Source organism: Vibrio fluvialis, from assembly GCF_900460245.1.
Lineage (GTDB): Bacteria > Pseudomonadota > Gammaproteobacteria > Enterobacterales > Vibrionaceae > Vibrio > Vibrio fluvialis.
This window is the reverse complement of sequence record NZ_UHIP01000001.1, coordinates 1,670,755-1,727,247: the sequence shown is the minus strand read 5'-3', so window position 1 is coordinate 1,727,247 and position 56,493 is coordinate 1,670,755. Positions and strand designations below refer to the sequence as shown.

The following is a 56,493-nucleotide window of genomic DNA, read 5'->3' as shown; positions in this document are numbered from 1 at the left end:
TTCCCAGTTTGCCCAGTGTGGAACCAGGTTGGAGTTAGCAATCAGCACGCGGGGTGCGTTTTTGTGTGTTGGGAACACGCCGACTGGCTTACCAGATTGAACCACCAGAGTTTGGTCGTCTTCCAGACGCTCCAGCACTTCGACGATTTTGTCGTAACATTCCCAGTTACGCGCTGCGCGGCCGATACCGCCATACACCACCAGTGAATGCGGGTGTTCAGCAACGTCCGGGTCAAGGTTGTTCATCAGCATACGTAGTGGTGCTTCAGTCAGCCAAGATTTGGCGCGTAGTGTGGTTCCGTGGGGTGCACGAATGGTGCGGCTTGTGTCCAGACGGGTACCTTGAGCTTGGTGCTGCGTCATGTTACGACTCCTTTATGTTTGGGTTGGCGAACCCCGTTGTGTAGGGTAAGGATTCGCCGTGTTTCATTTGCTTCGCTCGTTTTCCGTTGAGCGTTTTAGGGTTTATTTTTTAGTGTTGCTTTGCCCGTGGCTGACATTCAGCGCACATTTTTCTCGGCCATGGTGTTGGCGATATCCCAACACAATCTGGCCGCGAGGCGGGCAGTCTGATTGTCGATATCGTAAGTCGGGTTGTATTCCGCGATATCGGCAATCATGAGTTTGTTTTTGTAGTGCAGAATCCTGTCGAGATACGGCGTCAGCGTTTCCAGACTGACTCCGCGCGCCGCTGGCGCACTCACGCCCGGCGCAGTCGCGGCGGGGAACACGTCCAAATCGATGGTGAGATAGAGATAATCGCAGTCATCGATGAAGTGTTGCAGCTGCGTCATGTGATAGATGTGGTTGGCTTGCGACAGCGCGCGATCTTCCACATACCACACGCCCAGTTCATCGGCGCGTTCAAACAGTGCGGCGGTATTGCTCGCACGGCTGACACCCAGACAGGCATAGTGAAAACACCAGTTGTGCTCGGCGCAGTAGTGCTGAATCTGATTAAATGGTGTGCCTGAACTCGGTTTGACCGGGGCCAGCTCCGATTCAAAGGCTCGCAGGTCAAAGTGCGCATCGAAGTTGATGATGCCGATGCGTGGCTGCTTGATGCCTTGCGCATGCAGATGCTGAGCCAAGCCTTGAAATGTTGCCCATGCGACTTCGTGACCACCGCCTAACACGATCACTGGCGTATGAGACAGCGCTTTCGCCACCACGTGTGCGCAGCGCGATTGAGCGTGTTCCAATGCGTCATCATCACAACGGATGTTGCCCAGATCATACAGCGCTGAGCTGCGATGCCATGCCATGTTGGCCAGCGCCTGTTTAATCAGGTTTGGCGACTGGCTGGCGCCTACACGTCCTTTATTGCGCGCTACACCAGCATCGCATTCAAAACCGACCAGAGAGACGGCATGTTGCTCGCCGTTGAGTTCACTGGCTTGCAGGCATTGCATCACATGGTGAACCCGTGTGCCCAGTTGGCCATCTTCAGCGTCGTGACGGCCAAGCCATTGGTAGTGATGGGAAGTTTGAGGAAAATCAGTCATGGCAGAAAGCTCCATCCACAATTCGTGCATGTAAACGAGGAACGCCAACCTGATAGCTGAGATCCGCCGGGTGGTCGATGTTCCAGATCGCAAGGTCGGCATCAAAGCCTGTTGCAACTTGACCTCGTGTTTCTGCAAAGCCCAGTGCTTTGGCTGCGTGAACGGTAACACCACGCAGAGTTTCTTCTGGGGTCAGGCCGAACAGTGTGCAGCCCATGTTCATCATTAAGGTTAGGTCGGCAAACGGCGATGTGCCCGGGTTAATGTCGGTCGCCAGTGCCATCGGAACCTGATACTCGCGCAATGCCGCAACCGGTGGCTTTTGCGTTTCACGCAGGAAATAAAACGCACCCGGTAGCAGAGTGGCGACGGTTCCGGACTCAGCCAGCGCTTTGACGCCGTCTTCGTCGAGGTATTCAATATGATCCGCTGACAAGCCTTGATAACGGGCGGTTAAGGCCGTGCCACCCAGATTAGACAGTTGCTCGGTATGGCCTTTGATCTGCAAACCATGTTCTTTGGCGCACTGAAAGACACGCTCAGTTTGCGCGAGATTAAAACCAACCGATTCGCAGAATACGTCCACACTGGTGGCCAGTTTTTCTTCCGCAACTTGCGGAATGATGGTTTGGCAGACATGCTCGATGTAGTCGTCCGCGCGGCCGATGTATTCCGGTGGCAGAGCATGGGCGGCCAGCAGCGTCGTGGTGATTTTTACCCGGCGGTGATTTTCCAGCGCTTTCGCTGCGCGCAGCATTTTCACTTCGTCATTGAGCGTCAGGCCGTAACCGGATTTGACTTCGACCGACGTCACGCCGCTTTTAAGCAGGCCATCGAGACGCGGCAAGGCCAATTCAACCAGTTCATCCAAGCTGGCACCACGCGTCGCTTTTACCGTAGAGATAATGCCGCCCCCTTGCGCCGCGATGGTTTGATACGGTACGCCTTGCAAGCGCATTTCAAACTCATTTGCACGGTTACCGGCATAAATCAGATGGGTGTGGCAATCAATCAGTCCAGGCGTGACTAGTTTGCCACTGCAATCAATGCGCTGAGCATCGGCGTCGATGACCTTTGCGCTGAAGGCAGTAATTTGACCGTTTTGGATCAACACGTTCATCGGCTCGCTTGGCTGGTAGCCAGCGCTTCCGTTTTGCATGCTGACAATTCGTGCGTTGGTCAGAATCAGTTCCATGTTTCCCTCGGTAAGTCATGCGTCGGTCATGACCAAATGAGCACTTCGGAGTGAAGTTTATTTGTATGTTTAAATGTATATACAATTAATAGTGGAAACGAAGGAAGTCGGCAAGACTGATGTTGCAAAAATGTGATCAAGTTTCAGTCTTAAGGTTTAATTTTCAGTTAGCAACACTTTCGAGGTGAGCTTGTATTTGGACCCCGGGTGATAGAGCAGGGCAGAGCTGACCAGCTTGTCGCCGCTCCACGTGCGGCGGTTGAGCAACAGGCAAGGCTCGCTTGGGTTGAGCGACAACGTGGTTTTGATGTGGCTATCCGGCACGATGGCTTCAACAGTGTGTTCAATCGCGCTCAGCGGGCAGTTTTCTGAGAGATATTGGTTGGGCGTAATGCGCGAGAAATCTTGCTGGAGATAGTTAGGCGCATAACGGGCATTGACCCAGCGTACTTCCAGTTGCAGCGGTGCGTCGTTGGCGTAATGAAGGATTTCGCTGTAAAACACCGGCGTGCCGAGCATTACCCCCAACTTGGTTGCGACGCTTTCATCGGCAATAATCTGTTGCTGCTGAATCACTTTGCTGTGGTAGCGCTTACCCCTGCTGACCACTTCATCGGCGATGTTACGAATATCGAGCAGCGGTGACTCGGCTTTCTCTTCCGGCGCGCAAACGAAAGTACCCAAACGAGGGCGGCGCTGCAGTTTGCCTTCAGTCACCAGATCGCGAATCGCTTTATTGACCGTCATTCGGCTGACATTGAACTGCTCCGTCAGCTCCATTTCCGTCGCGATGCGATGGCCGACAGGCCAGCGACCGGATTCGATGTTATCCAGAATGAAGTGTTTGATCTGTAAATAAAGGGGTGACTCTGACATAGCGCTACGAATAATTTAATTGAATATACAAATAATCTATAACTGCAAGACAAATTGCAATTGATGGCGGGGGTTTTTGCTTCAGGGTGTTAGCAAGGTCTGATTTTTGAGGGCGCAGTTCCGTCAAAGTGCGATGAAATAATCATGCCGACAGGATAAATCAGGCACGATCGTGAAATATCACCGTTTAATCTGGTGATTTTCCCCTTGCGATCTCGCATAATCGCCGCGGCATCCGAAGCTTGCTTCTGCGCAAATTCAGGGGGTAACGCTGTGGCGGTCACAGTGTGTGATTGATTTGAATAAAAAAGGTTTGTTATGACAGCTCCTACTACCATGACGTTTTTCGCCCGATTTGAGAGCGACATTCTGGCGGGCAAGAAAGTGATCACGATTCGTGACGCCAGCGAAAAAGATTATCAGCCGGGTACGGTTGTGGATGTCAGTACGTTGGAAGAGGGGCGCTGGTTCTGCCGCCTGCATATTGAGAGTGTGGAACCGGTTCAGTTTTCGGCGTTGACGGAATATCACGCTGAGCAGGAGAACATGACGCTGGATGAACTGAAACACGTGATCAGCGATATTTATCCGGGCATCGAAGAGTTGTATGTGATTACGTACCAGTTGGTGTAATGGCCTTGGTTCAGTGACCTACCGAAAATGAAAACGCCAGCGAAAGGCTGGCGTTTTTGAAGCTGATTAATCGCGCTTCCACATCATGTGGCAAGCTTTCTGATCCGGATCGCGGCTGATTAGCATTCGTGCGAACACGTCATCCAGTACATCGTTCTCTTCATTGACAAGGCCGATACGTACTTCCGTGAACACTTCCTTATCGACTTCGAAACCAACCTGTTCATCCCAGTCATCACCAACTTCAACGATTTCTGCTGCGCCGCGGTCATCAAATTGCGCGGTGAACAGAATCACATCTGCCGGCTCTAGGTTGTCGGGTGCCATTTCGAGGAAAATATCGTATGCGGCTTCGATTGCGTCGTCGTAAGAAATTAAATCAGACATGCAATTACGCTCGGCTCATGAATTTGCGTTCAGCCGTATTCACGATTACGCGTTCGCCAGTTGCGATGTATTCAGGAACCTGAACAACAAGGCCAGTTGCGAAACGAGCTGGTTTAGAACGCGCAGACGCTGAAGCGCCTTTAATTGATGGGTCAGTTTCTTCGATAACCATTTCAACTGAAGATGGTAGTTCGATAGCAACCGCTTTGCCGTCAACCAGAACGATCTGCATGCCCTGAATTTCTTCAGTGATGAACAGTAGTTCGTCTTCGATATCGTCTTTCTTGAATACGAATTGTGAGTAGTCTTCGTTATCCATGAAGATGTACTCATCACCGTCTACGTAAGAGAACGAGATGTTGCGTTTGTTCATGTCTACGGTATCTAGGAAATCGTCAGACTTGTAGCGCTCATCAACGCGTGCACCTGTTGTCAGGTCAGTACAACGCAGTTTGTAGATTTTTGAGCCGCCGCGGCCACCCGGAGTGGTCACTTCGATATCTTTGATCAGTAGCGTTTTGCCGTTAGAAACGATCGCAAAACCTTTTTTCAGTTCACTTGCCTTTGGCATGGAATAAGTTCCTTGGTTCTTAAATTCGGCGCATTATAACTAAAGCTGTGGGGGAAAAGGAATATCTGAGATGCGACTTAACCCTATGTTCGTGACTCCAATGTGTATTTCTTCAGCAACGGATTCGGCAAGGTATTGATTCAACGGTAGCCTTGGGCGAACATAACGCCAACCCATACCCACGGAAACTGCCTTCAACTATGACACTGCCGGTTATCGATCCTAAACAGCCTTTTCAGCCAGAATACCAGCCCGCCGTTGCGGATTTGGTGAAATTTCTGCGCGCCGGGCTTGGCGAGCGCCTGCACAGCATTTATCTGTACGGCAGTGTGGCGCGCAAAACCGCCAAACCGGGTGAGTCAAATCTGGATGTGGTGGTAGTAACCAAGCAGCCTTTTGAGGACACGAAGGCGACGTTGCTCAATACTATCCGCTGGCGCTTTCAAAAAAGTTTTCCGCTGATTACTGATGTCTCGGTCAAAACGGCATTGGTGAGTGACGTTGCGACGCTCGACAGCATTTTTTCATGGGGATTTATGCTGCGTCACTGCTGCGTGTGTGTGTATGGCGACGATCTGGCTGAGTGTTTTGGCCATTATGAACCGAGCTGGGAAATCGCCAAGCACTGGAATCAGGATGTTGGCGACTGGCTGACCTTCTATCGTGACAAAATTGCCAAAGCGGGCAGTGCCGCCGAGCAGAGCGCTGCGCAAAAGACCATTGCGAAAAAACTGCTGCGCGCCAGTTATTCGTTGATCATGTATCGCGATAAACAGTGGCTGGAAGACCCACTGGAATGTGGCACCCAATTTTTACGTTACCACCCTGAAAAACAGCTCGATATTGATCGGCTGGCTATCCTGCTCAGCGGGCGCGTGATTCCTAAACGGTCGGTGATTGGGCTGCTCGACAGCTTTGGCCCATGGCTGGTGAAACAGTACGAAAAAACTGAATTTCGTATTGGCTGATTGACGCTCGACTTTATCCACAAAATCACGAGAAAGTGTAGTTATTTAATAGACTTATCAATAGATGTGCTAAGGTTAGTAGTATCTCTGCAAACGGAATTGCGCCATGCCTGCATTGTCAAAGCACTTTACGATTCGGTGGGAGCGGGTGCTGGATACCAGCTCTCGTTACGTGCTCAGCTCAATGCATGCCATTCGGGAAAGCATGGTGTGGCTCATTCCGTGTTTAATGCTCTCTTCGTTTGCGCTTTTGCTCGCCAGTATGGGCGAGTTGTTGCTAGGTAATCGACCGACTTGGGTTGAAGTCCTCTATCAAACCAACCAAGTGGTCGCGGACTTTTTCCCTTACTTGATGACGGCGACGATTGCGTATGTGCTGGCGATGCAGTGGCGTTTGCCGCGTCCGCCGATGGCGTTGCTGGCGATCGTTTATCTGGTGATGGCGTCCGCTATGACCCATTCTGGCACCACCCTGATCACCTTCCATATTATTCTGGCTATTATTACTCCGCTCTATATCACCCCGTTGATGGCGAAACTGATGGCAATCAATGCCTTGAAAATGACTTCATCCGACAGCGCTGGTTCGATTGTCCGTGAATCACTGAATATGGTGATTCCTGCCATTGTGGTGGCATTCGTGGTCATGGCGTTTAACAGTCTGTTCCTTACGGCGGTATCGGATATCTCGTTGGACAAGCTGATGCTGATGGATTATGCCAATGATCCTTATGTCTTCGGGCTGACGTTCGCTTCGCTCAATTCTCTACTGTGGTTTTTCGGCATCCATGGTTATTACGCCTTGTTGCCGATGGTCGACATGTTGCAGGAAGCGAGCAATCTCAGCTACTCCACTATGATGGCAGGCGGGATTGCACCTTATCCGATGAACCTGTCGTTTATGGGGTCGTTTGTGTTTATTGGCGGTAGTGGTTCGACACTGTCACTAGTGTTGGCGTTGCTGCTGTTTGCTAAACAGCGCACCTTGCGTCTGATTGCAATGGCGAGCGTACCGATTGCTCTGATCAACGTGAATGAGATTCTGCTGTTTGGCCTGCCGATCATTTACAACCCGCGTCTGCTGCTGCCATTTGTCCTCACCCCATTAGTGAATGTATTGCTGGGACTCGGAGCCGTGCAGATGGGGTGGGTGACCGCGCCGAGTGTCTCCGTGCCGTTTAACAGTCCAATTTTGTTTAATGCCTGGGTTGCTACTGATGGTGACTGGAATGCGGTGCTGCTCCAGTTGTTCAATGTGCTGGTGGGCTGCGCAATTTATTTTCCGGCCGTGCGGCGCATGAACCAGATTTACAGCGCGAGCGAAATCAAAATCTCTTCACTCAACACCACGTATATGCGTCGTCAGGAAGAGGCGCAGGTTCTCAAAGACGATCCGATTCTGATGGCGCAGCAAAAGGAGCGTGAACTGGAAACCGTCGAACAGCAACTGCTGGGTATCAGTAGCAAAGAGTTCTGCCTGGAATACCAGCCGCAGGTCGAGCCGATATCCGGGCGGGTGACGGGCTGCGAAGCGCTGATTCGTGCGATGGATGAAAGTGGCCAGATGCAGTATCCCGGCGCCTTTTTACCCTGGTTAGAAAAGGCGGGGCTGATGAAAGAGATGGATCTGTGGGTGTTTCGCCGGGCAGCAAGAGACATAGAACGTTGGAATCGTCTAGGCGTGATGGTGCCAGTGAGCATCAATATTACGCCGGAAACCTTGATGGATGAGGCGTGTATGGAAACCATCGCTTCACTCATCGAGCCTCTGAGCGGTCAAATCGATATCGAGATCACCGAGGCGTCACTGCTGGCGGACGAGCAGTCGCTGATGATGGCGTTTAACCAACTGCATCAGCTCGGGGTGAAAATCCATATCGACGATTTCGGCACCGGCTATTCGTCATTGAGCTATCTTAACCGCTTCGACATTGACACCATCAAGATTGACCGTTCATTTGTGCTGGCTTTAGACAATCCCAAAGGGCGCAAGGTGTTTGCCAGTTTGCAGTCGGTCGCGCATGCACTCGATCTGGCGGTTATCGTTGAAGGGGTGGAAACCAAGCAGCAGTTGGATGCGATTAAGGCCAACGGCGTACTCTCTATTCAGGGGTGGTACTACGCCAAGTCATTGCCTGCCGAGCGTTTTATTGATTTCATCAACGCCAGTCCGGTGAAATCCAGTCAGAACAAGCCGAGCTGAGGGGCGCTGATCTGTTCAAACTGTCGGCCAATGAACGGCAAAATCGCATCGGCGACCGGTTTAAGCTGTTTATCGATATAGTGCTGATAATCGATCGGGCTTTTCATGTACTCTTTCGGCTCTGGGCCGTTGACGGTAATACAGTACTCAATTAGGCCGCGGTTCTGGTATTGCAGCGGACGGCCAAGACGGGCATTGATATCGTCCGCCATGCGTGCCGCTCGCACCTGCGGTGGTACATTTTTCTGGTATTCGTGGAGTTTGCGGCGCAGGCGCTTCTGATACACCAACTCGCTATCGTATTCCCCAGTCAGCGTGGCTTCCACCGTGGTACGAATGTAGTCGTCCGGATTCTCGCCGTGGAAAATCATCCAGTACAACTGATGCTGAAAACGTTGCGCGAGTGGTGTCCAGTCTGTCCGGGCGCTTTCCAATCCTTTGAACACCATGCGCTCTTTGTCGCCTTCTCCGATCAAACCTGCGTAGCGCTTTTTCGAACCGGTTTCCGCGCCGCGAATGGTCGGCATCAGAAACTTGCGATAATGGGTCTCGTACTCAAGCTCCAGAATGGAGGTCAGCGCGTATTGCTGCTGGAGATGATCGGTCCACCACTGGTTGATATGCTGAACCAGCGCGCGCCCTATCGTGTCAGCATCTTGCTGGGAATGTTCGCGTCCGAGCGAAACAAACGTCGAGTCGGTGTCGCCGTATATGACTTGATAGCCCTGCACTTCAATCAGTTGTTTGGTTTGTTTCATGATCTCATGCCCGCGCATGGTAATACTCGAAGCCAAACGGGTATCAAAGAAGCGGCACCCCGATGAACCGAGCACGCCATAAAACGAGTTCATGATGATTTTGATCGCCTGAGAAAAGGCTTTCTCATTGTTCTTTTTCGCTACATCGCGCGCCGCCCACAAGGTTTCGATCATCTGAGGCAGGAAATGTCTGCTGCGGTGGAACTGACCGCCGCGAAAACCCGGCACCGCTTGGTCGGGCGCGTTGCCAATCGGGATTTGCAAACCTTCAATCAACCCCATTGGGTCAATCAGAAATGAGCGGATAATCGATGGATACAGGCTTTTGAAATCGAGCACCAGTACGGAATCATATAAGCCGGGAACGGAATCCATCACATAGCCGCCGGGGCTGGCGAGCCAATCTTCCGAATGCAGATTCGGCGCGATGTAACCTGCGCGATGCAGTTGCGGCAGGTAAAGGTTCGTGAAAGCCGCCACCGAGCCTCCGACGCGATCGAGTTCAACGCCAGTCAGGCGCGAACGTTCAATGGCGAAATCCAACAGATGCGTGTGAGTGAAAATCTTATTCACCAGCACACAGTCCTGCAGGTTGTATTTCGCCAGCGACGGTTTATCGTGACGGTACATGCGGTTGATTTCGTCCATCCGGTCATGCACGTTGTGAATCTCTTTGCCTTCACCCAATAGTTCACGAGATACAGACTCCAGCGACCAGGAGCGGAAATGGTAGGTCGCCGTTTTGAGCGTATCGATGCCATCAAGCACCACACGACCTGGAATGGTGATGAACCCCTGCTGAGTCTGACTGGCACTGCGGAAAAAGCTTGGTTGTTTTCCTCGCCCGAGCATGAGCTTCATCTTGTGCCATTCAGCGCGTTTGTGCAGCAGGCGGAAGTCAAAATCGATGACGTTCCAACCGATAATTACATCGGGATCGAAACGTTCAAACCAGTCAACCATAGCATTGAGCAGCGCATACTCATCTTCCACCCATTGCATTGGGGTGTCGGCTTGCTGCGGATCGCCAATCATGATCACGCGGCTGTCCATCGGGCTGTCTAAGCCGATGGAGTAGAGAATGCCTTTTTCCGAACACTCGAGATCCAGCGATACCACTTTCAATGACGGCAGATAATCCCCCTGACGGCATTTAGCTTGACGCACCTGGTGATAGTCCGTGCGAGTGGTGACCTGACCAGTAAATTCGACGCTGCCTTTGACAAAACGCTCCATCAGGTAGCGATCAGCGAGACGAATATCCGCTTCCAGCGTCAGCAGTTGCGCTTGTTCCAAATGGCCAGCCAATGCTTGTGCATGTTGAATCAGCGTGCAGTAACAGGCCGCCAGCGGTTCCTGATCGAAAGACTTTAGCTCTAGCGGGCGAATGTCAACGTTCAACTGATGTTGCTTGGCGATGGATTGCGCGGCTTCGATATCCTGCTTAAGAATAAAGAACACGGGGTGCTCGCCGCGAACGATCAGCTGCGCCGGGCCTTCATCCGTGGCTAACCAGAGTTCAATCTGTGTCTGCCCCTGGATATCCCGAGCTTGTCTGGTTAATAAAAAGCCTTGCTGAATACTCAAATCGCCGATCCGTTACTGATATTTAAAACACACTGTTGTGCTGAGCGCAGACTATATCAAAATTCTGAAACTCCGTTGATTAAAGCGGGGAATATCTGTTGTACATGCATGATTATTAGTCATGTTGCTCGCTTATTATTCACTGGTGAATTTTACCAATTCATTGAAATTAATATAATTTCTATTCAGTATCTGATCCCGTTCAAAATAATGGCAGCTTGAGATAAACCACTCGAAAAGGGTTTGATATAATTCTTAACCTGTTGATTTATTAATCGATTCTCAATGCGTGACAGCAAGCGAAAATAAGTGCTTGCTAAAGTTTCCGTTTGAGCACATATTCAGGATAAGAAATTATTCTGAATTTTAGTTAGACTAGGCAGCCATGCTGCTATCCACTACCTCGGTGGGTGCAGAGCCAATAAATAAGTGTGGAGATACAAGTTTGATAAGTGTTTTCCTTGTAGATGATCACGAGCTGGTTCGCACAGGGATACGACGTATTATTGAAGACGTCCGTGGAATGAACGTAGCAGGGGAAGCTGATAGCGGTGAAGAAGCAGTAAAATGGTGTCGCAACCATCATGCTGACGTCGTACTGATGGATATGAACATGCCGGGCATTGGTGGCCTGGAAGCGACGAAGAAGATTCTTCGTTTCAATCCTGACGTGAAAATCATCGTGTTAACCGTTCATACAGAGAACCCGTTCCCGACCAAAGTTATGCAGGCCGGAGCGGCAGGCTATTTGACCAAAGGTGCTGCGCCAGATGAAATGGTGAACGCCATTCGCGTCGTGCACAGTGGTCAACGCTATATTTCTCCGGAAATTGCCCAGCAAATGGCGTTAAGCCAATTTTCGCCAGCCTCAGAAAATCCATTTGCTGACTTGTCCGAGCGTGAGCTCCAGATCATGCTGATGATCACCAAAGGACAGAAAGTAACCGATATTTCAGAGCAATTGAATTTGAGTCCTAAAACGGTCAACAGTTACCGTTATCGACTGTTTGCTAAGCTAGACATCAGTGGTGATGTGGAACTGACGCATCTGGCGATTCGACACGGGATGCTCGACACTGAGAAGTTATAGTGTCCTCGTTTGATTCAATCTCCTTTCTGAAAACAGTAACTAATCAGCCCGGTGTGTACCGCATGTACAATACCGAGGCTGAGGTTATTTACGTCGGTAAAGCCAAAGATCTCAAGAAGCGCCTCTCCAGTTATTTTCGTAAGAAGATAGACAGCGAGAAGACACGCGCTTTGGTCAGTCACATTGATAAGATCGATGTGACGGTCACGCACACCGAAACTGAAGCACTGATCCTTGAGCACAACTACATCAAGCAGTATTTGCCGAAATACAACGTGCTGCTGCGTGATGACAAATCCTATCCGTACATTTTCATCAGTGGACATCGCCATCCAAGATTGTCTATGCATCGAGGGGCGAAGAAACGCAAAGGCGAATATTTTGGCCCGTATCCGGATTCTGGGGCGGTGCGTGAAACGCTGCATCTGATTCAGAAAATTTTTCCGGTTCGTCAATGTGAAGATACGGTATACAGTAACCGGACTCGTCCGTGCCTGATGTATCAGATTGGTCGCTGTGCAGGCCCTTGCGTCAGTACCATCATTTCCGATGACGATTACGCCGAGTTGGTGAATTATGTGCGCCTGTTCTTACAGGGCAAAGATAAGCAAGTGCTGGAAATTCTCATCGAAAAGATGGAAAAAGCCAGTATGACGCTGCGATTTGAAGATGCGGCGAAGTTCCGTGATCAGATTCAGGCCATTCGCCGCGTTCAGGAGCAGCAGTTCGTTTCTGAAGACAGCATGGATGACATGGATGTGTTAGGTTTCGCGCAGGAAAAGGGCATCGCTTGTATCCACATCCTGATGATTCGTCAGGGCAAAGTGCTCGGCAGTCGCAGCCATTTTCCTAAAATTCCGCAAAACACTTCTCAGGAGGAAGTGTTTGAGAGTTTCCTCAGCCAGTATTATCTCAGCCACAATGAAGCGCGCACGATTCCAAGCCGCATTATTTTGAATGAAGGTTTGCTGGTGGATGCGAAACCGATGCAGGATGCGCTGGCTCAGCTGGCAGGCAGAAAAGTCACCTTCCATGTCAATCCGACGGGTACGCGCGGACGTTATCTCAAACTGTCGAATACCAACGCTTTGACTGCCATCACAACTAAGATTAATCATAAGATGACCATCAACCAACGTTTCAAAGCGTTGCAGGATGAGTTGAGTATTGAAAACATCCTGCGTATGGAGTGTTTCGATATTTCGCACACCATGGGTGAGAGTACGATCGCATCCTGTGTGGTGTTTAATCAAGAAGGCCCGGTCAAACAGGAATATCGCCGTTATAACATTACGGGGATTACTGGTGGTGATGACTATGCAGCGATGGGGCAGGTGTTGGAAAGACGTTACGGTAAACAGCTTGATGTCGACAAAATTCCGGACATTATCTTCATCGATGGCGGTAAAGGTCAGCTCAATCGTGCCCATGAAATCATGACACAATGTTGGCAGGATTGGCCAAAACGCCCACGATTAATTGGTATTGCCAAAGGGGTGACACGTAAGCCTGGTCTGGAAACACTGATCACCACTGACGGAGATGAGTTCCATTTGCCAAGTGATGCGCCTGCACTGCACCTGATTCAGCATATTCGTGATGAAAGCCATAACCATGCGATTGCTGGCCACCGAGCAAAACGCGGTAAAACGCGCCGTACCAGCGCGTTGGAAGGTATTGAAGGGGTCGGGCCAAAACGTCGTCAGGCGTTACTCAAATACATGGGTGGTTTGCAAGAGCTCAAGCGGGCGACTGTAGAAGAAATCGCCAAAGTGCCGGGCATCAGTCATTCTTTGGCAGAAATCATTTATCAAACATTGAAACAATAAGAAAAATACCGCACCATAAACGCGCAGTCGATAAGAGCCTAAAAATATGCGTTTTAACATTCCCAATATTCTGTCTTTACTACGACTTTTCCTGATTCCGGTCTTTGTCGTATGTTTCTATCTACCATACAACTGGGCTCCGTTCGCAGCAGCGATGGTGTTCTGGGTAGCTGGCTTTACTGACTGGCTGGATGGGATGTTAGCTCGCAAGCTTGGTCAAACATCGCGTTTTGGTGCGTTTATCGATCCGGTTGCAGATAAAGTGCTGGTTGCCACCGCGCTCATTCTGATCACCGAGTACTACCACAACATCTGGATCACCATTCCGGCGGTGACCATGATTGCGCGCGAAATTATTATCTCAGCGCTGCGTGAGTGGATGGCCGAAATTGGTAAACGAGCCAGTGTGGCCGTGTCCTGGATTGGCAAAGTAAAAACGCTGACGCAGATGTTCGCTCTGTGGGTGCTGATTTGGCGCTACGATGATTGGATGATTTGGCTTGGCTACGCTTCGATTTATGTTGCGACGATCCTGACTTACTGGTCGATGGTGCAATATCTGGCGGCGGCGAAAGACGACTTACTCAGCGAAGAACATCAATGAAGAAACGGGCGACAGCCCGTTTTTTTATGTTGGTCGACAGAGTGATAAAGTGAGACGGAGCAGGGATGGTAAACTCGCTGTCTGACTTTAGTTATCTTGCGGAAAATATGAGCTTTTTTGCGACTAAATTGACCAAAGCAAAGCTTTTTGAATGTAAAATAGACAAACGATTTAAAATCAAAAAAATTGTGTTGACTCATTTTGCCGATTCCGTAGAATGCATCCCGTACTCAAGAGGAATGCGCAGTTAGTGCAGTCCAAATGAGTGTCAGAGGCGCGTTGGCAGAGTGGCCATGCAGCGGATTGCAAATCCGTGGACCTCGGTTCGACTCCGGGACGCGCCTCCATTTGCGACACTAGCTCAGTTGGTAGAGCGCAACCTTGCCAAGGTTGAGGTCACGAGTTCGAACCTCGTGTGTCGCTCCAAATTAAAGTGATGTGGCCAGAGTTGGTCGTGTTACTAAAAATTCAAGTATCCGATATCGACGCTTAGATGGTAAAACCATCGCAACAAATTAGCGTGCCCTGGTGGTGAAATCGGTAGACACAAGGGATTTAAAATCCCTCGACTTTCGAGTCGTGCCGGTTCAAGTCCGGCCCGGGGCACCATATATCTACTCTACGTAGAACATGCGACACTAGCTCAGTTGGTAGAGCGCAACCTTGCCAAGGTTGAGGTCACGAGTTCGAACCTCGTGTGTCGCTCCAAACAAGAAAAACCCGATCAAATATGGTCGGGTTTTTTGCTATCTGGCACATGCGAAGAGGGCGAACCTCGTGCCCAAGCTGGTCGCGTCGCTCCAAATAAAAGAAGCCCGATCAGAAATGGTCGGGCTTTTTGCTACCAAAAATTTGTCATCTGACGTTTGTCATAGGGCTTTCTACTCACGGCAACCTTACGGCTTTAGGCGATAAATATTGCCGCTGTCGGTGGAGAAGTAGATCCAGTCATCGGGTGAACGGCGAATATCGCGAATGCGTTCTCCCAAGGACTCCAGTAAGCGGGTTTCATCACTGGCGCTCTGATTCTCATCTAAGGTAATCACATTAATGTGCGTGAGTTTGAGTGCACCAGTCAGTAACTTACCGTTGAGCTCGGGATAACGCTTGCCTCGATAGAGCAACAACCCGCTTGGTGCAATTGAGGGAATGTAGACTTTCCTTGGCGATTCTATCCCATCCGCCTCTTCACTATCGCCAACGGACACAGGCCCCCAATACTCCTTGCCATAAGATGTATTTGGCCAGCCGTAGTTGGCCCCTTTTCGAATCAGGTTAATTTCATCTCCGCCTCGCGGGCCATGTTCGATTTCCCACAATGTTTTGGTTGGCGTGTCGTAGAACAACCCTTGTGGGTTGCGGTGGCCAAAACTCCAGATTTGCGCCTGTGCGTTGGCTCTTCCCGCAAACGGGTTATCGTCTGGAGTCGTGCCGTCGAGATTTAAACGCAACACGCTGCCGGCGTGGGTTTGGAGATTCTGCCCGTTTGGTCGTATTCCGCGATCGCCGACAGTGAAATAAAGATGCGTCGCATCAAATGTTATTCGGCTGCCAAAGTGACGGGTGGTGTTGGAGTTCGACACGGTGACCAGCAGATCTTGCCATTTGGTGATGACTTTTCCATCCCAGTGAGCCATGGCAAGCGTGGTATCTGTTTCTGCGCCATTTCTCTTACTGTAGGTAAAGTAAAATACGGTAGGGTCGATAGGGGAGAGCGCGATATCGAGCAGACCGCCTTGCCCGTTTGCCGAAACAGAATCGACTTTCAATACGGACTTTTTAGACTGTGTGCCCAAGTCGACCAGCACGATGTCGCCGTTGCGCTCCGTGACGAGCAGTTGAGTGGCAGAAACAAATGCCATTCCCCAGGGAACGAGTAAACCACTCATGACTTTTTCTGCCTCATATGAAGCGGCGTTAAAACTGAAAAGCCACAACAGGCAACACAATAAGCGGGTCATGATGGCATCCTTACTTACTCACTGAATAATAAAGACAGTTTAGCAGTGTTTATAAAATCGTCAGTTTGAACGATGGGGTACTCGATTCCTGTCCTTATACTTTGGTCTAGTTACTGTATTTTTTTGGAATAAAGATCTCTAATTGTGATGCTGATGTATCTTCATGTTTTGCAGGAAAAATTGGCTGATTTTCTTTCTATTCTCACAATATCTGGCTGCCAATGGGTCAAGTTGAGCTTGATAAACTCTGCTTTGGTTCACAACCTATTGATCTTGTGTATGTCATAGTCCATGTATTTAGTGTGGTTTATGCACATATAACATCAGAATATTCAGCGTGGACTTTTCTCGATATGAAATCGTTCCTATGGGATCGCTATTTTGAAACGGGCATCGACGATGTTGATGAGCAGCACCAGTATTTGGTGGGGTTTATCAACAAGTACGGTGAGCTGCTGGCAGAAAACAGCATGTCATTGCAGGATGTGCGCTTGGCGCTGTTTGAATTGTCACGCTATGCGGAATTTCATTTCAAGGAAGAAGAGCAACTGATGCGTAATGCGGGTATCGCAGAAGCGCACTTGAGCGAACACATCAAAGTCCATCGTACATTCATGGCGGAAATTTTCAGCATGCAAGCTTTTCTCAGTGATACTGATGACAGGCCGGCAGTACAATTACTGGAATTCCTGATCCATTGGCTTGCATACCATATTCTCGGCATTGATCAGAATATGGCCCGTCAGGTCAAAGCGATTGAAAACGGTCTGTCTCCTCAGCAGGCCTATGAGCGCGAGGAGCGCGAACGCGACAGTGCTACAGAACCATTACTGAATGCGCTGAATGGTTTGTTTGAACAAGTCTCTGAGCGTAACCGTGAACTGGTCAAGCTTAATCAGTCGCTGGAAGAGAAAGTCCATGAACGTACCCAACAGTTAATGAAGGCCAATCAGAAGCTGGAAGCATTATCGATGACCGATAGCCTGACTACCTTGCCAAACCGGCGTAAAGCTTTGTGTCAGCTTGAAGCATATTGGAAAGAGTCAATGCAGTTAGGGGCACCATTGGTATGTATCATGATCGATGCAGACTATTTCAAGCAAGTTAACGACAGTTGCGGGCATGATGCGGGTGATAGAGTGCTGGTGGAACTGGCGCATACGCTACAACATGCGTTTCGCAGCGACGATTTGGTGTGCCGCCTCGGCGGTGACGAATTTCTGGTGATTTGTCCCAATACAGATTTGGAAGGTGGGTTGCACATTGCAGAGCTCACCCGTCAGCAGGTCAATAATCTGTTAGTCCCGACAGGCATGGAACCTTGGCGCGGTAGTATCAGTGTGGGGGTCGCGGAATCTCACGGTTTTATGAATGACCACCATGAGCTGATCAAACTGGCCGACACTGCGGTTTATCGCGCCAAAAAAGCAGGCAAAAACCGCGTTTGTATCGCTCAGTTTGATGAGGAAATCAGCGCGGAACCTAACGCCAACTTAGCCTGAAAATCCCGTTGCAGATGAGTAAAGCAGAGTTCGCGAAACCAGCGATGCTCATCGTCATTCTGAAATTTGGCATGCCACAGCAGGTAGTAATTATGGGTTGTGAGCTCAAATGGCGCGCTTAGTACCGCTAGCGGGTAATGTTTGGCGTATTGTGCCGCGATATGCAGCGGTACCGTCACCAGACATTCCGTACCAATCACCGTTTCCAATGCCAGACGCAGCGACGGCAAGGTGGCGAAAACGCGCCTTTGTTTTTTGTGCTGGCGGAACAGATTATCCACCTGGCGGCTCTCTTCATGTAATCCGCTGACCAGAATGTGCCTGGCCGCAAAGTAATGCTCCAGTGAAACCCCCTTAATCGCGATATCGTTTTGCTCACAGCAGCAGATCACGTAGTGATCACTGGCGAGTTTTTTTCCATACAGGTTTTCCGGTACGTTCACGGCCAGTGTGCCCAGCAGATCGACGTCGGTTTCTCCCAATTCACTCAGGGATGCGTTCTGCCACAACGAGGTCTGAATACCTGCCTGAGGTGCCTTCTCATACAGTTCTGAGCAGAGCGCAGGCAGAATATCCATTGAGACAAAGCTATTGAAAGCAAGACGAAATGACCGTTCGCAGTGCTGAATGTTTACCTGCGGAGGTAGGTAGAGTTGGTCAAGTTGAAACAACAATGCTGGCAGACGTTCTTTCAACTGCTCGCCACGTTGTGTCAGGGTAAACTGCTGACCATCGCGGATCAAAATGGGATCCTGGAACTCTTCGCGTATCAGGCGCAGTGCTTTACTCATTGCGGGCTGAGTCACGTTCAGCCTGCGCGCGGCATCCGTCAGGTTACGGGTTTCGAGCAGCGCCATGAGCGCAGGCAGCAGTTTGTAATTGTTCATCGATTCCTCAGAGCTGTTTGAGCATCCACACATCACAGCCGTTGTGCTCGGTACCCGGCATGGGCGCAGGTAAATGTTCAAAGCCCAGGTTTTCATACAAGCGCACCGCAGTGCTCATGTTGGACAGCGTATCGAGGTAACACTGAGCAAAACCTTGTTGCTTGGCAAAGACGAGACACTGTTGCGCCAGCGCTTTACCGAGGCCGTGTCCGCGACTTTCAGGCAGCAGGAACAGCTTCTTCAGCTCACACACTGAATCGCTGCCATTGAATGGTGCGATGCCACCGCCACCGACGACTTTGCCATTCAATGTCGCCAGCCAATAACCACTGCGATCTTGTGGTAGGTAATGCTCGCTCATCGCCAGTACTTCAGCGTCCGACGGGCCAAAGCCGTCACCAATTGCGCCAAATTCGGCGCCCACTTTTTTAATGATATCGCAGATGGTTTGGTCATATTCCGCGCTGATGGGCAGGATGTGGGGTTGCATGTCGACCTCGATAAATGGTTGAGAATGAGTCTTTACCATACGTGGTGATAAGTATAAACAGAAATCAAAATTCGCACGAACAGGTATAACCAAAAGTGATGATCGATGAAAATAGTTCTCAGCAATAAATCTGGCTGTTTAACAATTAAACGAAAGCGCATTTTCCTCGTGCTGAAAGTGTGATTCAGGCCGATTTCAATTTGGCTTTGACAGCAGCTTTAGTTACTATGTACAGCTATTTGAAAAACCCCAAGAATCCCTTACGGTCAGCCTTATCGGCCCCCAAAAGGGCACCAAGGTAACCCTTTCGGGCTCCTTAAGGAAACTGCTCATCAGCAGACGAGGAAACGATGCAACATCTACAAGAGATTATTGCTAACGCGACCGCAGCCATCAACGCTGCAGAGTCGTTAGTCGCACTGGATGAAGTGCGTGTTCAGTACCTGGGCAAAAAAGGTGAGCTGACCGCTCAACTACAAAGCCTGGGCAAGCTTCCACCAGAAGAGCGCCGTACCGCTGGTCAGGAAATTAACGTCGCAAAAGAAACGGTTCAAAAAGCCATTGCTGCGCGTAAGGACAGCCTACAACGTGCAGAGCTGGAAGCGAAGCTGGCGGCAGAAACTATCGACGTGACCCTACCTGGTCGTCGTATCGAGAACGGTGGTCTGCACCCAGTAACCCGCACAATCGAGCGTATTGAAAGCTTCTTTGGTGAACTGGGCTTTACCGTTGAGTCTGGTCCTGAAATCGAAGACGATTTCCATAACTTCGATGCTCTGAACATCGCAGATGATCACCCAGCGCGTACTGACCACGATACCTTCTTCTTTAATCCAAAGTTGATGCTGCGTACTCACACGTCTGGCGTACAGATTCGTACCATGGAAGAGAACCAGCCACCGCTGCGTTTCATCGCTCCTGGCCGTGTTTATCGTAACGACTACGACCAAACGCACACGCCAATGTTCCATCAGGTGGAAGGCATGCTGGTTGACGAAAACGTGAACTTTGCGCAGCTGAAAGGCATTCTGCACGACTTCCTGTGCAACTTCTTTGAAGAAGATCTGGAAGTGCGTTTCCGTCCGTCTTACTTCCCATTCACTGAGCCTTCAGCCGAAGTGGACGTGAAAGGTAAGAATGGTAAATGGCTGGAAGTACTGGGCTGCGGTATGGTGCATCCAAATGTGCTGCGCAGTGTTGGTATCGACCCTGAAAAATACTCTGGTTTCGCATTCGGTATGGGCGTAGAGCGTCTTACCATGCTTCGTTACGGTGTGAACGACCTGCGTGCGTTCTTCGAAAACGATCTTCGTTTCCTAAAACAGTTCAAGTAATCCAGAGGTTTAATCACAATGAAATTCAGCGAATCTTGGCTTCGTGAGTGGGTTAACCCAGCGGTTACCACTGGCGAGCTTACTCACCAAATTACTATGGCCGGCCTGGAAGTTGACGATGTCCTTCCTGTAGCGGGTACTTTTACTGGCGTTAAAGTTGGTCACGTTGTGGAATGTGGTCAGCACCCAGATGCAGACAAACTGCGTGTGACAAAAGTGGATGTGGGCGAAGAAGAACTGCTCGACATCGTGTGTGGCGCGCCAAACTGCCGTCAGGGCCTGAAAGTCGCGGTTGCGACGGTTGGCGCTGTTTTGCCAGGCGATTTCAAAATCAAGAAAGCGAAGCTACGTGGCCAGCCTTCTCACGGCATGCTGTGTTCATTCTCTGAACTGGGTATTGATGTTGAATCAAGCGGCATCATGGAGCTGGCGGAAGATGCCGTTATCGGTACGGATTTCCGTGAATTCCTGGCTCTGGATGACGTCACTATTGATGTAGACCTGACGTCAAACCGCGCGGACTGTTTCAGCCTGCGTGGTATGGCTCGTGAAGTGGGCGTACTTAACCGTGCCGATGTGGCTGAGCCTTCGGTTGCACCAGTTGCACCGGCAATCGATGCCACCCTTTCTATTGAAGTCAAAGCGCCAGCGGCGTGTCCTCGCTACTTGGGTCGTATTGTTAAGAACGTGAACGTTCAGGCACAAACTCCACTTTGGATGCAAGAGAAGCTGCGTCGCTGTGGTATTCGTTCTATCGACCCGGTTGTCGACATCACGAACTATGTGATGCTGGAACAAGGCCAACCAATGCACGCGTTTGATCTGGCGAAGATCGACGGTGGTATTGTGGTGCGCCTGGCAGAGCAGGGCGAGAAATTGACCCTGTTGGATGGCAGCGAAGCAGAACTGAACGCCGACACACTGATCATTGCAGACCACAACAAAGCGCTGGCGATTGCGGGTATCTTTGGTGGCGAGCACTCGGGCGTGAGCACTGAAACCAAAGATGTGCTGCTAGAATGTGCATTCTTCGCTCCGGATCATATCCGTGGCCGCGCACGCAGCTACGGTCTGCACACCGATTCTTCAATGCGTTTTGAACGTGGTGTGGACTACGCACTGCAATTTGCTGCGATGGAACGTGCAACTCAGCTTCTGATCGACATCTGTGGTGGTGAAGTTGCGCCAGTGGTTGCGGCTGAATCTGATGCCGATCTGCCAAAACCGAACACCGTGGCTTTGCGTCGCACTAAACTGGACAACCTGCTGGGTCACCACATCGCGGATGCGGACGTGGTTGAAATCCTGCAACGTCTGGGTATGACCGTTGAAACCACTGCGGAAGGCTGGACAGCGACAGCGCCAACCTGGCGTTTTGACATCGCAATCGAGCAGGATCTGGTGGAAGAAGTGGGCCGTATCTACGGTTACGACAACATTCCAAACCAGGCGCCAGCGGCTGCGCTGAACATGAACCTGCACAAAGAAGCGAACCTGCCTCTGAAACGCGTTCGTGATCTGCTGGTTGACCGTGGTTACCACGAAGCGATTACATACAGCTTCGTTGAACCAGAGCAGCAAAAACTGATCGTGCCAGATGTTGAGCCTTTGATTCTGCCAAACCCAATCTCTGCAGATATGTCTGCTATGCGTTTGAGCCTGATTCAAGGTCTGCTGAACACGGTGGTTCATAACCAAAAACGTCAGCAACCACGAGTTCGTCTGTTCGAACAAGGTCTGCGTTTCATTCCGGATCAAGCGGCTGAAAACGGCATGCGTCAAGAGCCAATCCTGGCGGGTGTGATTTCTGGTACTCGCGGTGAAGAGCACTGGAACCTGGAAACAGCAACGGTGGATTTCTTCGACCTGAAAGGTGATGTCGAAGCGATTCTGGAACTGACGGCCAACGGCAAAGCGTACAGCTTCGCGGCGGCGAAACATCCAGCGCTACACCCTGGCCAGTCAGCAGCGATTGTTCTGGACGGCAAAGAGATTGGTGTGATCGGTACGGTTCACCCTGAGCTTGAACGTAAATTTGGTCTGAACGGTCGTACTATCGTGTTTGAAATCGAATGGTCGGCAATCAATACCAAAGTGATTCCTGAAGCGGTCGCGCTGTCTAAGTTCCCTTCAAACCGTCGTGATATCGCGGTTGTAGTGGACGACGCAGTGGCGTCTGGTGACATCGTTAACGCGTGTCTGGAGCAGGGCGGCGAGTTCCTGAAAGACGCTAAACTGTTCGACGTTTACGTTGGTAAAGGCGTTGAAGATGGTAAGAAGAGCCTGGCAATTGCCCTGACTCTGCAATCCGCAGAACGCACGCTGGAAGATGCCGATATCGCCGGTGCGGTTGAAGCGATTGTTGCTCACGTATCAGCGAAATTTGGCGCAACACTGCGCGACTGATTGTTGTCATTGAGTGTGAAAAAGCAGGCTTGAGAGCCTGCTTTTTTTACGCCTGCAATTTTGCTATGAAGTGACAAGTTTGGCATGTATCCTGAGCAACCGCCTGATTTACAGATAAATTTAAAAAATTTTTTTGGCGTAACGAAAAATTTTTCCTACGCTGTAATTAGAGAGAACCTCTGAGTATTTTAAAGAAAGTGGTATAAGTAACTAAAATGTCAGTAGTTTTTCTTTTAATATGAAGACAAATTTTGCTTCTAAGCGCGGGATATGCGCCTCTTTTTACCGTTAGACTTTGTTTAGTCTCAATAAAAAAGTTGGCGAAAATCATAAGCTTGGCATACACTTTTCAGGTAAAGCCGATATGTCGTTGATTGGCTAAGCAAAAATTGCTTTGGTGCTGTCACTGCGCAGCAAGGTTTAACATAGCTTTGAGGGAAGTTTTATGGCGCTCACAAAGGCCGATTTGGCTGAGAACCTGTTTGAAAAACTAGGGTTTAGTAAACGGGATGCCAAGGAAACGGTTGAAGTGTTTTTTGAAGAAATTCGTAAAGCACTCGAAGGTGGCGAACAGGTAAAACTCTCCGGTTTTGGTAATTTTGATCTGCGAGACAAAAACGAGCGTCCGGGTCGAAATCCAAAAACGGGTGAAGATATTCCTATCACCGCTCGACGTGTCGTAACGTTCCGCCCAGGGCAAAAACTAAAAGCCCGAGTCGAGAACATTAAAAAGTCGTAAAAAGACCGAGCATTAGACCACGCTTTCGCGTGGTCTTTTCATATTTGGCTTATGCTGCCTGGATGTGTGTGGTGATGTAAGGCTGCCAAGCCTGCTGGTAAAGGTTTTGCGACTCGCGACGAATCTGCTTAATCTTCGCGACTTCCCAATCATTGAGTGCTCGCTGTTCGCGTCCTGCGTTGCGCTCAATCTTCTGAATCTGCTCATAAAGATCATGTTCCGGGCCGCTTTTCACATCGGCAATCGCTTTAAGGTGAAACTGCACTTCTGCGATGATGCCTGTTTTAGGCAGTTGGACCAGTACGTTCAGATCACGATAGCCTGAGTCTGCGGGAGATTTGAAGCGGTTTTTCACCTTAAGAACGGTCGCTTCGCGGCTCAGCGCCTCATACGCATCAACCAGACTCGGGACGTCGTTGGCAATGATGGTCGCGCGGGCCAGGTCGGTAATGCGCTCTGGCTGACCGTTAAGCTCCAGTTCAATTTTTTCTGCCGCGCGATGCTGTGATTTAACGCCGGCAAAGTAGGCTTGGGTGGACGTTAGCAGGGCCGTACTTTTACACAGTGTTTCCAGTTCGCACTGCGCTTGGTGGGCTTTACTGTAGAGTACATCAAAATCCTGATAAGGCTGGAGAACGCTATTTTGCGTGGTTTGAATGCCGTAAAGGCCGCTGAGGCTGTGTTTGAAAAGCTTTGAACTGACTTGATTTTGTGACTCGCCCCGATCTTCTCTTGGTGACGTGTCTAATGGCAGAGCAGCCGCAAAAGCAGGCGCTCGGCTCAGAACCAGAAGCATCAGTGCCGTTGTTCGTAGGAATAGGCTCATTCACTCTCCTTAGCTTGCGTTGTTAGGTCAAAAGTGGCAATCAGAAGGCCCATAACAGAGTGCAAACAAAGAAATCTCTTCAATAAAGAGGTTGGGTTGAAATCGTAAAACTCAATCGCATCCCAACATCAAATGTGCAGAGTGTGTATTCCATCACATTACAATGCTCGACTATTCAGACTGTTAGCAGGATAAACAGTTCCTTTTGCGAGTGTAACCAAGTGTGTATTTCACAAAACTCTGACCGAGTGATAAAAACTGGCTACCGATTTTAAGCAGAATTCGGTACCCTAGCGCGCTCACATGACTTCAGAGATGAACAATGAAAGATCCAGAATTTTGGCACGCCAAATGGGCCTCCAACCAGATTGGTTTCCACCTGACCGATGTGAATACATTATTGATTGACCACTGGCACGCAACTCAGCCAAAACGCGAAGACAGAGTATTTGTGCCGCTGTGTGGTAAAAGCGAAGATCTCGTTTGGTTAGCAGAGAAACACAATGATGTTCAGGGAGTTGAGCTCAGTCCGATTGCCGTGCGCGCCTTTTTTGCTGAACACTTCTATACTCCAACAGTAACGCAGATTAGTAGTTTGCATGAGCTGTATCAGTTTGATGAGCTGTCAATTTACACCGGGGATTATTTTACCGCGCCACTGCAGACCGTCGATATTGTGTACGATCGTGCGGCACTGATTGCATTGCCTGAAGAGATGCGGGCTGATTATGTGGAGCGCTTGAAGCAGTTGCTTAACCCAGGTGCCCGCATTCTTCTGGTGACACTTGATTACGATCAGCAAGAGTTAAGTGGTCCTCCATTTAGTGTTGGAGAAGCGGAGATCCAGCGTCTGTTTCACGGATTTTCGGTTCGCCGCTTGGTGCGCGACGAAGCGAATGCACAGCATCCCAAACGCGCTCAAAAAGGGCTCAGTCGCTTTGCAGAAGAAGTGTGGTTGATTGAGAGCTGATCCATTCTGTTGCCAATGGAGTAAATGGTCTAATCAGGGATTGCAAAGGTGCCGATTTGCTGTACGATACGGCACCTTTTCGCTAGGTTGAAAAATAAGCGGCACGCCAAGAATGCTGCGCATTATCTCAAACATTCCGATTTTATCGAGCCGGCCAGTAATACCATGAGGTCCTAGTATGTTTCTTTTTAGCCGCCGTAAACAAGAACAAGACAATAACGCTCAACTCGAGGCTATGCGCTCTGCCAGCATGGTACTCAATGCCATCAAACATAATGTGCCGTACATTGAATTTTCCAGTGATGGCCGAATTCTGACCGCAAATGAACAATTTCTCAGCGCGATGGGTTATACGCTCGAAGAAGTGCAGGGCCAGCATCATCGCATGTTTTGCGATAAACAGTTGACGTCATCCACCTCATATCAGAACTTTTGGCGCGATCTTGCACAGGGTAAACCACAACATGGGACGTTTCGTCGAGTGTGCAAAGATGGCCGTGACATTTGGATCGAAGCCACATACGTTCCGGTCGTCGATGAGCTGGGTAAAGTATCCAAAGTTGTGAAAGTGGCCAGTGATGTCACGGAAGAGAAGCTACAGCTCGATAGTCAAGCCGCCATTTTTGAAGCCCTGAAAACCTCACTGGCGTACATTGAGTTCACACCACAAGGGCAAATCATTAACGCCAATGACAATTTCTGTCGTTGCGTGGGCTATAAGCTGCGCGAGATTCAGGGGCAACATCACCGTATGTTTTGCAGCGAGGAGTTTTTACGGAGCCATGCTGATTTTTGGCCGTCATTGGCCCGCGGTGAATTCAAGTCGGGGTTATTTGAACGCCGCAATCGTAATGGCGACGTTATCTGGTTGGAAGCAACTTATAATCCAATCCGAGATCAGAATGGCAAAGTTGTTCGCGTCGTGAAATTTGCCAGCGAGATTACCGCGCGAATTCACCATTTGCAGGCGATTCAACAAGCGTCCAAGGTGGCGCAGCGTACCTCGTTGGACACGCTGGATATCGCGAACGATGGAGCAAAAACACTCGATCTCGCAGCTGATGTGGCAAATCAGATAGACAGCTCGGTGGATCAGGCGTCGTCTCTGATGGAGAAACTGACCGCGCAGTCGCAGCAAATCGCACAGATTGTGACTACGATTTCAACCATTGCCGACCAAACCAATCTGCTGGCGCTGAATGCGGCGATTGAAGCCGCGAGAGCCGGCGAATATGGGCGTGGTTTTGCGGTCGTGGCTGATGAAGTGCGTAAACTGGCGGCGAATACCTCTCACGCGACAGATGAAATTGGAAACATCGTTAAACGTAACAGCGAATTGACTCAGGTTTCTGAACAAACCATGACGGAAATTCAGCGCAAAGTGATTGAGTGCAATCAGCAATTGCAATCGACCCAGGCCCTGATTGACGAGATTCGTCATGGTGCGCAAAACGTCGCCGATACGGTGAGCCAACTGGTTAACGATTAAAAAAAGCGCGCTCAACGGCGCGCTTTTTGTATCTTGGTAAGATTCAATCAGTAGTGAATCTTAACGGCCTTGGCGCATTCAATCGCGCGATCCGTTGCTTCTGTCGTGGTTTTTCCGCGCGACAGCGCGACACCAAGACGACGGCGACCGTTGATTTCAGGTTTACCGAACAGGCGGATTTGCGAGTGCGGAACGCTCAGTGCATCGTCTAAACCTGAGAATTGAATATCCGTTGACGTACCCTGGCCCAGAATTGCGGCGGAGGCAGAAGGACCATACTGCGTGATTTCGCCGATGGGTAAGCCAGTAAAGGCACGTACGTGCAGAGCAAATTCAGAGATGTCCTGAGAAATCAGCGTCACCATACCCGTGTCGTGTGGGCGAGGAGAGACTTCGTTGAAGATGACTTGATCGCCTTTAACAAACAACTCAACACCAAACAGACCATAGCCGCCGAGCGCGTTGACGATTTGTTCGGCCACGTATTCTGCAGCTTTAAGTGCATTTTCAGACATCACTTGTGGCTGCCATGATTCGCGGTAATCACCATCTTCCTGACGGTGACCGATTGGCGCGCAGAAGTGTACGCCATCCACTGCACGAACGGTAAGTAGCGTAATTTCGTAGTCAAAATCGATAAAGCCTTCGACAATCACACGACCAGCGCCAGTGCGGCCACCTTCTTGCGCGTACTGCCATGCTTTTTCAATATCCTGTTCGGTTTTAATGACGCTCTGACCTTTGCCCGAAGAGCTCATAACCGGTTTACATACGCAAGGAATGCCGACGAACTCGACCGCTGCGACAAAATCTTGGTAGTTATCAGCAAACCGATAAGGGGAAGTTGGGAGTGAGAGCTCTTCTGACGCGAGACGACGAATGCCTTCACGGTTCATGGTCAGACGGGTAGCGTTGGCGGTGGGTACCACATTTAGTCCCTGAGCTTCCAGTTCCACCAGTTTGCTGGTCGCAATCGCTTCAATTTCCGGCACGACATAGTGCGGTTTTTCTAGATCAATTACCTGTTGCAGTGCTTCGGCATCCAGCATATCGAATACATGGCTGCGATGCGCAACCTGCATGGCAGGTGCATTTGCGTAGCGGTCACAGGCAATAACTTCCAGACCGAGGCGCTGACATTCAATCGCCACTTCTTTACCGAGTTCACCAGAGCCAAGTAACAGTACACGTTTAGCACTGTCTCGAGTAGCAGTCCCCAACATAGAGCGAAAATCCTTATAGTTATGCATCGATTCCCAGCATCAGTGAAATACTGGGAATAACCTTAGTAAAAACAGCGGCAATCATACTGGAATTACCCAGAAAAGCAAACGTTTGCGCAAGGTTGGCTTACACTCGGATTCAGCGCATGGCAAAACGTTCGGAATGGAAGTTCTGTTGCGATAACCCCATGTTAATCAGATGATTTTTCAGGCTTGATCCAAATCCGACCGGACCACAGAAGCTGACACTGGCCTCCGCGAGATTGAGGCGTTCAGCCACCCGTTCTGCACACAAAAATTCGTTATGGCTGGCCGTGAAAACATGCAGATTGACATTAGGCAGTTTGCTGACGAACAGTTCCAGCAGCTTGACGAAATATTGCTGTTTGTCATTATCACGGCAGTAAAACAGTTCAATATGACGACCAGATGAATGCGGCAGTTGTGTCAGGTGTTGTAACCAGGCGACAAAAGGCACAATCCCGATTCCGGCACCAATCCACACTTGCTGAGCGTCCGATGGAATTTGGAAACGGCCGTAACCACCTTCCAATGTCACCTGACGTCCCTCGTTCAATTGATTAAACAGTTGGTGGGTGTAATCACCGAGATCCTTGATCGCAAAGTCAGCTTGTTGAGTAAATGGGTCATACTTCAACACGGAAAACGGGTGGGGCGCTTCGCCATCATGAAAATCCAGATACGCAAACTGACCCGCTTTGTAATCGAGCGGTTCATCCAGTGTGATGCCGATGTGCAGCACGCGATAGTTGCTGCTTTCGTCCGTTACCTGTTTCACCATGGTCACTTGACCTGTGACTTTACGACGACGACCAATTTGTCCGCTGAGAGAGAGCACTGCGCACAGTGAACCGATCACAGCGCAAATCCATACGATGATGTTCAGCGCTGACGCACTCAGCTGATAGTCCAGAACGGTTACGGAGTGGAATGCACCAGCAAGGAAAATCGCGCCAGCAAGCTTGTGCGTGAAACGGAATTTGCGGTAGCTGATCGCCTGAATCAGGCTGATGGCAACGAAAGCGACGAACACATAAAAGGTGTACTCACCGACCATTTTTCCCCAGTGCATCCAGTTGATGCCGTCGGCAGCCTGCCCCAGACGGGCACGGCGTTGAGGCGGGTCCAGTAATCCAAGGCTGACCAACCATTTAGGGGATTCAATGATCACCCAGTGTGACACCAGCGCAACTAACGCCCCGATCCCCATCTGCTTGTGGATCGCGTAGCCCTTATCAAGCCCGTTTACGTACTCTTCCACTTTTGGTAAACGCATCGCCAGCACAATCGACACGGCCATATAGGCAAAGCCGATCGCGCCAGTCAGTAGTGTGAGCTGATGACGCCAGTAGAAGAAATTCGCGTCCGGCTCCCAGGTAAACAATACATTCGGCAACCATAACAAACTGACAATTAAGGCAATTTTTTTCATGATCTAATTCCTTTCATTAACTATGGGTATAGCTTAGATCTGTCAATGAAAAGACGAAATCGACTTTATCTTGTTTTACCTGGGTTGACCTATCTTTACATTCCGCCCCCTTTCAGCGACAGGGCAAAAATCAGCAATAGCGGCAGGGTAAACAGGCAGAGAAAATTGCCGAACAGAACCATCGAAGCCACATTGGTGGGCTCAATGTGAAAACGCTCTGCAAACAGATAGTTCATCACTGCCGGAGGAAGCATAGTAAACAGCACCATCATTTGCAGCTGCATGGTGGGCAGTGGAATGAAGAAGTAGATGAGAGCAAAGGCCACGGCGCCAGTAGTGAGTGATTGGGCGGTGGAGATTAACCCAACCCGCAAGCCCGCAAGACGCATATTGGTCATTTGTGAACCTAACGACAGCAGCATGACAGGCACTGCGGCCTGACCGAGTAGTGCGGTCGCTTCATAGAGCGGTTTCCAGACAGGGGTTCCGGATAAGTTAAACAGCATGGCAACAACAGTGGCGATGAAGACCGGCGCGGTAAAGATCTGACGAAACGAGCCGCCTTTGCTCAGCAGTGCCAATCCCAGGCTGATATGCAGACAAGCGGAGACCACAAACAGCAATACCGCCGAAGAGAGCGCGGTCTCACCAAATGTGTAGGTAAACAGCGGAATCGCCAGGTTACCGCTATTGCGAAACATATGCAGTGGTGCCCAGGCTTTAAAGTTCCAGCCGCCCAGTTTACAAATCGGGATCATCAGTATTCCGGGAATCAACACTGCGATCAAAGAGGCATAGATCAGCGGTAATTGCGCGGTGTCCAGTGGCATGGTTGCCAAAGATGAGAATACCAGCGCAGGCAAAAACGTATCCATGTTGATGCGATTGATTGGGCGGAAATCGGGTTTAAGCCAGCGGCCGATAGCATAACCTACGCACACCAGTGCCATGACGGGAAAGAGTATACTGACAACCTGTTCAAACATCGGTGTCCTTACCTGAGTTGACGGAACATAAGATGTTCAAATTAGCAGGGTTTTTAGTCAGCGTCACGGCTTCAAGTTGCGTTTCGTGCGGCAAGTGTTGTGCACAGATGCTGTCTTGAAGTACGGGATATCGCCAAAAAGTGCAATCAAAGACAGGGATAAAAATTCGATTAACGGTGTCGCTCAGCTAAGCTTTTGATTACTACAACAATAAGGAGTCATCTTATGAAATCGTCCTTGCTGGGATTTGGATTAGGGCTTTTAGTAGTAAGCAGTGCGAGTGTGGCCAGCACCGATAATTTTGACCGTTTTTATATAGGCGTTGGCACGAGTTTTACCGAGCTAGACAGTGATAGTTACGCGATTGTTTCTGACAACAAATCGGACGTGACAGCGATGGGCATCGTGTTTGGTTATCAACCGATTAAGTATTTCGCGGTAGAAGGGCGAGAGCTGTTCCGGGTCTCCAGACATGACGAGGTCTACGACACTCAAGCGTCATTGCTCGCGCGAGGCATCTTACCCATTCATGAATATTTTAATTTTTACGCTGTTGCAGGGCTAAGTCTGATCGCCAAAGATGGCTTTGATGAGCATGGCACAGATTTCACTTACGGCATCGGTATGCGAATCAAAAACCGTACCCCCTTCATATTGGATGTTGAGTATCGTATGTTGTATGACGATTCTTTTGACGGCATCGACATGGAACTCCGTTCCATCAACCTTAACTTTTTGTACGGATTTTAATCTGTGTAGCCCGTCATTTACGGCGGGCTAGTTCGTCCAATTCCATATTTTCAGTGAATAATCTCGCCCATTCTAGGATGGGAACGATCTCAGGGCTTTTTTATGATCAACGAATAGAAAAGCGCAGTGTATTATTTTAATTCGACACATTAGCGTTTAAAATTTTAGCCATTACTAACATTCTGAGGGCTGAGATGTCTCGCTTTCGCTCCGTCAAACTGCACACTAAAACGGCCTTGTTGTTCTCACTGGGACTCATGGCAGTGATTTTTAGTTGCCTGTTTGTCACTCGCTACTTTTTTCTCTTCAGTATCAATGAACTCGAAGACATGGAGATCCACCGGGCCAGCAATCAGGCTCAGGCGGTGATTAAATCTCTGGTGAATCGTCAGGAAAAGAACTCTTTTGACTGGGCTTACTGGGATGAAACCTATAGCTTGCTTAATGATGAAAACCCAGACTACATCGAACGAAATTTAACGGAGGAGTCGCTTGACGCCTTAACGATCGATTTGATGGCGTTTTTGCGCCCCAATTACAACCTTGTCGCCAGCCTGGGCCGAAGCGAAGATGCACATATTGACGTGCAGAGCATACTCGCGACACCAAGCTTAAGCGCATTTTTGCACACGATGTCGAAACGTTTGGACAGCCAAAAAAGCAGTGACGCTGGTCTGGTCAAGATAGGAGACCAAGTGTGGATCATCAGTATGACGCCGGTCCGTGACAGCAGTGGTGAATCGGAAACCGTCGGTTGGATGCTGTGGGGGCAACAACTGACTCGAACTTTCCCATCGCTTTATCAGGATTTGCTGATGGCGCAGAGTCAGTTGCTGACTGATCCCAATGCGATGTCCGGCGTCCACGAAGCTTTTGGTGTTGACGACAACCCGCATTCGATTTTCAGAAGTAATCAAGAGCTGGTTCATTACGCCTCGATTCGGGATATGACTGGCAGTGAAGTCGCGATTCTCAAAACCTGGGAACCTCGTTTGTACTATCAAAAAGGCGAGCATGTCTTTTATTACCTGATCATCAGTATGCTGGTGGTCACGTCCTTCATCTCGATGGTGGTGTTCTGGTTGTTCCGGGACAAGGTCGGCAAACGTTTTATCAGTTTCGAACAGAATATTCAGGATTTGTTGGGCGGCATGCCGCAACATTCGGACAATAAACAAGATGAATTTGAACGTATTACTCAACTGGTTGAGTCATTAGCGCAGTCTTCCAACCAAGCGCAGGACCAACTGAAAGCGACCCTACAGAAATTTGAGGCGCTGTATCACGGCCAGTCGGTGGGCATGATTCTTCTCAGCGATAGAGTCATTGCCGATGTAAACCCGGCAACGTTGGAACTGCTCGGATATCAACGTGAAGAACTGATCGGCAAAACACTGGATGCGATTTGTGGTACCAGTAATGCGGAGTGTGCCGTTGATCAATTCTTTGTGATGTTGGCAAATGGCCAGAACAAGTTTGATACCTTTATGCAGCGCTCTGATTTGTCTGAGATCGCGTGTTCAGTGGAAGCGACGCTGCTCCAGGACAGCGACACGTCCTCAGTGATGTTGGCAGTGCAGGACATCAGCGAACAGAAACAACAGGCTGAACTGATTCAAACGTTAACTCAATACGATCCGATCTCTGGTTTGCTGAACCGTCCAACTTTAATTGAATCGGTTCGAAGCTTGTTCCGCAATCAGTCGGATGGTCACGAGTTTTCAATCATGTACTTCAATGCGACTCGCCTGAAAGAAATTGATGAAGTTTATGGCCATGAACTCTATGACGCTTGTGTGCGCCATATTGCTGACAGCCTTAAACGTTATTTCAGCCGTGAAGAAGTCGGGCGAATCAGTGAGAGTGAATTTGTCGTTTGTTGTACTGGTCCAATTGGCCGGGTTGAGCGAATGGGCAACCACATTCTGGCCGCCTATCGAGCGAAAATCAGCTTGGCTGATATGGAACTCGATCTCGGCTTGAAAGGCGCCTTACTGCCATCATCCATTGACTTCGAGAACTTCGAAAACATCGCTCACTGTGGATACTACACGGTCATGAACCGCAACCCATCGGTAGCGAACCAGTTAACGGTCGTTACACCTGAGCAGTTTGAACGAACGCAGGAGGCGCAAATCCTCAACCGGGATATCGTCGCGGCCTTGAAAAATCGCGAAATCATCGCGCATTATCAGCCGATTGTGAAAGCGGCGTCCGGTCAGTTGGTGGGCTTTGAAGCGTTAGCGCGCTGGAAACATCCTCAATTTGGTATGGTGTCGCCTGCCGTGTTTGTGCCACTGGCAGAGCAACGAAAATTGATTGTTGAGCTCGGCGAGCAGATTCTCGATCAGGCGTGTGAATTTCTGCAAACCTTTCAGCAGGCGCAGGCTCACAACAAACAAATGGTGAGTATTCACGTTAATATTTCCAGCCCTCATTTCTACCACAGCAGTCTGGTCGACACGCTGCGTAAAGTGATCGATCAGTATCAACTGGCAGCCGGCCAACTGGTTCTGGAACTGACGGAGAGTATTCTGATGGGGGTTGAAGAGGAGACGCTGCAACGCATGGATGCCATTAAAGCATTAGGAGTGCAACTGGCACTGGATGACTTCGGTACTGGTTACTCTTCGTTCAGCTCGCTGTGCAACTTCCCACTGGATATTGTGAAACTGGATAAATCGTACATTGATGGCCTGGATACCAACGAAAAGGCGAAATCGCTGATTCGAAATATTATCAGTATGTCACAGGAACTCGGCCTGACGACGGTAGCAGAAGGAGTTGAGAACGCCTCGCAACTCAGAAAACTCAATGTGTGGAATGTGGACGAAATCCAGGGTTATTACTTCTATAAACCGATGGATGCCGCACTGGCGCTGGAAACGTTCCAACGCGGATAAGGTTCCAGCAAAAAAAAAAAGCCAGACGTTGTCTGGCTTTTTTGCTGGTTATAGCGAGAGATATGAGAGCGGAATATCCGGATTGATGGCTTCTAACGTCGCTTGCGTATCCGCCAGATGACTGATGCTGCCTTCGGTCATTTCTGCCAGCGCAGCGCTTTCAATGGTCTCGAACTCTTCACCCGCCATGCGTACCTGAATCAAAGCCACTTGCAGTGGCGGCAGGCTCGGGTTGAACGCCGCGTTTTCAGCGTAAGCACCGAGATACTGATTGCCGCCGCTGGTTTGCAGTGCCACACCGCTCAGATTAGCCGTATAAGGTGCGTAGCTGCGGTTCAATGCTTGCAGAGCTTGCTGCACTAGCGCTTCATCATCATCGCTGGTTTTGCCGTGATCGACTTTTGCCATAAGCGCAGATTCAATACCCAGATCCGATGGGCCAAATGACTCTGGCAGATAGTATTGCAGTGATTTTTCTTCACGTTGCGGCAACTGAATGGACAGCGTCTGTGATGTGTTCAGCTCATTCATGAACTGACGGCAGTGACCGCAAGGACTGTAGTTGACGGTGATATCTGCCAGACCTTCTTCACCTTTCATCCAGGCATGGCTGATAGCCGCTTGCTCGGCATGAATGGTTTGACCCAACTGCACACCAGCAAACTCCATATTGCCGCCAAAGTACAAACGACCAGACAGGCCGCGTACGATGGCACCGACGTAAAATTTAGAGATTGGCACATAGGCGTAGGCCGCTGCCAAGGGAAGCAAAGCAACACGCAGGTCAGCATCACTCATTTCCGAAATGGAAAGCAGTTGGTTGAACTGGTCGGGAGAAAGGGTAGCGTCAAAGTCATCAGCCAGGGTAATCGGAGTCAGAAACTCTGCGATTGGCTTCGGCATGCCCGCTAGCGCCTGTTCAATACGGCTTTTCATAAAGAATCCTTATTAATGTATCGAACTCCATTTTAGGTCACTATCACATCTTTACTGAGATTTTTGTCACATAAATAAATGTAACGATATTTCAGTTTTCATAATTAGAGTGATGTCACACATGTCATCGATTGCACAAAGACAAAGAGTGAACTCTGTCGACGATCGCGGTACGACCATCGACAGCAAGACGTTGTTAGTCTAGAGGGCAGAGAGCCAAACCGCGAAAGCGAATAAGCTAGGAGCAAGGATGGAGGTGATCACACCGCAAACCACTAAGGCCAGAGAACTGAATGCCGCGTCGCGTGGGTCTTTCTCCGCACAGGTAGCGGTGCCAAGTGCGTGCGATACCGTCCCCATAGTCAGCCCTCGGGCGATAGGGTGGGTCACGTTCAGCAGCTTGTAGATTGGATAAGCGAGAATCGCGCCAAACAGCCCGACCATTAACACCAGAATGGCAGCGACAGCCGGTTCTCCACCGAGGTTGCTGGCGACTTCCATTGCAATCGGTGTGGTGACCGATTTACCCATCAGGGCCGCAATCAAGGTTATATCCGCTTTCATTCCCACCGCAATCAGGCTGGCTGTAAGCATCGACATCACACTGCCTACACCGCAAGCGAGCATGATGATGCGCCAGTTGGCGCGGATTTGCGGTAACTGTTCATAGAGCGGGTAAGCCAGAGCAACGACTGCGGGTTGCAGTAAATCGCTCAGCCACTTGTTATCGGCATAGTAAGTTTCAAACGGTACTTTCAGATACATTAGCAGCGGAATAATGATGCCAATACAAATCAACAGTGGGTTCAGGAAGGGGGAATTACCTTTCTTCGCTACCCAGCGCGCAAAGAAAAACACCACAATGGTGACAATCAACCACATGATTTTTTACCTCGCTTCAGAAAGCGATCCAGACTCACGCCGAGTGTCACGATCACCAGTGTGGTGCCACCAATCGCGCTGGCAATAATGGTCCAGGCATTGGCAACCAGCATATCAAAATGCGCCATCAGTCCAACGCTGACCGGAACAAAAAGCAACACCATATAACGAATGAACAGGTTGGCGCCGGGTTTTACCCACTCGACAGGAATCAGTCCTCCTGCCATCAGGGAGAACAGAATAAGCATGCCGATGATACTGCCAGGAATGGAAACTTCCAGCCAGCTTTGTAGATTGATCCCTGCCAGCAGGCACAGAAAAATCAACCCCATTGAGACCACATATTGTGCGATGGTTTTTACCATGAGAATGTCAGCCGTAATTGCAATCAAATAAACTCAGAAACTAAGAGGCTAGCTTCTCTACGTATTGGTAAACGGATTTTAAAATGGCGATTTTCTTTTCGTCACTTTCATGTTCATGAACTAAGTTTTCCAGATTCAGCATGTAATCTGGCAGGTGTGTTTCGTAGTAGTCGCGGCAATGGTTCGCCCAGCGGCGCTGGTCATTTTCATCCAGCGTCCAAGGGAAGTTACGTGCGCGATAGCGAAACAGCAGCGGTTCGATGCGTTTATCGCTGAAGGTAATATCCAGCTCGCCAAGCAGCTCAGGTTTGGTTGAACGGATGATCTCCATCGCCGCTTTATCCGCAGGTGAGAAGAATCCATCATAGAGCTGTGTATCAACATCGTTCGATGCTTCAAATTCTCGTTCAATGCCAAAGAGGGCTGCCAGCTTCTCTCGAATTTCCGGATGCTGACGAATGCGAGCCAGATTCGCTAGACACAATTCGCGATCAATACCGATGGTAGCGGCATTTTCTGCGGTCAGCGTTTTCGCCGGTGCCAGAATCGGGCATTTATTGAGATGAACCAGTTTGACGGGCACAGGCAGTTCATCCGGTGCTAAATCATCGTGACGGGTATATAGACGTGCATGCAGAGCGTCCACATCTAAGTCGATCAGCGGCTGTGGATCTTTGGCCAAATCAGCCACAATCACGGCGTTCTGATTGGTAGGGTGCCAGGCTATCGGCACAATCCAACTGGTGTATTGACACTCGCGACCCAGCATGCCGGACACGTGCATCAGCGGCGTCATGTTGACGATATCAATCAGTTCATTCAGTTTGCGCTTATGGCGCATAGAGAAGAAATAATCGAACAGTTTGGGCTGCGCCGCTTTGACTTTTTTCGCCAGTTCAATCGTCGCAATCACATCGGCCATCGCATCGTGCGCATTTTCGTGCTCAATGCCGTTGGCTTTTGACAAATGCTCTAGTTTGAAGCTGGTAAAACCTTCGTCGTTTTCCGGCCACACAATGCCTTCTGGGCGCAGCGCATGACACGCACGCATCACATCGAGCAGATCCCAACGTGAGTTGCCGTTCTGCCAGCTCCAGGCATACGGGTCGAGAAAGTTGCGGTAGCAGGTATAACGTGTCACTTCATCGTCGAAACGAATGCTGTTATAACCCAGGCTGGTGGTGTTGGGTGTCGACAGTTCTGCGTGAATTTTGGCAATAAACTCCGGCTCTGAAAGCCCTTGTGCCATCGCTTTTTGTGGAATGATGCCGGTAATCAGCGCGGCTTCTGGCGCTGGCAGATAATCCGCTGGCAGTTGGCAATAGATCACCAAAGGCTCGCCAATGATGTTGAAATCCATGTCTGTGCGTACACCAGCAAACTGACTCGGACGATCTTTGGCCGGGCTGGTGCCCCACGTCTCGTAGTCAAAGAAGAAATAAGTTGGCTGGTGTTGCTGCTGCATGTCTCTTTACCAAGTCGCTGATTTAAAAATTGTTGAACGGTTATTAGAACATCCCGTATCGGACATGGCAATCTCGAAACCTCGCCGCAGGCCATGTTCGCTCAGTGATTCAGCAAATAATGCTTGAGCAGAAGCACCGTTTTGGTCTGCATGGATGTTAGCCATGGTCAGGAACAAATTTAAACCCGCCGCACTTTATGTTATTCCATGGTTTATGAGCCTGACAGGATGACTTACATGAAAACATTTGAAATTAGTCGAATACATACGTCAGCCGGAATATTCAGGCTTTCTGGTTATGTGTGCACCTCGGGTGACAGGGTGACGCTGGAATATCGCACTGCTGAGTTTATGGGGACCGACGGTTGGTGTGAGCTCGATATTGAATCCGAACATGCGCGCTCAATACTGGCGGCCATTCAGCCGGAACTGATCGAACATTTAGCCTGAAGCATAGTGGGAATGCGGAGCCGAAAATCAAAAAAGCCGACGTCTGAGCGTCGGCTTTTCGTGACTAAGTGTTGGTACTTACGCAGTCGCTTCCTGAGCTGCTTCAGCAGTGTTGTCTGCTGTTTCATTGAGCAGACGACTGGTGATCGTGCCCGCGGTCATCGCGCCGGATACATTCAGTGCGGTACGCGCCATATCGATCAATGGCTCGATAGAGATCAGCAGCGCCGCGATGGTCACTGGCAGGCCCATGGCAGGCAGAACAATCAGTGCTGCGAAGGTTGCACCGCCACCCACACCAGCAATGCCGAATGAGCTGATGGTGATGATCGCAATCAGCGACAGAATGAACTGAATATCCAGCGGGTTAATGCCCATGGTTGGAGCTACCATCACTGCCAACATGGCAGGATAGATACCTGCACAACCGTTCTGACCAATCGTTGCACCAAAGGATGCGGACAGGTTCGCGATCGCTGGTGACACGTTCAGTTTGGTAATTTGCGCTTCCACGTTCAGTGGAATAGTGGCCGCAGAGCTGCGTGAAGTGAATGCGAATGTCAGCACTGGCCATACTTTCTGGAAGTAAGTTTTTGGATTCACACCCACAAATGACACCAGTACGCCGTGTACGACAAACATCAGTGCAATCGCGATGTAGGAAGCAACGATGAAGCCCAGCAAGTTCAGAATATCAGCGGCGCTTGATGTTGCGACAACTTTTGCCATCAGTGCTGCGATACCGTAAGGAGTCAGCGCCATGATCATTTTAACCAGGCGCATCACGATAGATTGAATTGCTTCCACGAAAGTGCGGATTGGCGCTTCCAGTTGTTCCTTTTCGATCATCACTTTACGAGCCGCAATACCGACCAATACACCGAAGATAACCACGGCGATGATTGACGTTGAACGTGCGCCAGTCAGATCAGCAAACGGGTTGGTTGGAATAAAGCTCAGCAACATTTGTGGAATAGTCAAATCTGCTACGGTTGAAGCGCGGCTCTCAAGTACAGCAATACGTGCCGTTTCACGAGCGCCTTCAGTCAGGCCAGCAGCCGTAAGGCCAAATGCCTGCGTGATCAGAATACCGATCAGTGCGGCAATCGCGGTAGTAAACAGCAGAATGAAAATTGTCAGACCAGAGATTTTGCCCAGTGAACCGTTTTTATCCAGTTTCACCACTGCAGAAATCATAGATACCAGCACTAGTGGCATGATGACCATTTTCAACAGGCCAACGTAACCGTTACCTACAATGGCAACCCATGACAGCGTTTCTTTGATCACACTGCTGCCTTCACCAAAGATCAGTTGAAGGGCCAGACCAAACGCGCTACCCAGCACCAGGCCAAGCAGAACAAGACGAGAAAGGGTGTAGGCTTTTTTCTGTTGTCCAAACAAGAAGAACAGAATGCCGACAAATACCGCGATCGACGCGATAGCTGCAACTGACATAATTTAGAATCCTTAAAACGGGTGTATACCGACCTGAAGAGAAATCCTCAGCGATATTGAAAAGTAGGAACGTATCTAGCGCGCACCATAACGTTTCATATGCGGAATAGAAAATATAAAAACAGCATTATTTAGAACGAAACGTTATGAATGTAGGGGGTTGTACAAATAATTAGCGATCAGACGGTGAAATATTCGTTTCAGTGATATTTCTACAGCATTCGCTTCATATCGGTGGTGTACAGAACGGAAACCGCTGGAGCGTTGCGGTCAAACAAACTGTAAAGCAGGGCCTGAGCGACCACTTCGGCGCGAATCGGAATCAGGTTTTTCAGCTTGCCCCACAACAGGTATTGTCCCACCTTCATGATGCGTTGCAGCCAGACTTCATCAGGCCTTACCGTGTTGCGATTGCCGACTAACGGGCCGGGGCGCACAAAAGTGACGTGCTCGAATCCCATTTGGCGAATCGCTTCCTCCATTTTGCCTTTGCAGCGCAGGTAATGAGATCGTGAGCGCGGATGCACGCCGTAACTCGACACCACGGCCAGACGTTGCACACCGATCGCTTTCATCGTCCGTGCGACCTGACAGACTAAATGATAATCCACCGCTTCCAACTCTTGCTGAGAACCCGCCTGTTTGTGTGTGGTGCCCAGGGCTATGACGCCAAATTCAGGAACTACGTGGTGGTTGTCCCAGTTTTTGACTGTAAGTTCGGCACTCAGCAACTCGGTTAATTTTGTATGGGCTTTAAGCGGTTTGCGGGTGAGAGCATACACGCCGTCAATGACTGGTTCCGCGAGCAGTTGTTTTAATACACAGGAGCCGACAAGGCCAGTTGCGCCAGCGATGATCACCTGAGTGGTGGAAGAGGTAGCCATAAGAATAATCGCTTAAAGTCATAAAAAGACCCCGCGAGGCGAGGTCTTATCGGGTGAATGATCCGTCAGGTCAGTGACAGTGGGACTTGATTGTGCTTTTTGTTGCCCGACGATTTTGCCGGTTTCTGTTTCTGCGATCGTTGATTAGCAAACATAACATCTCCTTGCTGTGAGTTATCGCTGACGACAGTGCATACCTGCATCATCTGTACCAAGAGTATAGTGTATAAATTGATCAATGGCTTATAGGCGGTGGTTTACAAATCGATCACCCTTTCGGCAAACAAACCGAAGAGAGGGGCAAAGTTTGGTATCCGTCATCGATTGCGGGTAGACTGCAAAACGATGTCATTTTCCTCTCTTTGTCAGCTTACGGATTAGCTCATGTATATTGATTTCAGCCAGTGGGACCCTTCCGCTATCTACCATTTGATGACGCAAACTGTCGTGCCACGTCCGATCGCCTGGGTGCTGACGGAATCGACGGACGAAAACTTCAATCTGGCACCATTTTCCTATTTTACTGCAGTGTCGAGTCAGCCTCCTTTGCTGATGATTTCGATTGGCAAAAAGCCTTCCGGTGAAATCAAAGACACCGCCCGCAATGCCAAAGAGAAAGGCAAACTGGTGATCCATATTGCCGATGTGGGATTGGCTGAAGCGGTTACCAAGACGGCCGCAACACTTGAACACGGCGAATCAGAAGTGACCGCAAGCGATATTGAGCTGAGTGAATTTGAAGGCTTTGCATTGCCTCGCGTAAAAGCATGCCCGGTGGCATTTGGCTGCACGCTTTACGAAATGCAGGAGATTGGCGCTACACCGCAAACGCTTTTGTTTGCCAAAGTCGAACAGGTTTATCTTGATGAGCGCATCATCAAGATGCAGGGTGAGCGCCTGAATGTCGACGCACTGACGCTCGACCCGCTGTCACGTCTTGGCGGTGGCGAATACGCCACGCTCGAAAAAACATTCACTATTCAACGCCCACAATAACCAGGAATTACACATGTTAGATCTTTCATTCCACGCCGCCATTACCCAGCGCATTGACCAAAAAACGAAGCCGCTGGGCGCACTAGGGCAACTGGAGCAGGTGGCGTATCAGTTGGCGTTGATTCAAAGCCAAGGGCAAAGCAGTGCTGCGACGCAAATCTGTATTGAGCAACCAACCGTGTTGGTGTTTGCCGGCGATCATGGGATTGCTGATGAAGGCGTGAGCATTGCGCCGAGCGCGGTAACACAACAAATGGTGTTGAATTTTCTCGCGGGCGGAGCCGCGATCAACTGCTTCTGCCGTGCCAACCAAGTGGCGATGAAAGTGGTGGATACGGGTATTTTGTTGCCAGTGGAATCTCAGCATCCGGACTTTATTGTGCAGCGTTTGGGCGATAGAACTGAAAACTTTGCCCATCATGCGGCAATGAGCCACGAACAAGTAGAGAAAGGTCTGGCACTTGGTCAGGCGTTGACCGAACAAGTCATTGATGGCGGATCCAATCTGGTGATGTTTGGTGAGATGGGGATTGCCAATACCAGCAGTGCAGCTGCGCTGCTTTCTGCACTGAGTGGTTTGTCGGCGGAGCGGTGTGTGGGCATGGGCACTGGCATCTCCGAGCAGCAGTATCAGAAAAAGCGTCAGTTGGTAGGGCAGGCTGTCGCTCGCTGCCAAGGCTTGGATGTGAAAGCTGTCTTGGCTGAAGTGGGCGGCTTTGAAATCGTGCAAATGGTCGGCGCGTTTTTGGGCGCGTCACGCCGCAACACGCCAGTGGTGGTCGATGGCTTCATCGTGACCGTGGCCGCTTATGTTGCCACGCTGCTTGATCCGAATGCGCGTGATGTGATGATTTTTGCTCATCGCTCACATGAGTCCGGCCATCGCGCGGTGCTGGAGTTGTTGGATGCGCAGCCGCTATTGGATTTGGGCCTACGCCTTGGTGAAGGGACTGGCGCTGTATTGGCAGTTCCGTTGCTGCGCGCGGCGGCGGAGTTTTACAACACCATGGCCAGCTTCGCTGAAGCGGGAGTGACGGTGTAATGCCAACGGTGCTCAAGTATCAATGGGAGCTGTTTTTGCTGGCCGTGAGTTTTTTTTCCCGCTTGCCGGTTCCGGCGTCTTTGCCTTATAGCAGTGAACGTATGAATCAGGCCGGGCGCTATTTTGCACTGGTCGGATTGTTATTGGGCGCGTTGTGCGCGGGAGTCTTTACGCTATTCAGCCATCTGTTTTCGCCTGCCATCAGCGTGTTTCTGTCCATGGTGGTCAGTTTACTTCTGACTGGCGCATTCCATGAAGATGGCCTGACTGATATGGCCGATGGCATTGGCGGTGGCATGACCGTGGAGCGCCGTCTGACCATTATGAAAGACAGCCGCATCGGCACTTATGGCGCTTCGGCGTTGGTGATGGCGCTACTGGGTAAATTCTTGTTTTTAAGTTCGCTGGCTGAACAGATGTCGCTCTTTAGCGTGTGGCTGTTGGGCTACACCTTAAGCCGCGCGGTGGCAGCCTCGCTCATCTACGACATGCCGTATGTGTCCGACCCTGACAGCAGCAAATCTAAACCTTTGGCGAACCGACAGAGCCGTAAAGAGCTGGCATTGCTGCTGGTTAGTGGGCTTATTCCTTGTCTGTGGTTTAGTCCGCAAGTGTTTGGCGGAGCGGTGGTACTGAGTGTGGCGATTCGCTGTGCGCTCAAACATTGGCTGATGAAACGCCTTGGCGGCTTTACCGGAGATTGTCTCGGTGGTACCCAACAGATTGTGGAACTGAGCCTCTACTTATTGCTGCTGGCCTATTTGCACGTTGGCATCGCGGTGAGCGGAGGCCTGTTATGAGTGTCCATCTGATTCTTGGTGGCGCGCGCAGCGGCAAGTCGAGTTTTGCGGAACAAAAAGCGAAACAGATAGCGGCGCTCGGCGCCGGGCAGCTTAATTACGTCGCGACGGCGATTGCTTTTGACAGTGAAATGCAGCAGCGTATTTTGCATCATCAGGCGCAGCGCGGCGATGAATGGTGTGAACATGAAGCGCCAACGGCGTTAGCCGAGACATTGTCTCAATTTACCCGCCGCGATGTGGTGCTGGTGGATTGTCTCACGCTGTGGCTGAACAACGTGATTTACAATCAGGGCGAAACGCTGAGCGCTGAGGCCATTTCACTGCGAGTCACTGAGCTTACCGAAACGCTCGGCCGGATCGAGGCAACGGTGATTTTGGTGTCAAACGAAGTGGGTCTTGGTGTGGTGCCGCTGGGTGAGGTGTCGCGTCTATTTGTCGATCATGCAGGCTGGATGAATCAGGCGATTGCCCGACAAGCCGATAGTGTGACGTTGATTGCTGCGGGCTTGCCGCTGGCGCTGAAGGGAACGCTATGAACCGTGTTTTCTTGTTGCGTCATGCTAAAACACTCGGCCCACCTGCACTTAACGGCTCTACCGATGTCGCAGTGGCAGACGCGGTGCAGAATGAACTTGCCCTATTGCTCAGCAAACACGGTTTTACCCACATCATTACCTCCCCCTTGCGTCGTTGCGCTGATTTAGCGTACAAGCTCAAAGCGCTCAATCCATCGATAACACTGAGCGTCGAAGCAGATTTCCAGGAAATGCATTTTGGCAAGTATGACGGGCAGACCTTTGATGACTTGAGTGCGCATTGGTCGGAATTAGAGGCGTTCTGGCAATCACCGACAGACAACCCGCTACCCGGAGCAGAAACACTTCAGGCTTGTCATCAACGAGTGAGTAACGCTTGGCAGCGCTGGCTTCCCACCTTACAAGACAACACCTTGGTGATTGCTCATGGCGGGACTATACGTTTATTGCTGGCGCACGTACTGCAAACCGATTGGCGCAATCCGGTGTGGTATTCATCGCTGGCAATAGGCAATCAGACCCTGACTCAGCTGGATGTTTTCTCTACACAGCCACCGATGGTGACTGTGAGGAACATCGGAATTGAACTCAAAGATAAGCCACTGAACTAATTGAATATAGAGTATCTCAAGTGGTTAGTGGTAGAATCCGCCGTTAGTAATCGATTCATCCGTCAGTAATTGATACATGATGGCTGGGCGCGTGTGTTAAAAAGTGTGCAGTACGGCATTCAGTCCCCTTGGGGCCGGTCTTGATAAGTGAGATCGCTCCAACATAATTCGACTGTACAATTCTTTAACATAACCGCTGTGCAATAAAGGAGTAGCGCATGACGAAGTCCCTCTTTCGCCAATCTTTTCTTTTTGACAGTTTAGATCTCGAGCAGTCTGTCGCCAGCGGAGAAATGCAAACCGCAGCTGGTGTGACGCTGAAACTGCATGAGCGCGGTGTGTTAGAAGTGCTGCCAGCAGAGCAGGACGAATCCACCCGACACATTGTGATTTCCAGTGGTATTCACGGTGATGAAACCGCGCCGATGGAGCTGATGGATAAACTGGTCGATGACATTATTTCTGGTTTTCAACCGGTTAAAGAGCGCCTGCTGCTGATCATTGCGCATCCGAAAGCGACCAACCAGCACACACGCTTCATCGAGGTGAATCTGAATCGCCTGTTTGACGATAAGCCGCATGATTCCAGTGAAGAGCTGGTGATCGCCGACAATCTGAAAATTCATCTGCAAGATTTCTTCGCCGGAACTGAGATGTCCTCTCGCTGGCACCTTGATCTGCATTGTGCGATCCGCCAATCCAAACATTACTCTTTTGCCGTCAGTCCGAAAGCACGCCATGCGGTACGCAGCCACGCCTTGATGGATTTTGTTGAGTCTGCCCATGTGGAAGCGGTAATGCTGTCGAACGCGCCAGCCAGTACATTCAGTTGGTACAGCGCGGAACATTTTGGTGCTCAGGCTCTGACGATGGAACTGGGGCAGGTAGCGCGTATTGGTGAAAACGATCTGCGACGTCTGGTCGCGTTTGATTTGGCGCTGCGTGATTTGGTTGCCCGGGAGAAATCCGAGCATCTGCCGAAAAAGACCATTATGTATCGGGTCAGTCGCACGATTGTTCGCTTACATGACGACTTTGATTTTCGTTTTGACGACAACGTTGAAAACTTCACCTCCTTTATGCATGGAGAAGTGTTTGGCCATGATGGCGACAAACCGCTGATGGCTAAAAACGAAGGGGAAGCGATTGTTTTCCCGAACCGATATGTTGACATCGGCCAGCGTGCGGCGTTGATGGTATGCAAAGTGGATACCCGCTACGAAGAAGATCAACTGGTCTACGATTAAGGGCTGAGCAACCCCGTTGAGGGTGGACAACTAACACTTTCTATTTGATTGGCTTAACGTTATGGTTAAGCCAATCTTCTTTCTGGCGCCGACCATTTACCTGAGTACTGCATGGATTTTAGTCAGCTTCTACAACAAAAACAGCGTCGCTGGCAGCGCGCTGCGCTCATCATGCTGGTCTTGCTTCTGGTTGCCAGTGCCGCCTATGTGATGGTCGGCGAAATCTTCATTTCTCCTTTTTCTGCGATGTCGCCGTTGGAGCAACAGCTGGTGGTTGAACTGCGTCTTCCACGTCTGGTTGCAGCGATGGTGATCGGTGCCGCCCTGGCCGTTTCCGGGGCAACGCTTCAGGTCTTGCTGGGCAATGTCCTCGCTGAGCCGGGGATTATTGGTATCTCAGGCGGTGCCAGTGTGGCGATGGTGATTTTGCTGTTTTTCTTTCCCGCAGCCGCCACTCCTATCGGCTTTATGCTCTCGGCGATTGCCGGTTCGCTGTTGTTTACTCTGTTGCTGGTCTCGATTGCGAAGGCGATGCGCCTGACAACCACTCGGTTGTTGCTGGTTGGAGTCGCACTGGGGATCTTATCGGGTGCGGTGGTCACCTGGGCTTTTTATTTCAGTGATGATTTGAGTCTGCGCCAACTGATGTACTGGCTGATGGGCAGTATCGGTGGTGCCAGTTGGTACCAACACACGTTATCCTTAGTCGCTGTGCCAGTCATCGTCTGGCTGGTTTTACAGGGTAAAACACTCGATAAACTGATGCTGGGCGAAACCCACGCCAAGCAACTCGGAGTAGATGTGATAACGCTGCGCTGGAAACTGATCCTCGCGGTGTCGGTACTTGTTGGTGCGGCAGTCGCACTTGGTGGCGTGATCGGTTTTGTCGGATTGGTGGTGCCACATTTGTTGCGCTTGGCATTCGGTACCGAAAACCGCATGCTGCTGCCACTCTCCGCTATCTGTGGTGCTCTGTTGCTGGTTTTTGCTGACACCATCGCCCGTTTGGCCTTGGATTCGGCAGAGCTACCGCTCGGTGTTGTGACAACCACACTCGGCGCGCCTGTTTTCATCTGGATGTTGGTGAAAAGTCATGATTCGCATTAAGAGCTTACACGTGGAATCACGCCTGCTGCCGTTGTCGTTTGACTGTCAGCCAGGCGAAATTCTACATGTTGTCGGCCCGAACGGTAGCGGAAAAAGCACTTTGCTGGCTGCGCTGTCCGGCGTGTTGGACAGTGTTGGTGACATTCATATCGCGAATATGGATGTGCGCGCGGCATCCCTGAGTGAACTGGCGCTGCATCGCGCGTATCTCTCCCAGAGTGAAAAGCCTGCGTTCAATCTCGACGTATTTCAATATCTGGCTTTGTCACTGCCAGCGTGCGCTGCTGAGAAAGGGGATGATGTCAATCAGGTCATTACTTTCATCACTGGGCTGCTGAACATCAACGATAAGCTGCATCGCTCGATCCACCGTTTATCCGGGGGAGAATGGCAACGAGTGCGTCTTGCAGGCAGTTGCCTGCAAATTTGGCCGTCACTGAATCCTTACGCCAAGTTGCTCATTTTGGATGAGCCGGCGGCACCGCTGGACATCGCTCAGGAAGGATTGCTGTATTCACTGATTCAGCAGGTTGCCGCTAAAGGCATCACGGTAATCATGGCTAACCACGACCTCAATCGTTCGCTACGCCATGCTGACAAGGTGTTGCTCCTCAGTCAGGGGGTTGTGCACTGTGTTGACACTCCACAAAACGTTCTCACGGAGCAAAATCTGGCTCAAGTGTTTGAAACTTCTGTGAAGCGCGTCGAAGTGGAAGGGAAACCTTACTTAGTTTTCGACTAATTTTGGTGCACAGAGCACAATTTTGGGTCGGCTACCACTTTGGAGTAATCACTCATTTTTACGACATATTCTTATTTTTATTTAAAATCAATGGCTTAATAAGTTTTAAAAAGTTGGCACGCAAATGGCATTAGTAAGATCGATACATTCTCGTTCTTGTTAGGCTTTTTATAGTCTCCTTAGCCACCTTGCTCCCAAGGTGGCCTTTTTTTGTTCGTTTTCTAAGCAAAAGCAAAGCATAGTACCAATGTGTATGAACTGATACCTAGGGCATTCGGGATACAAGGGAAGTGAGAAACAAAAACGGCCCTGGGGGATTGGGCCGTGAGTGAGAGGTGGACTTGATTAATGCTCTGGGGTTTCCAGTAGTTTAACCGCGCAATCCACAGCATTATGAATGCCTTCAGAACTCTCAAGTTTTCCGGAGCTGGCAGGACCAAGCGCACAAGAATACAACGCCAGTTGCTTATCGAACGGCAAATCTAACTGCTCGTAAAGATTTTGTCGGATCTGGGCGTGTTGTTCAGGTTCTTGGCTAGCAAGGCTAATCAAAGTTTCATAGATAAGCGTTTTCATGTAACTCCCTTTTTATTCTATTGCACGGAGTGCATATGAATTCTATCCGCTTAGCCAAGAAAAATCGCACGTCACAGTCACACAACAAAACATTCAAAAACGATTCACAAGATATGGTACTGTGAAACGCGGCTTATTTGAGGGTTGAGTTAAAAAACAACGCTGAAAGTAACCCAACTCACCAAACTATGTCATCAGGGAGACGTTAAGTGTTAAGGGAAATCAACCGAGCGGATTTTGCATCCTTCTGGCCAACATTTTCACGCATCATTCAGGCTCAAGAAACGTATGCCTATGATCCGCACATGACCCAAGACCAAGCGTATCAATTGTGGTGTGAAGCGCCGCTGAAGACTTACGTCTATGTTGACGGTGATGCAGTTCTGGGAACGTATTACATCAAACCCAACGCGATGGGGCCGAGCAATCACATTTGTAATTGCGGCTATATGGTCGCAGATGAGGCCCGGGGAAAAGGGATCGCGCGCCAAATGTGTGAAGATTCACAGCAACAAGCCTTGGCGCTTGGCTTTGAAGCGATGCAGTTCAACAGTGTGGTTTCGACTAACGAAATCGCAGTGAGCTTATGGCAGAAACTGGGGTTTACGATTATCGGCAGATTGCCTAAAGCCTACCGGCATGGCCGTTTAGGTTATGTGGATAGCCTGGTGATGTATAAATGGTTGAAGTAAAAGCACTGCTTAGTACCAAGACTAAGCAGTGCTGAGCCTCACGAAAGGAGCGTTATCGCTTCAGCCAATAAGCCAGGCACCCCGCGGTCACTGTCATACTCAAGGTGATGATCAGGACGATTCCATCCAAAGCGTCTATGACGCCATACTGCTTGGCCATCACCCCGACAGCCGCAGGCGCGAGACCGCCAAGCAAATATCCTAAGCTTTGAACGATGCCGGACAGACGAATAGCGTCGGTTGGTGTATGCGTTACTGCCAACGGCAGTTGCAGTACCAACGGGAAGAAAATACCAATGCTCATGCTGAGTAATCCTATCAACAACCAAACAGGACCGTTGGCTACATAGCAGATTGGAGCGAGGGTCAACAGCGCCGTGGCCAACAAAACGGTTCTGCTTTCGCTATGACGCAGTGAAGCAACAAACAGCGGATAGCTAAGGCTGGTAAGTGTACCGATGATGATAAACACAAAGGTGCACTGATTGGCAGCAGTTGCGCTTTCGCCCTGAGCGATCAACCATTGCGGCAACCACGCCGCGATGGCGTAATTCAATCCTGATTGAAGGCCAAACAATAGCGTTAACGCGATGATCAGAGATCGTTTAACCACCAGTACAACGTTGACTACAGAGTAAGAATCTTGTTCACGGGATGGCATGCCTGTTGAAAAGGCAATCAGACTCAGCAGCGTTGGCAGGGCCCAAATCGCAAGGCCAAACTCAAAACCGCCCAAAGCGGAGCCAACAGGCGTGGTCAGAATCGCCGCACAGCCAGAACCGATGCCCATGGATGCAGCATACCAACCAATTGCAAGTGGCGTATATCGCCCTGAGTGCTGCTTGATAAAGCCAGACAGCACTGGCCTAATCAGCGCATCACCAATCCCCACCAACAGAGATGTGAACAGCAGAACGCTGAACCAGTATGTCTGCACACGAAGCGTTTCACCAACGGCTACCAACATAAAACCGATCAACAACGTCATCTTTATTCCTGCGCGTTGTGCCACCCAATGGGCAAGGGGAGAGAGCAGCCCCATACACATGACCGGAATAGCGGTCAGTAATCCCAATAAACTCTCAGGCACTTGAAAATGCGTTTGAATCTCGGATAGAGCCGGAGCGATGGAGGTGATGCCGGGTCGCAGGGAAAACCCCGCAATAAAGATCAGCGACAGGATGACAAGAAAGGAGGGTTTGTGATTCATAAACAGATCTCCGCACTGCGTACTTTGCAGACACATCAACACACAGCGCTCATATACATGAGAACGAGTGCGTTGATTGACGTTAACGCGTACGGATATGTCGTTGGGTATGATAGTGAAGCTCACTGACAAGTCAAATTTTCATAGTGTGACCCAGCTAAATCAATAGGTTTCATATGATTGTTAGAGTGAATGGCTTAAGATGCGCGTAGAGTGATTTATCATGAAAAACAGCGAGTTCACCCAAGCGGGTAAACGGAGTTATCGCGCAGGACAACAACATTCAAAATCAGGAGCAGGGTTTGGAACAGGTTAAGGTGGCACAAAAAGAGATTCGGGGACTGACGCTGCGAACGTGCAATGCGGATGAAATGAATCCTCAACGGGCGAAAATACCCGCTCATGTCGCGTACGTCGACGCCAATGTCCATATTGACTATGCGGCTGGCGCCCGTGCATACAGTGTGTACTTCAACTATGCATCGGACGTTAACGGCGAGTTCGATGTGCTGATGGGATCAGATCAGGTAGCAGAAGCAAAAGCCCCCCTGCAGTCTGTCACTATCGAACCGGGAAGTTATCTGAAATTTACTGCCCAAGGTGATTTCCCTGCCGCGGTAATTGAAGCGTGGCAGTCAGTATGGCGTTATTTCAGTGCCGAAGAGTGCGAACACACTCGTGCATACACTACCGATTTTGAGCATTATGAAAATGCGAATACCGTGAGCGTGTATATTGCTTTGCGGGAAGCTTAATGGCTGGTAGGTGGAGTAAAGGACAGCAGATGATGTTGAGACAGACGGAAGTTCACTTGTGTCATCCGTGTGGCGTGGAAACGCATCACATCGTGATTCTGGTGAGGAAGCCGAGCCCTTATCAGGATGATCCCCATAGAAAATGGAAAGAGTTTATTGCGGGTGCCGTTAAAGGTTGGGCGCTCGGAAGCTTTGTTGCGTCAATGGACGAATTTTCTCGCCACCTTATCTGTGAAAACTGCGGTCATAAAACGATCGAAGACTAGTTCCACCTGATCAAAAGAAGCCAGAGAGTACTCTGGCTTTTTTTATTCGCATGCTGAGCTTATTGAGTCAGCTTCGCCAGATCAGCAGGGCGGTAGTAAACCGATTTCAGTACTTTGCCCTGACGAATGGTTTTACCTTCAGAGACAAAATCCTGCGCACATTTTGCGATGATGTAATCGCCTTTCTGCACGGCCATCAGTTTGATGCCTTGTTCTGCGTAGAAAGCTTCAGTTTCTGAGTATTCTTGTTCGTTGCGGCACACTTTACTCATGTTTGAGCTGTGAACTTCGTCCCAGCAAGGAAGGAAGTCGATACCACGGTTCGCAGCAACGTTCAGCAGCAGGTCAATCAGGTAGCTGATCGCCAGGTTATCGCTGACTTTGGCATCACCCAGGTGCACCAGACGTCCCATCAGTACATAAACGCTATCGACGATCGCATCCGCTTGCTCAGTTTTGTTGTCCGCTTCGGCAAGTTCGGTCAGTTCTTCAATCGCCAGAGAGGTGTGCAGCGTATCTGCTTTGTCATCCAGGCTGGCTGGAGTGGCGACTGGCAGGTCAAACGTGCTACGAAACTCAGTGATGTCGCGGTAAAGGTGATCGTAAATGTCTTGCGTCAGCTTAGATAAATGCATGCTTTCAGTCCGATTGCTTGAAATAAAGCGCCAATGGTAGCAGAGCTTGCCATTAGCGGCTATGTAGAGAAAACGTGTTGTTCAGAAATAATTAAGGCGCTGCAGTGAGCGCCTTAACAGAAGAGATTACAGATACATCTTGGCGAGTTCTGAAGGCTCAACTTCTTTGCCATCCAGATTCGCGTTCCAGTTGGTACCAACCAGCACGCCATCTTCGCCCAGAGTGATCAGCCAATCTTCAACGAAGATATCCAGCGGGATTTCCAGTACTTCGAAATCGGCCCACTCTTCGACGTTATGAAGTTGCGCGTCTTCTTTTGATGACCAGAAGGGCATCACTTCGCTGTCTTCAAACTCGGTCGATTCACAAGACAACCAGCCTTCTTCATTACGCAGACCCCAAACAAGGTTGTTCTCTTGGGATTCTTTGATGAACAATTCAAGGTTGGCTTGAATATCTGTCGTTAATTTGCTCATTTTATTCTCTCACTAAGAATGATGGCGTAAGAGTAGCATTTTCAACGGTTAAATCCCATTAAGATTTGGTGGATGTCCCACTTTTCTACCGTCGAATCCGTTCATTTCACTAGCGGAACAGATAAGGGAACAAGGCCTTACGTTCTGCTTCGGTGAGGTTTGACACGCGTTCAATATTGGTATCGGGAATGGCTTCCGGATTCGGATAATGTTTGAGTACTTTTTCCATACTCTCTTCGCGGATCAGATGAAAGATCGGATAGGGCGCGCGGTTGGTGAGATTTTCCGCATCTTCCGGCTCAGTACCAGCAAAGTAGTAATTCGGATGGAATGTGGCGACCTGAAAAACGCCTTCCCAATCTTGCTGGCGAATCAGAGCTTCCACCCAGTCGATAAAGAAGTTGTAGTCGGTGAAATCTTGCAGCATATCTGGCACGACGACCAGAGTGGTTTCCAGCTCCTGCGGCTCTTTGGTGTCTAGTTCCAGCAGTTGATCAAGAATGTCCTGCAGCAGATCCTCTTCGCGGGTTGCGTTGCTGACACAAATCTTAATTTGTTGGTTGCGCTGAGGTTTGGCCGCAAACGGGCACAGGTTCAGGCCAATCACCACATCGTCTAACCATTGGTTTACGCTGGCGGCGACGGCCTGATTATCGGTAGTTGAGCTCATATTCTTGTCGTCGTTGTTTTAAATTTCGCGGCAAGAATAACACAACTTAGTGAGAAGATTTCAACACTGTGGTTGCGCTGGTCGCTGCATTGCTTTTGTGACGCAGGCTCAGACGCCAACACAGGGTAAACAACACGGCATACAACACCATGCCGCCAGCGGTCACCATCTCCCAGCCGCCATGTTGCCAGCAATACAGCAGATAGAACCCGCCCAGACTGCCGCCCACATAATAGTGCACCAAGTAGAGCGCGGTCGCGGTCGCTTTGGCTTCGGTCGCCTTCTGGCTGACCCAGGCGTAAGCCAATGTATGGGTGAAAAATGCACCAAAGCTAATCAGCATGAGGCCCAGCATCATGAATGGAATCGATTCGACCAGCGCAATCAACATACCGGACATACTCAGCGCGGCGCCCACCACCATACCTGTAATTGGCGGGTAACGTTTGGTCCAGTTGGCGGTGAGTTTTGAACTCAGCGTACCCGCCAGATAGCAGAGGAAAATCAGAGAAGCCAGGCCAATTGGCATTGAGTAAGGTTCGGCTACCAAGCGAAAACCCATGACCGAATAAAGGTTAACAAACAGCGCAAAATTGGTGCCGCCAATCAGCATCGCCAGCCAAATAGTGCGGTTGGAAAGGTGTTTGACCAGAGCGCGATTGTGATGGAAAAACATGCCGCGCTGTGGTTTGAAGTTCACTTGAACGGGCAGGCAGGCCAGTACAATCAACGCGCCGATAAAGGTGAAGCCAGCCATTGCGATCACCGCTTGTTGCCAGCCCAGTGCGTCGGTAAGCAGGCCACCAAAAATACGTCCGCTGATGCCGCCCAATGAGTTCGCAGCGATATAGCCGCCAATGGCTTTGCTGAACGCTTGTGGTGACAGCTCTTCGACCATGTACGCAACCGCAACAGACGCAAACGCCGCCAGCGCCACGCCCATTAGTGCGCGCGCCAAAACTAAAACCCAGAAGTCGCTGCTGATTAGCATCACGGCTCCGATCATCGGCATCGCAAACAGGCCAAGCAGCATCACACGGCGGCGACCAATGGCCTCAGAGCTGATTGCCCAGGGTACTAAACTGACAGAAAGAGCTAAAGTAGACGCTGCGAACAGCCAGTTGATCTGCGTTTCAGAAACAGCGAAATGTTTGGCCATATAAGGCAGCATCGGTTGAAACAGGTAAAGGTTACAGAAAACCAAAAATGACCCAAAGGCGAGGGCGAAGGTTACTTTTCGATACTGGGGGCTGCTCAATTCAATCATGGCGACAACTCAAACTAGGCTCATACGACGATGTGATCAAAGTATCAGTGCAATGCGAATTAATAAAATATATTAAAATTATTGTTGTCATATATTCTGTATATGGAGAAGCCAGACTCAAATGTTTTGGTTATCACCACAGCTTGGAGCCTTATGGAAACCCGTCATCTCAAACATTTTGTTACGGTAGCGCGCAATGAAAGCTTTACCCAAGCCGCACAGGAACTGCACATTGCGCAGCCTGCGTTGAGTATCTCGATTAAGAAGTTTGAGCAACAACTCGGGGTGGTATTGTTTAAACGCGATGAACGCAAAGTGACGCTCACTCATGAGGGTTCGGTGTTGCTGGAACATGCCACGCGCATTCTGCAGCAAATTGAAGATGCACAACTGGCAATGGATGAACTCAAAGGGCTGGTAAAAGGGGAAGTACGTCTTGGCGCGCCGAGCATGATGGGATCGTACTTTTTTCCGGAAATCGTGATGGCGTTTAAGAGTCATTTTCCCAATCTTAAAATGACTGTGATTGAAGCGGGTACTCAATCGATTCGGAAAATGTTGTTGTCGGGTGAGCTGGATATCGGCGTAATTCTCAATCACGATCTACCACCCGATCTGGAGGTCGATCCGTTGTTGTCGTCACAAATGGTGGCCGTGGTGGGCAAAGAGCACGAACTGGCGCAGCGTAAGCAGATAGAGTTTAAAGAGTTTTTTGAACATGAACTGGTGATGTTCAAGCCCGGTTACTTTCACCGCGAATTTATCGATAAGGTGTGTAAAGAACACAAACTCAGCGCCAATTTTTCTTTTGAAACCAATTTGTTGCCAATGATTTTGAGTATCGTTAAACATGAATACGCGATCACGGCGCTGCTGGAATTGGTCACGGATAACGAACCGGAGGTGAAAGCGATTCCGTTTCACCCGCCAGTCTGGCTCGATTTAGCGCTGGCCTGGCGCAAAGATGGCTACTTGTCTAATGCCGACCGAACTTTTATCGAGTTCGTGAAGCAATATGTTTAGGGTTTATTTGCTGTTGTAAATACGATCGAAGTTGGTCGGATTCCAGCCAATCATCACGCGGTCACCGATTTTCAGCACCGGTACACTGCGCACACCCAGCGCATCGAGTTCTTTGCGGCCGCGTTCCATTTTGGCGTTACACAGACGGTACTTCACCCCTTTAGAATCCAGATAGCGCTGGGCATCTTTGCAGTGTGGGCATTTATCTTTAATGTAAAGGACAACTCGTTTCATGGTGGTGCTCGCAAAGTAGAAAGGCGCAGAGTTTAACGGCGAACGCCAGTTGATGCAAATTGGCGGGATGATTCATAGCCGGGTTTCGGTTACACTTTGCGACCCTAAATTTTTGGCCTGTTAAAGCGTTTCCGTTATGCATCCTGTACTGAAATACATTCAGGGTTATCCTGCCCACATTCTCGAACCGGTTCAGCGAATGGTTGAATCTGGAAAGTTGGTGTCTTGGTTTGAGCAGCGTTATCCGCAGCGTCACGATATTCAGAGTGAAAAAGCGCTGTTTAACTACACGATGGATATCAAAAATCAGTACATGAAAAAAACCGCGCCGCTGAGCAAAGTGGTGTATGACGGCAAGATTCACCTCATTAACAATGCGCTCGGATTACACACTTATGTGTCCCGAGTGCACGGCAACAAAATTAAAGCCAAGAACGAAATCCGTATAGCCAGCGCATTCAAAAACGCACCAGAACCCTTGCTGCGTATGCTGGTGGTGCACGAACTGGCGCATCTACGCGAAAAAGAACACAACAAAGCCTTCTATCAACTGTGCTGTCATATGGAGCCGGACTATCATCAGCTAGAACTGGATGCACGGTTATATATGATGGTGCTTGAACTGAAGGCGGGAAAGAAAATCGATGTCTAAACCAACACGTCCGTTCACGCGCAAATCGGAGCGCAGCGCTAAGCCGATGGCTAAAGCTCAATCAGGTAACAAGCCGACGGGCAAGCCCATGACGAAGAAAAATACTCAGGCTCCTCTAAAAGGTAAAGCGGGCTTGCATCCGCGTAACCAGCACAAAGGCAATTACGATTTCCCTGCGCTGTGCAAAACTCTGCCAGAGCTTGAACGTTTTCTGATTAAGAATCAGAAAGGGGAATGGAGTATTCCGTTTTCTGACCCAGTGGCGGTGAAGCTGCTCAACAAAGCATTGCTGGCTCATCATTACGGTGTCACGTTCTGGGATATCCCTGCCGGCTATCTTTGCCCGCCAATTCCGGGGCGCGCGGATTACATTCACCGTGTAGCGGA

The 56,493-nt window shown here is 49.9% G+C and carries 56 protein-coding genes, 4 tRNA genes and 1 pseudogene (2 of these 61 cut by a window edge); 34 read left to right on the top strand and 27 right to left on the bottom strand.

Annotated features, from left to right (window positions below):
- The 4 genes from hutU to hutC form a co-directional block, all read right to left on the bottom strand.
- Positions 1-363: the beginning of a urocanate hydratase gene (gene hutU, locus DYA43_RS08165; protein ID WP_024374208.1), read on the bottom strand. The gene continues 1,335 nt to the left of window position 1, outside the view; the window shows 363 of its 1,698 coding nt (coding positions 1-363); it begins with the start codon at positions 361-363; its stop codon lies beyond the left edge, outside the window.
- Between the two features lie 137 nt (positions 364-500).
- Positions 501-1,505: a formimidoylglutamase gene (gene hutG / locus DYA43_RS08160; RefSeq protein ID WP_047458917.1), complete on the bottom strand. Its 1,005-nt coding sequence runs from the start codon at positions 1,503-1,505 to the stop codon at positions 501-503.
- Positions 1,498-2,700, bottom strand: a complete 1,203-nt coding sequence (gene hutI / locus DYA43_RS08155) for an imidazolonepropionase (RefSeq protein ID WP_061056600.1) — start codon at positions 2,698-2,700, stop codon at positions 1,498-1,500. The genes hutG and hutI overlap by 8 nt, the downstream gene beginning before the upstream one ends.
- Positions 2,701-2,856: 156 nt before the next feature.
- Complete coding sequence (gene hutC, locus DYA43_RS08150) at positions 2,857-3,576, bottom strand: histidine utilization transcriptional repressor HutC (protein ID WP_047458912.1); 720 nt, start codon at positions 3,574-3,576, stop codon at positions 2,857-2,859.
- 318 nt (positions 3,577-3,894) lie between these two features.
- On the opposite strand from hutC, the gene yqfB reads away from it, so the two are divergent.
- Complete coding sequence (gene yqfB / locus DYA43_RS08145) at positions 3,895-4,209, top strand: N(4)-acetylcytidine aminohydrolase (RefSeq protein WP_032080075.1); 315 nt, start codon at positions 3,895-3,897, stop codon at positions 4,207-4,209.
- Positions 4,210-4,275: 66 nt separating this feature from the next.
- Here the strand turns inward: yqfB and DYA43_RS08140 are convergent, their stop codons facing one another.
- Together DYA43_RS08140 and yeiP are read right to left on the bottom strand one after the other, a co-directional pair.
- A complete protein-coding gene (locus DYA43_RS08140) occupies positions 4,276-4,596 on the bottom strand; it encodes an HI1450 family dsDNA-mimic protein (RefSeq protein ID WP_020327614.1) in 321 nt (106 codons plus the stop codon).
- Between the two features lie 4 nt (positions 4,597-4,600).
- Entirely contained in the window at positions 4,601-5,167 is a 567-nt protein-coding gene (yeiP, locus tag DYA43_RS08135) for an elongation factor P-like protein YeiP (RefSeq protein ID WP_020327612.1), read from the bottom strand.
- A gap of 200 nt (positions 5,168-5,367) precedes the next feature.
- Between yeiP and DYA43_RS08130 the strand changes: the two genes are divergently transcribed.
- Together DYA43_RS08130 and DYA43_RS08125 are read left to right on the top strand one after the other, a co-directional pair.
- Positions 5,368-6,135, top strand: a complete 768-nt coding sequence (locus tag DYA43_RS08130) for a nucleotidyltransferase domain-containing protein (protein WP_024374213.1) — start codon at positions 5,368-5,370, stop codon at positions 6,133-6,135.
- Between the two features lie 106 nt (positions 6,136-6,241).
- On the top strand, positions 6,242-8,338 hold the full coding sequence (locus tag DYA43_RS08125) for a PTS sugar transporter subunit IIC/EAL domain-containing protein (protein WP_061056599.1): 2,097 nt from the start codon (positions 6,242-6,244) through the stop codon (positions 8,336-8,338).
- On the opposite strand, the gene DYA43_RS08120 is transcribed toward DYA43_RS08125, so the two are convergent.
- On the bottom strand, positions 8,320-10,683 hold the full coding sequence (locus tag DYA43_RS08120; protein WP_061056598.1) for a DNA polymerase II: 2,364 nt from the start codon (positions 10,681-10,683) through the stop codon (positions 8,320-8,322). The genes DYA43_RS08125 and DYA43_RS08120 overlap by 19 nt on opposite strands.
- Before the next feature lie 445 nt (positions 10,684-11,128).
- Here DYA43_RS08120 and uvrY point away from each other — a divergent pair, with 445 nt between their 5' ends.
- The 7 genes from uvrY (at position 11,129) to DYA43_RS08080 (ending at position 14,914) form a co-directional block, all read left to right on the top strand.
- A complete protein-coding gene (gene uvrY, locus DYA43_RS08115) occupies positions 11,129-11,773 on the top strand; it encodes a UvrY/SirA/GacA family response regulator transcription factor (protein WP_024374216.1) in 645 nt (214 codons plus the stop codon).
- Complete coding sequence (uvrC, locus tag DYA43_RS08110) at positions 11,770-13,602, top strand: excinuclease ABC subunit UvrC (protein WP_061056596.1); 1,833 nt, start codon at positions 11,770-11,772, stop codon at positions 13,600-13,602. The genes uvrY and uvrC overlap by 4 nt, the downstream gene beginning before the upstream one ends.
- 46 nt (positions 13,603-13,648) lie before the next feature.
- Positions 13,649-14,206 carry a CDP-diacylglycerol--glycerol-3-phosphate 3-phosphatidyltransferase gene (gene pgsA / locus DYA43_RS08105; protein WP_020327606.1) on the top strand — a complete coding sequence of 186 codons (558 nt, stop codon included), beginning with the start codon at positions 13,649-13,651 and terminating at the stop codon, positions 14,204-14,206.
- Between the two features lie 273 nt (positions 14,207-14,479).
- A tRNA-Cys gene (locus tag DYA43_RS08095) sits at positions 14,480-14,553 on the top strand.
- 3 nt (positions 14,554-14,556) lie between these two features.
- A tRNA-Gly gene (locus DYA43_RS08090) sits at positions 14,557-14,632 on the top strand.
- Positions 14,633-14,728: 96 nt separating this feature from the next.
- Positions 14,729-14,815 (top strand) — tRNA-Leu (locus tag DYA43_RS08085).
- A gap of 23 nt (positions 14,816-14,838) precedes the next feature.
- Positions 14,839-14,914, top strand: a tRNA-Gly gene (locus DYA43_RS08080).
- A 188-nt stretch (positions 14,915-15,102) separates the two neighbouring features.
- Here DYA43_RS08080 and DYA43_RS08075 read toward each other — a convergent pair.
- A complete protein-coding gene (locus DYA43_RS08075; RefSeq protein ID WP_225869436.1) occupies positions 15,103-16,167 on the bottom strand; it encodes a PQQ-dependent sugar dehydrogenase in 1,065 nt (354 codons plus the stop codon).
- Between the two features lie 353 nt (positions 16,168-16,520).
- Between DYA43_RS08075 and DYA43_RS08070 the strand changes: the two genes are divergently transcribed.
- Positions 16,521-17,669, top strand: a complete 1,149-nt coding sequence (locus DYA43_RS08070; protein ID WP_020431444.1) for a GGDEF domain-containing protein — start codon at positions 16,521-16,523, stop codon at positions 17,667-17,669.
- On the opposite strand, the gene DYA43_RS08065 is transcribed toward DYA43_RS08070, so the two are convergent.
- Both DYA43_RS08065 and DYA43_RS08060 read right to left on the bottom strand, forming a co-directional pair.
- Positions 17,621-18,556: a LysR family transcriptional regulator gene (locus DYA43_RS08065; protein WP_061056595.1), complete on the bottom strand. Its 936-nt coding sequence runs from the start codon at positions 18,554-18,556 to the stop codon at positions 17,621-17,623. The two genes, DYA43_RS08070 and DYA43_RS08065, sit on opposite strands and share 49 nt — an antisense overlap.
- A gap of 7 nt (positions 18,557-18,563) precedes the next feature.
- The gene (locus DYA43_RS08060) at positions 18,564-19,046 is read right to left on the bottom strand and encodes a GNAT family N-acetyltransferase (protein ID WP_020327602.1); all 483 of its coding nucleotides are present in this window, start codon (positions 19,044-19,046) and stop codon (positions 18,564-18,566) included.
- A 350-nt stretch (positions 19,047-19,396) separates the two neighbouring features.
- On the opposite strand from DYA43_RS08060, the gene pheS reads away from it, so the two are divergent.
- The 3 genes from pheS (at position 19,397) to ihfA (ending at position 23,525) form a co-directional block, all read left to right on the top strand.
- Entirely contained in the window at positions 19,397-20,380 is a 984-nt protein-coding gene (pheS, locus tag DYA43_RS08055; protein WP_004726210.1) for a phenylalanine--tRNA ligase subunit alpha, read from the top strand.
- A gap of 18 nt (positions 20,381-20,398) precedes the next feature.
- Positions 20,399-22,786 carry a phenylalanine--tRNA ligase subunit beta gene (gene pheT, locus DYA43_RS08050; protein ID WP_061056594.1) on the top strand — a complete coding sequence of 796 codons (2,388 nt, stop codon included), beginning with the start codon at positions 20,399-20,401 and terminating at the stop codon, positions 22,784-22,786.
- A gap of 445 nt (positions 22,787-23,231) precedes the next feature.
- The gene (gene ihfA / locus DYA43_RS08045; protein WP_004726208.1) at positions 23,232-23,525 is read left to right on the top strand and encodes an integration host factor subunit alpha; all 294 of its coding nucleotides are present in this window, start codon (positions 23,232-23,234) and stop codon (positions 23,523-23,525) included.
- Between the two features lie 49 nt (positions 23,526-23,574).
- Here the strand turns inward: ihfA and DYA43_RS08040 are convergent, their stop codons facing one another.
- The gene (locus tag DYA43_RS08040) at positions 23,575-24,351 is read right to left on the bottom strand and encodes a nucleotidyltransferase family protein (RefSeq protein ID WP_020327598.1); all 777 of its coding nucleotides are present in this window, start codon (positions 24,349-24,351) and stop codon (positions 23,575-23,577) included.
- 322 nt (positions 24,352-24,673) lie between these two features.
- Between DYA43_RS08040 and DYA43_RS08035 the strand changes: the two genes are divergently transcribed.
- The 3 genes and pseudogenes from DYA43_RS08035 (at position 24,674) to DYA43_RS23235 (ending at position 26,810) form a co-directional block, all read left to right on the top strand.
- On the top strand, positions 24,674-25,321 hold the full coding sequence (locus DYA43_RS08035; RefSeq protein ID WP_061056593.1) for a thiopurine S-methyltransferase: 648 nt from the start codon (positions 24,674-24,676) through the stop codon (positions 25,319-25,321).
- A 178-nt stretch (positions 25,322-25,499) separates the two neighbouring features.
- Positions 25,500-26,267: pseudogene (locus tag DYA43_RS23240) on the top strand (PAS domain-containing protein); the annotation flags it as partial.
- Complete coding sequence (locus tag DYA43_RS23235) at positions 26,244-26,810, top strand: methyl-accepting chemotaxis protein (RefSeq protein ID WP_255283834.1); 567 nt, start codon at positions 26,244-26,246, stop codon at positions 26,808-26,810. The pseudogene DYA43_RS23240 and the gene DYA43_RS23235, both read left to right, overlap by 24 nt.
- A gap of 47 nt (positions 26,811-26,857) precedes the next feature.
- Here DYA43_RS23235 and purT read toward each other — a convergent pair whose 3' ends face one another.
- The 3 genes from purT to DYA43_RS08015 all read right to left on the bottom strand — a co-directional run bounded on the left by purT (position 26,858) and on the right by DYA43_RS08015 (position 30,472).
- Positions 26,858-28,033, bottom strand: a complete 1,176-nt coding sequence (gene purT, locus DYA43_RS08025) for a phosphoribosylglycinamide formyltransferase 2 (protein WP_024374168.1) — start codon at positions 28,031-28,033, stop codon at positions 26,858-26,860.
- A gap of 139 nt (positions 28,034-28,172) precedes the next feature.
- The gene (locus DYA43_RS08020) at positions 28,173-29,486 is read right to left on the bottom strand and encodes a ferredoxin reductase family protein (protein WP_061056592.1); all 1,314 of its coding nucleotides are present in this window, start codon (positions 29,484-29,486) and stop codon (positions 28,173-28,175) included.
- A gap of 95 nt (positions 29,487-29,581) precedes the next feature.
- Positions 29,582-30,472 (bottom strand): AEC family transporter, encoded by an 891-nt coding sequence (locus tag DYA43_RS08015; protein ID WP_055451976.1) that lies wholly within the window; start codon positions 30,470-30,472, stop codon positions 29,582-29,584.
- A gap of 225 nt (positions 30,473-30,697) precedes the next feature.
- Between DYA43_RS08015 and DYA43_RS08010 the strand changes: the two genes are divergently transcribed.
- Together DYA43_RS08010 and DYA43_RS08005 are read left to right on the top strand one after the other, a co-directional pair.
- A complete protein-coding gene (locus DYA43_RS08010; protein WP_061056591.1) occupies positions 30,698-31,222 on the top strand; it encodes an outer membrane beta-barrel protein in 525 nt (174 codons plus the stop codon).
- Positions 31,223-31,416: 194 nt separating this feature from the next.
- Positions 31,417-34,125, top strand: coding sequence for a bifunctional diguanylate cyclase/phosphodiesterase (locus DYA43_RS08005; protein WP_061056590.1), 2,709 nt, complete (start codon positions 31,417-31,419; stop codon positions 34,123-34,125).
- Positions 34,126-34,173: 48 nt separating this feature from the next.
- On the opposite strand, the gene cdd is transcribed toward DYA43_RS08005, so the two are convergent.
- From cdd to sbcB, 4 genes are all read right to left on the bottom strand, one after another.
- A complete protein-coding gene (cdd, locus tag DYA43_RS08000; protein ID WP_020327590.1) occupies positions 34,174-35,061 on the bottom strand; it encodes a cytidine deaminase in 888 nt (295 codons plus the stop codon).
- A 201-nt stretch (positions 35,062-35,262) separates the two neighbouring features.
- Positions 35,263-35,943: an LrgB family protein gene (locus tag DYA43_RS07995; protein WP_020327589.1), complete on the bottom strand. Its 681-nt coding sequence runs from the start codon at positions 35,941-35,943 to the stop codon at positions 35,263-35,265.
- The gene (locus DYA43_RS07990) at positions 35,934-36,308 is read right to left on the bottom strand and encodes a CidA/LrgA family protein (RefSeq protein ID WP_020327588.1); all 375 of its coding nucleotides are present in this window, start codon (positions 36,306-36,308) and stop codon (positions 35,934-35,936) included. Before DYA43_RS07990 ends, DYA43_RS07995 begins: the two co-directional genes overlap by 10 nt.
- Positions 36,309-36,348: 40 nt before the next feature.
- Positions 36,349-37,773, bottom strand: coding sequence for an exodeoxyribonuclease I (gene sbcB / locus DYA43_RS07985; protein WP_024374162.1), 1,425 nt, complete (start codon positions 37,771-37,773; stop codon positions 36,349-36,351).
- 237 nt (positions 37,774-38,010) lie between these two features.
- Here sbcB and DYA43_RS07980 point away from each other — a divergent pair, with 237 nt between their 5' ends.
- Positions 38,011-38,223 carry a hypothetical protein gene (locus tag DYA43_RS07980; RefSeq protein WP_038127137.1) on the top strand — a complete coding sequence of 71 codons (213 nt, stop codon included), beginning with the start codon at positions 38,011-38,013 and terminating at the stop codon, positions 38,221-38,223.
- Between the two features lie 78 nt (positions 38,224-38,301).
- Here the strand turns inward: DYA43_RS07980 and DYA43_RS07975 are convergent, their stop codons facing one another.
- Together DYA43_RS07975 and DYA43_RS07970 are read right to left on the bottom strand one after the other, a co-directional pair.
- Complete coding sequence (locus DYA43_RS07975) at positions 38,302-39,681, bottom strand: L-cystine transporter (RefSeq protein WP_020432565.1); 1,380 nt, start codon at positions 39,679-39,681, stop codon at positions 38,302-38,304.
- A gap of 212 nt (positions 39,682-39,893) precedes the next feature.
- Positions 39,894-40,565: an NAD(P)H-binding protein gene (locus DYA43_RS07970; RefSeq protein ID WP_061056588.1), complete on the bottom strand. Its 672-nt coding sequence runs from the start codon at positions 40,563-40,565 to the stop codon at positions 39,894-39,896.
- Between the two features lie 384 nt (positions 40,566-40,949).
- On the opposite strand from DYA43_RS07970, the gene DYA43_RS07965 reads away from it, so the two are divergent.
- The 8 genes from DYA43_RS07965 (at position 40,950) to btuD (ending at position 47,649) form a co-directional block, all read left to right on the top strand.
- The gene (locus tag DYA43_RS07965; RefSeq protein WP_020432559.1) at positions 40,950-41,561 is read left to right on the top strand and encodes a flavin reductase family protein; all 612 of its coding nucleotides are present in this window, start codon (positions 40,950-40,952) and stop codon (positions 41,559-41,561) included.
- A gap of 13 nt (positions 41,562-41,574) precedes the next feature.
- A complete protein-coding gene (gene cobT, locus DYA43_RS07960) occupies positions 41,575-42,603 on the top strand; it encodes a nicotinate-nucleotide--dimethylbenzimidazole phosphoribosyltransferase (protein ID WP_061056587.1) in 1,029 nt (342 codons plus the stop codon).
- A complete protein-coding gene (locus tag DYA43_RS07955) occupies positions 42,603-43,403 on the top strand; it encodes an adenosylcobinamide-GDP ribazoletransferase (RefSeq protein ID WP_061056586.1) in 801 nt (266 codons plus the stop codon). The genes cobT and DYA43_RS07955 overlap by 1 nt, the downstream gene beginning before the upstream one ends.
- A complete protein-coding gene (gene cobU / locus DYA43_RS07950) occupies positions 43,400-43,942 on the top strand; it encodes a bifunctional adenosylcobinamide kinase/adenosylcobinamide-phosphate guanylyltransferase (protein ID WP_020432556.1) in 543 nt (180 codons plus the stop codon). Before DYA43_RS07955 ends, cobU begins: the two co-directional genes overlap by 4 nt.
- Positions 43,939-44,553, top strand: coding sequence for a histidine phosphatase family protein (locus DYA43_RS07945; RefSeq protein WP_061056585.1), 615 nt, complete (start codon positions 43,939-43,941; stop codon positions 44,551-44,553). Before cobU ends, DYA43_RS07945 begins: the two co-directional genes overlap by 4 nt.
- Positions 44,554-44,771: 218 nt before the next feature.
- Entirely contained in the window at positions 44,772-45,800 is a 1,029-nt protein-coding gene (locus DYA43_RS07940; protein WP_020327518.1) for a succinylglutamate desuccinylase, read from the top strand.
- A 111-nt stretch (positions 45,801-45,911) separates the two neighbouring features.
- Entirely contained in the window at positions 45,912-46,907 is a 996-nt protein-coding gene (gene btuC / locus DYA43_RS07935; RefSeq protein ID WP_024374158.1) for a vitamin B12 ABC transporter permease BtuC, read from the top strand.
- Positions 46,894-47,649, top strand: coding sequence for a vitamin B12 ABC transporter ATP-binding protein BtuD (gene btuD, locus DYA43_RS07930; RefSeq protein ID WP_061056584.1), 756 nt, complete (start codon positions 46,894-46,896; stop codon positions 47,647-47,649). Before btuC ends, btuD begins: the two co-directional genes overlap by 14 nt.
- Positions 47,650-47,994: 345 nt before the next feature.
- Here btuD and DYA43_RS07925 read toward each other — a convergent pair whose 3' ends face one another.
- On the bottom strand, positions 47,995-48,225 hold the full coding sequence (locus tag DYA43_RS07925) for a PAS factor family protein (RefSeq protein ID WP_020327515.1): 231 nt from the start codon (positions 48,223-48,225) through the stop codon (positions 47,995-47,997).
- A gap of 209 nt (positions 48,226-48,434) precedes the next feature.
- Between DYA43_RS07925 and DYA43_RS07920 the strand changes: the two genes are divergently transcribed.
- Positions 48,435-48,917: a GNAT family N-acetyltransferase gene (locus DYA43_RS07920; protein ID WP_061056583.1), complete on the top strand. Its 483-nt coding sequence runs from the start codon at positions 48,435-48,437 to the stop codon at positions 48,915-48,917.
- A 52-nt stretch (positions 48,918-48,969) separates the two neighbouring features.
- Here the strand turns inward: DYA43_RS07920 and DYA43_RS07915 are convergent, their stop codons facing one another.
- Positions 48,970-50,127 carry an MFS transporter gene (locus tag DYA43_RS07915; RefSeq protein WP_162268964.1) on the bottom strand — a complete coding sequence of 386 codons (1,158 nt, stop codon included), beginning with the start codon at positions 50,125-50,127 and terminating at the stop codon, positions 48,970-48,972.
- Between the two features lie 302 nt (positions 50,128-50,429).
- On the opposite strand from DYA43_RS07915, the gene DYA43_RS07910 reads away from it, so the two are divergent.
- Both DYA43_RS07910 and DYA43_RS07905 read left to right on the top strand, forming a co-directional pair.
- Positions 50,430-50,882: a GyrI-like domain-containing protein gene (locus DYA43_RS07910; protein WP_020432547.1), complete on the top strand. Its 453-nt coding sequence runs from the start codon at positions 50,430-50,432 to the stop codon at positions 50,880-50,882.
- 32 nt (positions 50,883-50,914) lie between these two features.
- Positions 50,915-51,148 carry a hypothetical protein gene (locus DYA43_RS07905; protein WP_061057225.1) on the top strand — a complete coding sequence of 78 codons (234 nt, stop codon included), beginning with the start codon at positions 50,915-50,917 and terminating at the stop codon, positions 51,146-51,148.
- 59 nt (positions 51,149-51,207) lie between these two features.
- On the opposite strand, the gene DYA43_RS07900 is transcribed toward DYA43_RS07905, so the two are convergent.
- The 4 genes from DYA43_RS07900 to DYA43_RS07885 form a co-directional block, all read right to left on the bottom strand.
- Entirely contained in the window at positions 51,208-51,783 is a 576-nt protein-coding gene (locus DYA43_RS07900) for a nucleoside triphosphate pyrophosphohydrolase family protein (protein ID WP_024374151.1), read from the bottom strand.
- Between the two features lie 126 nt (positions 51,784-51,909).
- The gene (locus DYA43_RS07895) at positions 51,910-52,260 is read right to left on the bottom strand and encodes a DUF2750 domain-containing protein (RefSeq protein WP_020432542.1); all 351 of its coding nucleotides are present in this window, start codon (positions 52,258-52,260) and stop codon (positions 51,910-51,912) included.
- A 109-nt stretch (positions 52,261-52,369) separates the two neighbouring features.
- On the bottom strand, positions 52,370-52,930 hold the full coding sequence (locus DYA43_RS07890) for a DUF1415 domain-containing protein (protein ID WP_020432541.1): 561 nt from the start codon (positions 52,928-52,930) through the stop codon (positions 52,370-52,372).
- A gap of 46 nt (positions 52,931-52,976) precedes the next feature.
- The gene (locus DYA43_RS07885; RefSeq protein WP_024374149.1) at positions 52,977-54,197 is read right to left on the bottom strand and encodes an MFS transporter; all 1,221 of its coding nucleotides are present in this window, start codon (positions 54,195-54,197) and stop codon (positions 52,977-52,979) included.
- A gap of 153 nt (positions 54,198-54,350) precedes the next feature.
- Between DYA43_RS07885 and DYA43_RS07880 the strand changes: the two genes are divergently transcribed.
- A complete protein-coding gene (locus tag DYA43_RS07880; RefSeq protein ID WP_032081651.1) occupies positions 54,351-55,220 on the top strand; it encodes a LysR family transcriptional regulator in 870 nt (289 codons plus the stop codon).
- Between the two features lie 3 nt (positions 55,221-55,223).
- On the opposite strand, the gene DYA43_RS07875 is transcribed toward DYA43_RS07880, so the two are convergent.
- A complete protein-coding gene (locus DYA43_RS07875) occupies positions 55,224-55,454 on the bottom strand; it encodes a glutaredoxin family protein (RefSeq protein ID WP_055452327.1) in 231 nt (76 codons plus the stop codon).
- Positions 55,455-55,590: 136 nt separating this feature from the next.
- On the opposite strand from DYA43_RS07875, the gene DYA43_RS07870 reads away from it, so the two are divergent.
- A complete protein-coding gene (locus tag DYA43_RS07870) occupies positions 55,591-56,106 on the top strand; it encodes a M48 metallopeptidase family protein (RefSeq protein ID WP_020432533.1) in 516 nt (171 codons plus the stop codon).
- Positions 56,099-56,493, top strand: the beginning of a protein-coding gene (gene rlmF, locus DYA43_RS07865) for a 23S rRNA (adenine(1618)-N(6))-methyltransferase RlmF (protein ID WP_061056581.1). The gene runs 703 nt beyond the window's last position; only the first 395 of its 1,098 coding nucleotides appear in the window; its start codon is at positions 56,099-56,101; its stop codon lies beyond the right edge, outside the window. Before DYA43_RS07870 ends, rlmF begins: the two co-directional genes overlap by 8 nt.

Excerpts from the sequence above, each read along its gene's own strand:
- pgsA (WP_020327606.1), top strand. The coding sequence starts at position 13,649 with ATGCGTTTTAACATTCCCAATATTCTGTCTTTACTACGACTTTTCCTG.
- DYA43_RS07945 (WP_061056585.1), top strand. The coding sequence starts at position 43,939 with ATGAACCGTGTTTTCTTGTTGCGTCATGCTAAAACACTCGGCCCACCT.
- hutI (WP_061056600.1), bottom strand. The coding sequence starts at position 2,700 with ATGGAACTGATTCTGACCAACGCACGAATTGTCAGCATGCAAAACGGA.
- DYA43_RS07905 (WP_061057225.1), top strand. The coding sequence starts at position 50,915 with ATGTTGAGACAGACGGAAGTTCACTTGTGTCATCCGTGTGGCGTGGAA.
- DYA43_RS07955 (WP_061056586.1), top strand. The coding sequence starts at position 42,603 with ATGCCAACGGTGCTCAAGTATCAATGGGAGCTGTTTTTGCTGGCCGTG.
- DYA43_RS08060 (WP_020327602.1), bottom strand. The coding sequence starts at position 19,046 with ATGCAACCCCACATCCTGCCCATCAGCGCGGAATATGACCAAACCATC.
- DYA43_RS08130 (WP_024374213.1), top strand. The coding sequence starts at position 5,368 with ATGACACTGCCGGTTATCGATCCTAAACAGCCTTTTCAGCCAGAATAC.
- purT (WP_024374168.1), bottom strand. The coding sequence starts at position 28,033 with ATGTTGGGGACTGCTACTCGAGACAGTGCTAAACGTGTACTGTTACTT.
- DYA43_RS08065 (WP_061056595.1), bottom strand. The coding sequence starts at position 18,556 with ATGAACAATTACAAACTGCTGCCTGCGCTCATGGCGCTGCTCGAAACC.
- DYA43_RS07890 (WP_020432541.1), bottom strand. The coding sequence starts at position 52,930 with ATGAGCTCAACTACCGATAATCAGGCCGTCGCCGCCAGCGTAAACCAA.
- DYA43_RS08140 (WP_020327614.1), bottom strand. The coding sequence starts at position 4,596 with ATGTCTGATTTAATTTCTTACGACGACGCAATCGAAGCCGCATACGAT.
- DYA43_RS08020 (WP_061056592.1), bottom strand. The coding sequence starts at position 29,486 with ATGAAAAAAATTGCCTTAATTGTCAGTTTGTTATGGTTGCCGAATGTA.
- DYA43_RS08070 (WP_020431444.1), top strand. The coding sequence starts at position 16,521 with ATGAAATCGTTCCTATGGGATCGCTATTTTGAAACGGGCATCGACGAT.
- DYA43_RS07970 (WP_061056588.1), bottom strand. The coding sequence starts at position 40,565 with ATGGCTACCTCTTCCACCACTCAGGTGATCATCGCTGGCGCAACTGGC.
- DYA43_RS07895 (WP_020432542.1), bottom strand. The coding sequence starts at position 52,260 with ATGAGCAAATTAACGACAGATATTCAAGCCAACCTTGAATTGTTCATC.
- hutC (WP_047458912.1), bottom strand. The coding sequence starts at position 3,576 with ATGTCAGAGTCACCCCTTTATTTACAGATCAAACACTTCATTCTGGAT.
- DYA43_RS07875 (WP_055452327.1), bottom strand. The coding sequence starts at position 55,454 with ATGAAACGAGTTGTCCTTTACATTAAAGATAAATGCCCACACTGCAAA.
- cobT (WP_061056587.1), top strand. The coding sequence starts at position 41,575 with ATGTTAGATCTTTCATTCCACGCCGCCATTACCCAGCGCATTGACCAA.
- DYA43_RS07980 (WP_038127137.1), top strand. The coding sequence starts at position 38,011 with ATGAAAACATTTGAAATTAGTCGAATACATACGTCAGCCGGAATATTC.
- DYA43_RS08005 (WP_061056590.1), top strand. The coding sequence starts at position 31,417 with ATGTCTCGCTTTCGCTCCGTCAAACTGCACACTAAAACGGCCTTGTTG.
- DYA43_RS08075 (WP_225869436.1), bottom strand. The coding sequence starts at position 16,167 with ATGACCCGCTTATTGTGTTGCCTGTTGTGGCTTTTCAGTTTTAACGCC.
- DYA43_RS08015 (WP_055451976.1), bottom strand. The coding sequence starts at position 30,472 with ATGTTTGAACAGGTTGTCAGTATACTCTTTCCCGTCATGGCACTGGTG.
- cobU (WP_020432556.1), top strand. The coding sequence starts at position 43,400 with ATGAGTGTCCATCTGATTCTTGGTGGCGCGCGCAGCGGCAAGTCGAGT.
- cdd (WP_020327590.1), bottom strand. The coding sequence starts at position 35,061 with ATGAAAAGCCGTATTGAACAGGCGCTAGCGGGCATGCCGAAGCCAATC.
- DYA43_RS07990 (WP_020327588.1), bottom strand. The coding sequence starts at position 36,308 with ATGGTAAAAACCATCGCACAATATGTGGTCTCAATGGGGTTGATTTTT.
- pheT (WP_061056594.1), top strand. The coding sequence starts at position 20,399 with ATGAAATTCAGCGAATCTTGGCTTCGTGAGTGGGTTAACCCAGCGGTT.
- ihfA (WP_004726208.1), top strand. The coding sequence starts at position 23,232 with ATGGCGCTCACAAAGGCCGATTTGGCTGAGAACCTGTTTGAAAAACTA.
- DYA43_RS07870 (WP_020432533.1), top strand. The coding sequence starts at position 55,591 with ATGCATCCTGTACTGAAATACATTCAGGGTTATCCTGCCCACATTCTC.
- pheS (WP_004726210.1), top strand. The coding sequence starts at position 19,397 with ATGCAACATCTACAAGAGATTATTGCTAACGCGACCGCAGCCATCAAC.
- DYA43_RS08035 (WP_061056593.1), top strand. The coding sequence starts at position 24,674 with ATGAAAGATCCAGAATTTTGGCACGCCAAATGGGCCTCCAACCAGATT.
- DYA43_RS07940 (WP_020327518.1), top strand. The coding sequence starts at position 44,772 with ATGACGAAGTCCCTCTTTCGCCAATCTTTTCTTTTTGACAGTTTAGAT.
- hutG (WP_047458917.1), bottom strand. The coding sequence starts at position 1,505 with ATGACTGATTTTCCTCAAACTTCCCATCACTACCAATGGCTTGGCCGT.
- DYA43_RS08125 (WP_061056599.1), top strand. The coding sequence starts at position 6,242 with ATGCCTGCATTGTCAAAGCACTTTACGATTCGGTGGGAGCGGGTGCTG.
- DYA43_RS07880 (WP_032081651.1), top strand. The coding sequence starts at position 54,351 with ATGGAAACCCGTCATCTCAAACATTTTGTTACGGTAGCGCGCAATGAA.
- DYA43_RS07965 (WP_020432559.1), top strand. The coding sequence starts at position 40,950 with ATGTATATTGATTTCAGCCAGTGGGACCCTTCCGCTATCTACCATTTG.
- sbcB (WP_024374162.1), bottom strand. The coding sequence starts at position 37,773 with ATGCAGCAGCAACACCAGCCAACTTATTTCTTCTTTGACTACGAGACG.
- DYA43_RS07915 (WP_162268964.1), bottom strand. The coding sequence starts at position 50,127 with ATGAATCACAAACCCTCCTTTCTTGTCATCCTGTCGCTGATCTTTATT.
- yeiP (WP_020327612.1), bottom strand. The coding sequence starts at position 5,167 with ATGCCAAAGGCAAGTGAACTGAAAAAAGGTTTTGCGATCGTTTCTAAC.
- btuD (WP_061056584.1), top strand. The coding sequence starts at position 46,894 with ATGATTCGCATTAAGAGCTTACACGTGGAATCACGCCTGCTGCCGTTG.
- DYA43_RS08010 (WP_061056591.1), top strand. The coding sequence starts at position 30,698 with ATGAAATCGTCCTTGCTGGGATTTGGATTAGGGCTTTTAGTAGTAAGC.
- DYA43_RS07885 (WP_024374149.1), bottom strand. The coding sequence starts at position 54,197 with ATGATTGAATTGAGCAGCCCCCAGTATCGAAAAGTAACCTTCGCCCTC.
- yqfB (WP_032080075.1), top strand. The coding sequence starts at position 3,895 with ATGACAGCTCCTACTACCATGACGTTTTTCGCCCGATTTGAGAGCGAC.
- DYA43_RS07925 (WP_020327515.1), bottom strand. The coding sequence starts at position 48,225 with ATGAAAACGCTTATCTATGAAACTTTGATTAGCCTTGCTAGCCAAGAA.
- DYA43_RS07975 (WP_020432565.1), bottom strand. The coding sequence starts at position 39,681 with ATGTCAGTTGCAGCTATCGCGTCGATCGCGGTATTTGTCGGCATTCTG.
- DYA43_RS07995 (WP_020327589.1), bottom strand. The coding sequence starts at position 35,943 with ATGTGGTTGATTGTCACCATTGTGGTGTTTTTCTTTGCGCGCTGGGTA.
- btuC (WP_024374158.1), top strand. The coding sequence starts at position 45,912 with ATGGATTTTAGTCAGCTTCTACAACAAAAACAGCGTCGCTGGCAGCGC.
- DYA43_RS07900 (WP_024374151.1), bottom strand. The coding sequence starts at position 51,783 with ATGCATTTATCTAAGCTGACGCAAGACATTTACGATCACCTTTACCGC.
- DYA43_RS08040 (WP_020327598.1), bottom strand. The coding sequence starts at position 24,351 with ATGAGCCTATTCCTACGAACAACGGCACTGATGCTTCTGGTTCTGAGC.